This window comes from Euryarchaeota archaeon, from assembly GCA_016207515.1.
Taxonomy (GTDB): Archaea; Thermoplasmatota; SW-10-69-26; order JACQPN01; family JACQPN01; genus JACQPN01.
In genome coordinates, this window is sequence record JACQPN010000012.1 from 115,343 (window position 1) to 169,469 (window position 54,127).

Here is a 54,127-nt window from a genome sequence, read left to right on the forward strand (position 1 = left end):
AACGCGTTCCACCCGATCGACACGTACTGCCCGCTCGACAAGCAGTACAAGCTCATGAAGGCCATAATGAAATACCGCGACCTCGGAAAGACCGCCATGAACCGCGGCGTGCCCATCACGACCATCGGCAGCGTAAAGGCGAAGGCCGAACTATCGCGGGCGAGGTTCGAGGAAGGCTTCGATCAACTCTACGAGAAGATCATGAAACAGATGGAAGACGAGTTCGCGAAGATGGAGGCGGCGTAGGGAGTCGCCCCAGGATGCCGTACCTTGCATCGCTCCAATGGCCCGCCTGGGCCATCCGATTCCCGGTCGTCGGCTTTCACTCTTTCCGTTCGAGATCCGCCATGATCGATCGGATCTCTCGTTCCAGGATGGGGAGATCCTTCTTGACGACCTTCCAGACTCGCCTGTTGTCAACATTGGCGTAGGAGTGGATCACGACGTCCCTCAAGCCGGCTATCGACTTCCAAGGAACGGCCGGGCGCGTTTCACGTAGCTCGACCGGGACATGTTTCACCGCTTCGCCGATGATTTCGAGCCTGCGAAGCACGGCGTCCTGCTTCTCAGGCGCCGCCAGAAACCTTTTCAGGGTCACTCCATCCACATATTCCGATATCCGCTCGATCGACTCCAGTATGTCGTCAAGGTAGATCACGGAATCCTTCATAGAAGCGACACCTGGTCCGCGAGGATTCCTTCGCGTAGGCGGGGCTTGATCGATGCGTATTCCACCACATCTACGCGCCGTCCCGCGGCCTCTTCCAACTCAAGTTTGAGTGTCGCAAGGTCCAGGAGGCTTGCGTCCGACCCAAGTTCCACTAGGACGTCTATGTCGCTCGAAGACGTCGCGTCGCCTCGCGCGACGGAACCGAAAAGCGCGGCCTTCCTCACACCTTGCCGCCGCAGGACGGGGACGAGGACGCCGCGAAGTGCCGCTATATCTGGGACGGTCTTCGCGGTGCCACGGCCCCTCTGGCGACCCGTTGGAGCCGTAAATTCGGCCGCCGGGTGTGGGAGGGCTACTTCCTTCATCACCAGAAGGTCGCCGGCGGTCTCCACCACAAGATGACTTCCCTGCTTGAGCTTGAGCGTCCGCCGGATCTCGACAGGAATGACCACCTGACCCTTGGACGTGACTTTAGTCAAGACCGGCATGATAGGTAAGAATGTAAGACATTCTTACTAATAAACCCTTGCCTTCCGGCGGCAGCAGTGGCCTTTGACCTTTGAGCATGGCCTGTCCACTTGTTCTACGAGCTGCCCTTGTGATAAGTCATGGGCTCCAGCTCCGCACTCGGGTCGAACTTCATCGCGCTCCGCGCCTCGACGTCGACGACCGCGCTCTTCCGACACTCTTTCCCACAGTGACCGGTTGACGCTCGAAGTCGCCCGCATGATACGCGAGATCTTCCTGCAACAGAACGCGTTCCACCCGATCGACACGTATTGTCCTCTCGACAAGCAGTACAAGCTCATGAATGTCATCATGAAGTACAGAGACCTCGGAGAAGTGGCGATGGGACGCGGTGCCCCGATAGCGACGATCGGCAGCGTCAAGGCGAAGGCTGAATTGTCGCGGGCGAGGTTCGAGGAAGGCTTCGATCAACTCTACGAGATGATCCTGAAGCAGATGGATGAGGAGTTTGGGAGGATGGAGGCGGCGTAAGGCCAGGGTCGCGGTCGTTATTTCAACGCGCCGCCGCCGGGTTTCGCCGGGAGCGAAATCCTCTGCCAACCCAAGAATCGAAACCCGTTTGACATGGGGCCCGTCATGAAACCAAAGCGCAAATATGGATGGTGTCCCATGCGATTCCGTCGACCGGACTGCCCTGAGGTGGACCGAAGGGGACTACATGACGGTGATCAAACGAGCATCTGGACGCGGTGGAAGTACTCGGGGAGGGCGTTTCATGGGCGCCGAACAAGCCAATTCGACTCTTGGTAAGATGATCGCCGGTCAAACCTTCGGGAGCGCGGAGGACGCGGATCGGTTCATGAGAAATCTTCTCGAGGCCAATGGCGGAAAGCTTCCGATGTTTTCGCCCGAGACGCCGTTGGAGGCCGCGCAGCAGGTATGTTATGATGCGTGGGAGGAAACGAGCGCATCGAAGGCTGCCTCCTTGGCCAGGAAAGCGCTCAAGATAAGCGGCGATTGCGCGGACGCGTACAACATCCTGGCCGAAAGCGAGTCAATAGCGGGAGCGGCGGCCCTCTTCGAAAAAGGAATGGCGGCGGGGGAGCGTGCCCTCGGGCCGCGCTTTTTCAAGGAGAACAAAGGTATGTTCTGGGGATTGATCGAAACGCGACCCTATATGCGGTCGCGGGAAGGATACGCACGGTGCCTCTGGGCTATGGGGCGGCTTGATGAGGCCATGGCGCACTATGAGGCGATACTTGAGCTGAACCCGAACGACAACCAGGGGAATCGAAGCGCGTTGTTCGAACTATACATGGAGAAGGGTCGGGTGGAGGATGCGGCCAAGCTCCTCGGCCGTTATCCAGACGATGCTCTTGTCGAGTCTTCATGGGGCGCGGTCCTCGTCGCTTTCGTCAGGGGCGAAGTGGCGACCGCGAAGCGGCTTCTGCGGACCGCGCGCAAGTACCATCCTCACGTTCCGGACTACCTGCTCGGCACGAGAAGGGTCCCTTCTGGCCTACCAGACCTTGTCGCGTGGGGGAGTCGCCAAGAAGCTGCCTCGTATGCGCGAAACAGCGGCGCTTTGTGGCAGCGTCATCCGGAAGCGTTGGAGTGGCTGAACGTGGAAGTCGGTGCGAAAGGCCACGCCCGCGTAGGAAAGCGGGACCCGTAGCCGACATTGCCCATTCTGGAGCGGTTTGGGCGCGCGAAATGTATTTAACTTATTAACTACTTAGTTAATTTGTGAAGTACCTCAAGCCCGCCGACTACCGGCTCCTTCATCGCCTAGTCCAGAGCCAATCGGGCGAGAAGGGACTGACGTTGAACGCGCTGGCCCAAGAATTGGGGGTGAGCTCCTCCTTCCTCTCTCAGCAGTTTCGAAGAATGATGCGCGACGACCTCGTCGAACGTAGCCAAGAGAGCTCTCCGGAGGGCCGGACGGTGAAGTACAGCGCCCGCGATTCCCTTGCAGTCCAATGGATCTCGCCCTCGAACGGCGCGTGCCTTCGATGGTTGGCGCACGGTGCCATCGATTGGGACTTCCCCCTCGTGACGCAAGTTCCCGACGTGGAAGCAAGAACGACCGTCCTTTCCTTTCTGCGCCGTCTTCGACGAGAATTCCCGGGAGAACCGGCCGAGCGGCCAACGGTGGTGATATACGGGTCGACTGCCCGCAGCAAGGCAAGGCCCGGGGCCGACGTTGATTGTATCGTCCTCGTCCCGGAGCCCGTCAAAGCCCACACCCGTAGGATCATCGATCTGGCCGCCGAAACAAGCCTGACCGCAAGCCGCCCCATACAGCCACGCGTCATCGGGCCGGGCCGATTCTTCGAATTGCCGAAAGTCATCCAAGAAGCCGTCCAAACGGACGGGCTCATCGTGTTCGCCGGCGTCGAGTCGGAACACGCCGCGACTCCGAAGGGGATTTGGGAACTCGTCTACGGGGGTCGGCCACCGGATGAATGAGGAAGAGTTGATGAAGGGGGCGGAGGAATGGCTCGCCGCAGCCAAAGAGAATCTCGCCGCCGGCCGGTTTCACACCGCGTTCGAATCGGCGAGACAGGCGGCCGAGCTTGCCGCCAAGGCCCTCCTGTCTCGTAAGTCCGGCAAGTACCCCTCCGACCACATGGTCGCAGGCCCACTTTTCCAAGCTGGTCTCCTGCCCGAAGGTGTCGACGGCAAGCGCCTCCACAAACTGCTTTCGCGCTTCACGCTCGGCACCTACGGTTTCGACGAAACGGTGCACAGAAGCGAAGTCCAAGACGCCGTCCGACTGGCAGAACGAATGGTGAAGGCGCTGCGGGCGGCGGGCAAGAAATGAGAGACCGGCGGTCGAGACGAACCGCGCGTCCGGGGCCGATCGACGGCCGCGAGTCGATAACACAATAGTGTCCGTCCAAACGAAGGCCGAATTGTAGCGGGCGAGGTTCGAGGAAGGCTTCGATCAACTCTACGAGCGGATCATGAAGCAGATGGAAGACGAGTTCGCGAAGATGGAGGCGGCGTAGCGGCGCGGCGAACGCCGGTCTCTAGAGCCGACCCGCAAGCTCCTTCGTCGTGTAACATTTGACGCCCGCCTTTCGCGAAAGGCGCCTATCCTGGGTCCACACACTACCGGCGATGGCGATCGCGGTCGCCACGTACGGCGCGTCCAGGCGGTCCTTCTCGCCGAGCTTCTGCAATGCCACCGCGAGATGCGGCGCGATCGTCTCAAGGGGCACCGACGCGATTCGGTCCCGCATGATCTCGAGGAGCCGGTCAAACGCTTCCTCGGTGGCGCCGCTCTTCTTCAGAAGGAAGGCCCTGTTGCGATCTAACTCCTCCCAGAGGGCTTCTGGCGTGTTGAGATCCAAGCCGCCGAACATGATGATGTGCCTCGTGACACCAGTGCGAAGAAGCGCAGAAAACAGGACGTTGGCGTCGACGACCAGAGGCCCGAGCGTCTCATCGCTTGGCAAGTTTCTTCAATAGCCCCAGGTTTGCTTTTCGTGCGAGGCGCTCGACGTCCTCTCTGTCAAGCTCCGAGTTGGCGAACGCCGTGTCCAATGCATGGAGCTCCCGGAGTTTTCTTCGAAACGCCTGCCGCGCGACCTCGCTCCACCTGACCTCGGGGTGGCGCCGGACCTCTTTGGCCGTCTCCTCATCGACGGACAGCGTCATGTTCGGCATCGACTAGAATATGTGAACTCACATAATTTATAGTTTTCGCGTCGGGAAACGCGTCCTGTGCGTCGTTTCGTACAAGTCTCTGGTCCACGCCAAGGCCGGTTTCGTATCGACTAGGTGCCACAGTGCGCCGCCGCGCCAGGTCTTCACGATGGGAGGGTGAAAGGCTGTTTAATAGGTCCTCACGCCCAACCCCTCGACCCTCCCGAAATCGTCCACGTCCCTCGTGACCACCGCTTCGCCCTCTTCGAGCGCTATACCTGCGATGAGGATGTCCACAGGATCGATCCTCCGCCCTCTCCTGATCAGGGCACCAGATATCCTTCCCGCGCGCAGGGCATGGCGCGATTCCAACCCGATCGACGGGAAGCGATCCAAGGTGTCTCTCAGATTCTCCCACTCACGAGGAGGATAACGAGACCGCTCGACGCCCTCGACGAGTTCGAAGTATGCAGGGGTCGGGATCCTCAGGACGTCCGTCCCGCTTTCCAATTCGTCTAGAAGCCCCAAAGCGGCAAAATCGCCGCGCAGGATGTCGATGACGAAGCTCGTGTCGAGGATCACGTGCGACGCCTCTCGCGACGTAGGTCGTCCGGCGCCGTCGTTTCGCCCTCCGGAAGACCCAGCTTTTTGACCCTCGCCTCAGTCCGTTCTTGCTTGTTCATCTGGACGGCCTCGGCGAGCGCTTCGGCCTCCTTTGGAGAGATGAACTTCTGTAGGTCGCGTAGCGAAGGTTTGTGGGCCAGGCGGCGGATGACGTCGCTGAACGACTCGCCGGCCCGCTTCTCTTTGGCAAGCAGTTCGTATGCGTCGTCCGCGACCGACAACGTCTTCGTTCCCATGCATCCGTGTATGTGTGGTCTGTGCATATTATCTCTTCGAGAACCCTGCCAAAAGTCTACATCATCATTATATACTCACAGCCGTTCCCGACGAACCAGCAAGGCGTTTTCATGAAAGAATACAAAACAATCACCGAAATCGCAGGACCCCTGGTGTTCGTCGAGAAGACCGACCCGGTCGGCTACGGCGAACTGGTGACCATCAAGCTCCCGGACGGCGCGATAAAGCGGGGGCAGGTGCTCGACACGTCCGACGACCTCGTCGCCGTGCAGGTGTTCGAGGGGACTTCGGGCATCAACCGCGAGGCGACCGTAAAGTTCCTCGGCGAGACTATCAAGCTCGCGCTCTCGAAGGACATGTTGGGCCGGGTCCTCTCCGGTCGCGGCGCCCCAAAGGACGGGGGCCCGGAGATCATCCCGGAGAAGCGCACCGACATCATCGGGGCGGCCATCAATCCGTACTCTCGCGAATCCCCGTCCGAGTTCATCCAGACGGGAATCTCCACGATAGACGGCATGAACACGCTCGTTCGGGGCCAAAAACTCCCGATTTTCTCCGGTTCCGGATTGCCGCACAATGAGATCGCCCTCCAGATAGCACGCCAAGCGAAGGTGCGGGGCGAGGGCGAGGAGTTCGCCGTCGTGTTCGCGGCGATGGGCATCACCAACGAGGAGTACCAGGCCTTCAAGGCGGACTTCGAACGCACGGGCGCCCTTCAGCGCGCCGTGTTGTTCGTGAACCTCGCCGACGACCCCACGATCGAGCGTTTGATCACGCCGAGGATGGCCTTAACGGCCGCCGAGTACCTCGCGTACGAGCACGATTACCACGTGTTGGTCATCCTCACGGACATGACCAATTACTGCGAGGCGCTAAGGCAGATCGGCGCCGCGCGTGAGGAAGTGCCCGGCCGCCGAGGCTACCCGGGTTACATGTACACCGACCTCGCGCAGATCTACGAACGCGCAGGCAAGATCAAGGGAAGGAAAGGCTCCATCACGCAGTTCCCCATCCTCACGATGCCCGGCGACGACATCACGCACCCGATCCCCGACCTCACCGGTTACATCACGGAGGGGCAGGTCGTCATCTCGCGTGAACTGCACAGGAAGGGCATCTACCCGCCGATCAACGTTCTCCCGAGCCTGTCGCGGCTAATGAACGCTGGCATAGGCGTGAAGAAGGATCACCACGGCAACGTCCGCGTCCTCACGCGTGAAGACCACAAGGCGGTCTCCGACCAGGTCTACGCAGGGTACGCTGAAGGAAAGGATCTCCGTGGCCTCGTCGCCATCGTCGGCAAGGACGCTCTCTCCGACCGGGACAAGAAGTTCCTGGAATTCGCCGACCTCTTCGAGGACAAGGTCGTACGCCAAGGCCGCGACGAGGACCGCGACATCGAAGCGACGCTCACGCACTTCTGGGACCTAGTAGGGACGCTACCGGAGTCGGCGGTCACGAGGATCGACAAGAAGTACATCGACAAGTACCACCCGCAGAACCGGGGCAAGGCCACGGTCTCACCGACGGCACGTTAACCTTGCCTTGGAAGCCGCCGAAAGCGTGACGGAGCCAGCTTAATCAGACGGGACGGCCATCCCGCCGCCGTGGACGAAACGGACTTCCGGATCCTGCAGGCCATGGGGTTCCAACCGTACACGCCAGAGCTCCCGCCCGCGGATGCCGTCCGCCCGTCGCGTCTTGCGCGTCGCGTGGGTCTCGGGGTCAAGGCGACGAAGGATCGCATCGCCCGCATGGAGTCGGCAGGTGTAATCGCCGGCTACTCTGCGTATCCGAACCTGCGACATTTCCCCCTTCAGTGGCGAAGTTTCCATTTTCGCGTTCCTGAGGAGCGCAAGGCTGCGTTCGTGAAGGCGATCGAGCCGCTCGACGGTGTCACGGGCTGTTTCCAGTTCCTGGGACGTGATGTGTGCGTGGACCTTTTCTTCCAGGACGATGCCGAGCGCGATCGCCGCCTGCGAGCCCTTTCGGGTGCGGCGGGTTCTTCGCCTTGGGAATTCTACGACAACTACCGTCCGCCAGCCAAACGCCCTTTGTCGCCCCTCGATTGGCGCATCGTGAAAGCACTGCGCCACGACGCCAAGAAACCGCTATCCGCGGTTGCAAAGGAACTACGTGTCACGCCACGGACCGTCCGGAACCGCTTCGAACGGATGATCGCCGACGGGAGCCTCTGGATCGTGCCGAACGTGGATTTCTCCAAGATTGCCGGGTTCGTGGCTTTTGGCCTGCTAGTGTATTTGCGACCTGATCCTCCGAATGCCGCGAAAGCGGCACGCAGTGCGATCGAGCCCTCGCTCATCCACGCTTGGGTCCCCCCGTCGAAGGAGCTTGGTAGCTTCGTCTACTTCCTTCGAGCGCGAACTACCGGCGACGTCGATTCGATTGCGGCTCGCGTGCGAGCTCTCGCAGGCGTAGAGCGGGTCGAACTTCTCATTCCCGCAGCTCGCACCATGAGTCTCTCGTGGCTCGACGAGGCCATCGACAGGCGCGCCGTAGGCGAGATTTCCGTTTCCGGGGCCTCGACGGACAAAAAGGGAAACTCCGAAGGCGAAGCGACCGTTGGTGCGCCCTCGGGCGCGCGACAGGCCAAAAAGCGTTGAAGTTGTAATGGAGATCTGGTAAAACATGCCAGAACTCAAACAAAGCCACGGATTGCGACAAAGTGCATGCGGACCGGAATGCGGTTTTCTCATCCGGAGCCCGGACGAAACCGAAGTCGTGCGCGTCGTGCGCGCTCACGTCAAGGATGCGCACGCGATGGAACTCACGGAGACCCAAGCGCGCGCCGCCGTCACGGCCGTACGGTAGTGAGAATCGTGGCCGCCCTGTCGAACGTCGCCTCCCACGAATTGGCGCACGGGAAGCCGCGCACGTTTCATGTGAACGGCACTACGTTGTTCGCAGAGGAGTTCGGACCAGCGGGAGGGATCCCCGCGCTTCTTCTTCCTGGCGGGCCCGGTTGCAGTCACGAGTACCTCAACCCGATCGCCACGCGCTTCGCCGACCGTCTGCACTCGTTCGTGCTCGACCCGCGCGGGTGGGGCAAAAGTTCGCGGCCCCCTCTCGCGACCATGACGCATGCCCAAATGGTCGATGATTTCGACGCGGTGCGAAAAGCACTGGGCTTCGACCGCTGGTTGGTGTTGGGGCACTCGTACGGCGGCTTCCTTGCCCTCGAATACGCGATCCGGATCCCGAATGCGGTGAGCGCTCTCACGCTCATCGGTAGCGGGAGTGCCATGGACATGGGCCACTTGGTGGCCAAGAACGTAACACGCCTCGCCCGCAAGTACCCCCAGGCGTACGAGGCCTTCACGCGTGGCGCCTATGAGGGCGAGAACGCGGACGCCGCGTACTTGCATCACATGCAGGCCGTGATCCCCCTGTTCTTCAAGGATTTCGATGAAGACGTCGCGGCACCCCTGTTGGCGTGCACCTTCTCGGCGCACGGCGACGAACGGATGTCCGCGGAACTCCGTGGGTACGATGTGACGGATGCGCTTCCCAAGATCGGCGCCCCCACTCTCGTCATCGACGGTGTCCACGACTTCATCTTGCCTCCCGAGCAGCAGAAGCGTCTTCATTCCGGAATCCCGGGCTCGCGACTGGTTCTCCTGGAATCGAGCGGCCACTTCCCGTTCCTTGAGGACCCTGCCGGCTTCGACAAAGCGCTGGGGCGCTTTCTCGACCAATCAAGCGGAAAGCCTTAGGCGGCGCCGCCCCTCAACCGTCCCGCGAGCCGAAGGGTCTGCTAGCCGGTCGTCGCATGGGGCCGACATCGACCCCTCGACGGCTCTCAGCGCCGCCGCCGTCATGGCGGTCATCCTCGGGGTCCCTTCGGCAGCGTCTAGGTCGTGGAGTTGAAGAACCAGCGGCGCGAAGCCGCGGCCTGAACGCGTTCGTTTTCATCGTTCCTACCCTGTCCTTGGCCAACGCATGTTTGGCGCAAAGCACGACGGTGACCGTACCAATGCCTTGAACTCTCAAAGAAGGATAATTAATGCCACACATCGGTTTCGGTGGCGACACGCTTGCCCGATGACGCCCCGCCTCGTGCCCCGTCGGAGACGCCGCCCCCGGCTCCTGCGCCGCCGCTCGATTGGAATTACCCCCACGCGAAGCCGCCAGAGGCGATCGATAATCAAGTCTTCTTCGGCACCCCACGCCCATCCACCGGAGATTCCCAATCGGACATCTTTGACGTGCCCAAGGATCCCCTGAGATTCGCGACGCTCTCCTTCGGTGTTGGCCTCTTGTCCGTGTTTTTTTCGGGGGCCGACTTCTACCACCAGTTGGTCTTCGTGGCGCCTATTTTCGAGGAGGCGTTGAAGTTCGGGGCGGGGCTCTTCATCGTGACCGCGTTGAGGATCCGGTCACCCCCCTTCAGGGTAGTGCTTGCCCTCTTTCCCGGCGCCGCGTTCGGCATCTTCGAGCATTACCTTACGTATTCGACGGAGGAGCCGCTGATCTATTTTTTCAGGATAGCCTTCCACTCGGGCACAGCCGCGCTCGCGATGGCGATGTGGTGCGCGTTGGAACCGCTACCGACCTGGCGCCACAGGTGGTTGTCGACGCTTCCCGGCACGCTCATCCATGCGCTCAATAATGTCTATGCGCTGCTCGTCGCCATCATCACGGTCATCGATGCGGTGATCACAGGGACCTCGTTCGCCGACGTACGCCCGTCTGGCGAGGCGATCATTGTTCCCCTGTTGCTGGCGGCGATCGCTCACGCCTGCGCTTGGGCCGTGGTCTACAAACAAGGACATTTAAGGGTCGTGGTCGTCTCGACGTTTCGTTGGAAGTTCTTCACATGAGCGGCGCAGGCGCCGCGGGCGTTTGGCCCTGGGTAACGAGTTCGGCCTTCCGTTGGTCGTAGCGGTCCCACACTTCGTTGACGGATTTCTGCAGTTTCGCGTATCCCACAAGCGGTCCGAGCAACAGGAGGAGGATGCCGACGGTGGTCCAAAGAAGGAATTCGACTCCAGTGATCGCCTTCGGCAGGCCAAGCCTCTCTCTCGCGTAGTTAAGGTTCTCGATGGCCTTGAGTTGGTAGAACCAAAGCACGGGGAAGACCACGAGTCCGAAGATCAGAAGGATGATGTTCTCATCGCGTCCCTCCTTCTTCAATTCGAACTGTTCGAAGATCTCGTTGTGGGCCTTGTAGTTCCAGTAGATGCTGTAAAGGCCCAGCGAAAGAATCGTGAACAGTAGCCCGCGCCCGAATCCCCGTTGCTTTCCCACCTTCGTCGGAAGAACCATGGCCAACAGAACACGTTTGAGAGAGATAAGTTCCGCGTACCCGAACCGAAGCGGCGTTTTATCAAGGGACTTGCCGCGTCCACATGGGACCGCAGAAACCCTTAAATCCCTGAGGAGAATCCCCGGCTGTGGCCATACGGGACATCAAACCCACCCGCTCTGAGCTCATCGAACTCAAGAAGCGGATCGCGCTTTCCGTCAAGGGCCACAAGCTGCTCAAGATGAAGCGCGACGGCCTCATCATGGAGTTCTTCAAGCTCTTGGAGGAGGCGAAGACCATCCGGCAGGAGCTCGTGCAGCGTTACGCGGAGGCCGCGGAGAAGATCGCGATCGCCGAGGCGGTCGAGGGGTCTGTCGCGGTGAAAAGCGCCTCATTCGCCCTCCTCAACAACCCGCAGGTCACGGTGAGCCGGAAGAACCTGATGGGTGTGGTCGTGCCCCAGATCCAGGCCACGCAGTTCAAGGCACGCCTGGACCAGCGCGGCTATGGTATCATCGGCACGAGCCCGCGTATCGACGAGGCGGCGAAAGCCTACGAGCGGCTCCTTGAGACGATCGTGCGCGCCGCGGAGGTCGAGACGGGGATCAAGAAACTCCTCGACGAGATCGAGAAGACGAAACGGCGGGTCAACGCCTTGGAGTTCAAGGTCATCCCCGAGTTGAACGAGACAAGGGCGTTCATCGCGTTCCGACTGGAAGAGATGGAACGGGAGAATACGTTCCGCTTGAAAAAGATCAAGGAGAAGGGCGCGGCGGCCGCGGAAGCGGCGGCTTAGGCGAGCCAAGATCGCCGTTCTCAGATCTTTAGAATCGGTTTTTTTGAGCGTGTGGGCCGATTCGAGTCCACCGATTCACTCGGACATCTGCGGATGCCCGCGTGTTTTGAAGGTGCGCTCGCCGTGTTGCAGCGATATACCCATGGTGGGAGATAAAGCGGTGCAGCACCCGTCTGGCCTGTCCGCGGTTGGTCACTTTCGGCGACCCCGCAATGAAAGCCCGCAACAAGGGCTTGCACGTGCTTCCTTTCAGAACGGTGCGGGCGGCAACTAGTTATGGATGAACGACGTAATTACGATGTAAGGCCTCACGCCGTTCTAGAGGCCCGCGGCAAGCCCGTGGTCGTGACCCGCCACGCCCGCGACGGAATGGTCGCCGAACGGCCGCCGCTTGACGGGAACGACGTAGGACTTGCTTTGGAGGAACCTGACCATGATGACGGAAAAACGGCGCAGAAGCGCATCGGGAAGCGGACGGTCATCGTCCGCTATCGGGAATCGGACGCGCAAATCGCAGTCGTCTCGGTCTCGGCGACGCGGCGCCGGCTTCGTGCCTGAATGCCTCAACCATGGAAAAAAGGCACCACGGATGCAGGAAGAGATCCTCTCCGTCCGTTACCCGGCGGGAGAGCTTCCCGCGAGGGGGTTCCGTTGCACGATCTGCGGTGAGGAGGTTTTTCTCCTCGCGGACGTGGGGATGCAAGACGACCTAGCTCACCGCTTGGGCCTTTTCGGCGTCGAGGACCGCCGGCGTCGTAAGCTCCAGCGCACGGGAAACAGCATCACCGTGAGCCTCGACCCTGCGATCTTGCGCGAGGTGATGCCAGGCGCCAAACCGGGTGACATCGTTATTGTCGGCCGACAAGGCGATAAGATTGTGATAACCGCCGAGTGATGGCTGGCCGAAACATTCGGCGTGACCGTGGTCGGCCACTGAACCAATGCCCTTCCCCAGTCCGGCTGGACTCCCAAAGATGCGTATCCGGATCAGTAGTGTGGCGACCGGCACGATTCCAAAAGCCTGAAAACATGGGGCGCTGCTTGGTCTGCACATGGCCGAGCTTGACCCCCCCACGTTGCTAAAAGCGGTCGCGGCCGTCGCCGTGATCTTCGGCGTCGCATTCGCAGTGCTCCAACTCCGGGCTGCCGAGCGTAAACGCCTCGACGCCGGGGCCCTGGCGGCTTTTCAAGCGTGGGACACGGCGAGCATGCAGCAGTTGGACATCGTCTACGCGCTTCCAGACTCGGCCTCTCCCGATCTCATCGAGAAGGCCGACGCCGACGTCCGGCAGGCCGCCAACGGCGTCTACCTTCGCTGCGAACCCATGGGTCTCGTGGTCTACCAGCGACTCGTTCCGTTGCGCTTGGTGAACGAGTGGGCTGGCGGCGCCATCCGTGTGTCGTGGAAGAGACTCCGGCCGTGGATCGAGGCCAAGCGCCGGGCGGCTGGGTCAGAGCGGCCCGGTGAATGGTTCCAATGGCTCGCAGACCTGTTGAGCGAGCTTCCGGCACGCGACGAGAAGGTCGGCGCTCAGGTGATCCACAAGGGTTGGAGGCCTTGAGATGGCCGAACTGGACGTGGCGACGGTCGCGAACGTCGCCACCGCCGGGGCGGTCGCGGTGGCGGTGTTCTTCGGCGCCCTCCAATGGCGCCAGTTCCGTTCTCAACAGCGCGACCGCGCGACCCTCGGGGTGATGGAGTCCTTCCAGCGCCCCGAATTCCTGAAGGCCCACACCGTCGTCTGGTCCATCCCGGACGGCGCGGACGGGCCGGCGATCCGGGCGATGGGGCCAAGCGTCGAAGAGGCCGTGCAGAGCATCAGCCACGTCTACGAGGTCATCGGGGTGATGGTGTATCGGCGGATGGCGTCCCTCGAGATCGTGCAGGACCTCATGGGGGGTGCCATAGTGATGGATTGGCGGCGACTGCGTGCGTATGTCGAGATGCTACGCGTCGAACAGCACCGCCCCAACGCGATGGAATGGTTTCAATGGCTTGCCGAACAATTGGAACGACGGAAACCCGCGTACAAGGAGACCGGCGCCCACACCGCCTTCCGTGACTGGAGGCCTTGAATGGCCGATCTCGATCTTTCGACGATCGCCAACGTCGCCACCGCGGCCGCCGTGATCGTCGCTCTTGCTCTCGGACTCTTGCAATGGTCGGCCGCCGAACGCAAGCGCCGCGATCTTGCGGCGGTCGAACTCGTCCGCTCGTTCCAGAGCGAGGCCTTCACGCGGGCGGCGCGCATCGTCGCGGAGCTATCGGAAGGCCTCACGGACGCCGAACTTTCCGCGCGCGGCCCCGAGACGGAGGACGCGCTGCTCTACGTCCACATGGCCTTCGAGAACCTTGGGCTCCTCGTCTACCGGCGCGTGATACCGCTCGACCTTGCAGCCGAGCTTATGGGCGGGTTCGCCGTCGCGTCGTGGAAGAGGCAACGCTCGCGCATAGAAGGGTTCCGGAGACGGCTGGGGTCGGAGAAGATGGGGGAGTGGTACCAGTGGCTCGTGGAGAGGATCGAGGCGCGCTCGGCGGCGATGCCGCAAGTCGGGGCCCATGTGAAGTACCGTGATTGGAAAGAGTAGCAAGGCTCAAGGCGGCATCTTGCGATGTCCACCCATGCTTGCCGCCCGATTTTTTCTTCTCATTGCGGCCGCACTTCTGTTGACGGGTTGCACGTCGCCCCCGGGGCCGCCGACCGACGACGGAGAGGATGAAGAGGACGCGAAGACGGGCGGTGAAGGGGACGGCGGGATCGTGCATTGGTCGACCCGTGCGGCGCTTCCTACGCCTCGAAGCGAGCTCTCTTGCGCGTCCATAGGCGACAAGGTCTACGCCGTGGCCGGGTCGGGCGAGGCGGGCACTCCTTCGACCGGCAGGAAAGTGGAGGTCTACGATGCGCGCTCCGACACCTGGAGCGCCGGTCCGGATCTTCCGGTGGCCGTCGACCATTCTTCGCTGGTCGCCCACAACGGCACCCTCTACCTGTTCGGAGGCTATGAAGGCGGTTCTCCGTCGACGATAGCCGCTTCATGGAAAGTCGCGACGGAAGCGGCCTGGCGGGTACTTGACGCGCTTCCCCGTGCCCGCGCCGCGCACGCCGCGGCCGTGGTCGAAGACAGGATCTACGTCGTCGGTGGCCTCGGCGCCTCTGGCCTCATCGGGGAGGTGGATGTCTACTCGCCGGACAGTGGACAATGGTCCGTCGCGCCGGCGTTACCAACACCACGCGACCACCTTTCGGCCGGATCCTTCGACGTCCGCCTGTTCGTCGCTGGAGGCAGGAAGGCGACGCTCTCGTCGAACCTCGACACGCTTCAGGTCCTCGACACGAGGTCGCTTGAATGGAAGGAGGCCGCGAGGATGCCGACGGCGCGGGGCGGTCTCGCGGGTGCGATGTTCGGGGGACTGTTCTTCACTCTCGGCGGGGAAAGACCCGATGGCGTCCACGCGGAGGTGGAGGTCTACAATGCGGGCCTCGACACGTGGGCCTCGTACACGAAGATGCCGACGGCCCGGCACGGGCTATGCGCCGCGGGGACATCGGAGGAACTCGTGGTCGTCGGCGGGGGCATTTCGCAAGCGTCGTCGCGGGATGCGTTCCATGTGGAAGCGCTGTCGTTCAGGCCACAATGAGCGGTCTCTACTCTCAACGCGGGGTTACCCCGTCCCGTCACGATTCCTTCGGGAACGTTCGCGTCTCCATCGACCGATGCAGGAACGCGGGGCCGCCAAGCCCTTGACTCAGGCTCCGGGCCTCCAAGTCGACGAACGCGGTCAGTGTCCGGGCCTGCAGAGATCTAAGGAATCGGCCTCACGCGCCGGCTGGGAGCGGTACCGGGTCGCTTGCGGCCACGGGCTCCGGTACCTCGTCGTAGAGCGAGCATAGTTCGTGCCAAAGATGAGACAGGCGGTACCTCTTCGCCCTCCACTCGCGCTCTTCGACGACGAGGCCCGCGCTTTTCAGTTTTGCAACGAGCCAGCTCACGGTGGCCACGGGCATCCGGGCGCTTTGCGCGAGGTCCTTTTGCATCAAGCCGGGGTTCCTCTCGATCGCATCGCAAAGCGATCTGGCGTTGCTCGTCCGCATGAGCGCCACGGCCGCCCGCAAGCGCCGCTGATGGGCGGTACGCTCCTCTGGAGGCGTCGATTCGGCGGCCCCCGCGGCGGCGAGGTCACCGCCGTTCTCGTAGATACGCCGCGACCGGCCGGATCTTTCGGACACGATGAGACCGCCCCGTTCGAGCACCCGCAAGTGGTAGATCGCGGTGGACCATCCCATCCCCTGGCGCCTTGCGAGCTCCTTCACATCGACGCCCGGGTTCCTTCGGATGAACTCGAAGACGGCGCGCCGGGCCTCGCTTGAGAGGACTTGCGAATTCGAGATGCGTGCGTAAAGAGGGATGATGAGGCCGACCTTCACGTGGTTGGAGGAGACTAGTAGCGCCGTCAGGGCGATGAGGCCGAGGCCAGTGGCACTCGTTGCGTCCGTGAGCCGCGCCGCGTCCTCCCCGACGGCCACGTGATCGATCGCACCCGCGGTCGCGATACGCATGGCGCCGTCGTCGTCGCCGGGCTTCGCGTCAAAGCGCATCGTGCCCGTGAGGACAAGGTCGCGGTAAGCCGATTCGGCGCTCTGGTCGCCTGCGGCCAATCGGCCGTAGGCGCGGCCGAGCTTAGCGGTCCCAGTGTGGTCCAACTGCATCGACGCCGCTTCGAGCGATCGAAAACCTTCGTTCCCTATCATATCGAGCCGGGCGCCGGTAAGCTGTAGGCGAAGGAACCCGTCGGGGGCCGAGTCTCCACCTTGAGACGCGCGGACCTGGAGTTGGTCGGTCGCGTTCTGGAGCGTCAGTGAGGTCGCCTTCACGAGCAGGTCGAAGTTCCCGCGAACGACTATGCGAGATGCCGTCCCTGAAAGAAGCAGGGCGCTGTCCCGGGGTTCGACCGTCGCCGTCGGTGAATCGACGATCGCCGAGTAGTCGTGGTACTCGCCGCCTTCGATCCTCATCTCGAAGTCCCAGGCGACCTGGTCGAAAGTGAGGCGCACGGGCCTATCCATCCCGCGTTCGGTCGTTGCGCCGTGCTCTTGAGAAAGAAGACCGTCGAGCACACCTCCGCGCTGGGACGCGGAAGTGTGCGCGGTCACGGATGAAGCGGTGAGGCTCACGAGGGGAGATTCGCCGGAGTACGCGATAGTAGGGTGGGAGGCGACGATGGTGGAGGCGCCATCGAGGTCCAGCGAATCCGCCTGGAACCGTCCGGAGGCGTCGAAGGCCGACGATAGGTTGGCCATCGACAAGACGATCAACAGGGCTGGTACGATTATCCCCTTGAACCTCACATCGGAAAACCCGCGTTGCGACCTATATAACCATATTGGCCGCTAGATTGTGGCGACGAGGCTGGAACGGCCCGTTCCCATGGATCGGAGGCGTCAGGCGGGCTTCTTGGCGTCACTGAAAAGGTGCCTCGAAAACGCCCGCAGTTCATCCAATCCCGTGACGTCCTTCTTTTCGAGCGGGACCTCGACGATGGGCACGTCCTTGATCTCCTCCTTCAACCAGTTGATGTAGTACAGGTTCATCTGCCGTCGCCGGTCCGAGAATTCCACTGTCGAGACGACCCGTTTCATTATCCGCGGATCGTAGCCGGCTTTCTCGACCACGGTCTTCAACTCGTCTTTCGTGTCCTCATCGGCGTTCAGTTCGAGGAATTCGTCCCTGAGGCTCCCGAGTTCGTCCGGCTGCACCTTGTTCACGATGATGTAACCGAGACTGATCCCGAGATCCTGCACCTTCGGTCGGAGTTCCACCGTTTCCTGAGCGGGCAATTGCTCGGGGAGCGTCACGATGTTGAGGACGGTGATCTTCGGATCGGTCAGCACCTTGTTGATCCGGTCGGCCTCCGCGCTGATCTCCTTGAACAGCTTCTCGAAGTCGATGTCGATCTCATGCGACTTCGAGCCCGTGAAGAAGCCGACTAGGCCGGCGCCGGCGTTCTTCAGTTTGGAGTAGAGCTGGTATGACTTCACCGCGATGACTATGAGGCTCGTCTCCTCGAAGAGGTCCTTGATGTTCTGCGGCGCCGCAAGGAAGGTCAACGCATGGCCTGTCGGCGCCGTGTCGATGACTATGCAATCGTATTTTCCCGCATCGCGCATCTCCATGAGCTTGCCGATGGCCAGGAGTTCGTTGAGGCCGGGCATGTTGTTCTCGACGTATTTGAACAACGGATGGCCGACCACGTCCTCCTTGTGCTCGGGAGCGTGCGTCTTCAACCAGTCCTCGATGACCGTGCGGGGATCCATCATCAAGGCGTGGAGGTTCGGGGCGATCTCGGCGTCCGCGAAGCCGACATCGACGCCGAGAGCGTCCTTGAGGCGTTTTGCAGGATCGACCGTGACGACGAGAGTGCGCTTGCCTTGCGACGCAAGCCACAACGCGACGGCCGCCGACGTTGTGGTCTTGCCCACACCGCCCTTGCCGGCGAAAATGATGAGATTCTTCTCGGCCAGGTTCATCATGGCCTTGGCAGCCCCGGGCTGTATTCGGGCGGCGAGACATTAATAGGATTCCATTTGGGTGCGATTGGGCCGGGGCGAATCTATATAAGGAGTCAGGCGGGCGTCGAAGGGCGCACTCATCTTGCTCAGAGGATCTTCTTGCCAAGCGCCGAGGTGATGAGACCCACCGCAAGGTCCCCCGTGCGGTTTTGGACATCCATGAGCGGATTCAACTCCACCAAATCCATCGACGTGACGACTTCCGTGTCCGCGAGTAGTTCCATCGCAAGATGCGCTTCCCTGAAGGTGAGCCCTCCGTGCACGGGCGTTCCCGTACCGGGTGCTTCGCTCGGGTCCACGAGGTCCATGTCGAAGCTCAAGTGGACGTGTTTGACTCCCTTCGACGCGATCTCTGCGGCCTCCTCCATGACCTTCTTGATGCCCATCTCGTCGATGTCTCGCATCGTGAAGACAGTCACCTTGGAGTTCTTCAGCAGCTCACGTTCGCGCTTGTCGAGGGCGCGCGCCCCGATGAGGACGGCGTTCTTCTCGACGGCTTTCGGGCTTATCCCGGCCAGGTTCACGACCTTGTCCGACCCGTAACCGAGGATGGCGGCGAACGGCATCCCATGGATGTTCCCGGTCTCCGTCGTCGCCGGCGTGTTGAAGTCGCCGTGCGCGTCCATCCAGATTATTCCGATCTTTTTCTTGGCGCGCGTTATCCCGGCGGTCGTCCCCATGGCTATCGAGTGGTCGCCGCCGAGGACGAGCGGGAAACGGTCCTTCGCCGCTTCCTTCGCCACCATGTCGGCGAGTTCCTCGCAGATGCGTACGATCTCGTCCATGTAAAGAAGCGACTTGTCGCGAACGCGCATCGCCTCGACGGTCGGCGTGTGGATGTTCCCAAGATCCGTCACCGTGTGGCCGAGGTTCTCTAGCTTCTGCTGGAGTTTCGCGGCCCGTATCGCGGACGGGCCCATGTCGGTGCCGCGGCGAGAAGCGCCGAGATCGACTGGTGCGCCGATGATGCTTACGTGCATGGGATGGAGGCGGTACGCCGGGGGGTGTTAATAATGGCTGTGAAAGGGGCGGGCAAGCAACACGGTCGCGCCCCTTTGTTGATTTGTTCGGTAAAGAAGTCGCGGAGACTCTCAGCTACCGGAGTGCGGACGTCCTTACCGTTGGAACACGGTTACCAGCCCGGCATCCGCGTTGCGACCATCTCGCTCTTCGTTATCTTGACTTCAAGGACGTAGTCCACGTTCGCTCCCAGGAACCCGATGACGCGCGCGGTCCATGCGCCCGGTTTCATGTTGCTGTCGATGTTCTTTTCGAACCTTTCGGGAACCGCTCCCGACGTCGAGGATGCGTCGGACACCATGTTTCCCTCGACGTCGTAGATCTCAAGGTCCAAATCCGGGACTGAAGTGGGCTGTACTGGGTTGTCGACGGTCTGCCCCTGGTAGTTGAGCGTGATGACGACATGGTTTGCGTTCGCTGTCACGTCGAACTTGTCGTTGTTGTACGTGACGCCTTCCGCGCCTTCAACGAGGTGACGTTCGAGGCCGTCCGCCAGGCCGTCGGCAGGATTGAAATAGAGCGGGTTCGAGCCCATGACGGTCCCCCTTATCTCGGAGACGAACGTCACGTTTTGCGTGACCATGGTCGGTCCCAAGGGAAGCGACGTCGGGTTCGTGTCCACGGGGGGCCCGCTGATGCAGCCGGAGGCGAGGACGATGCCGCCTATTGCCAGGGCCGCGAGAAACGTGCTTCGCGCCTTCATGGATAGTCTGGTTCACACCTTGGCTCACGGGTTTAAAGGTATTGTTGAACGAGGCGTGTCCGACTGCTGTCTAGCCGGCTGATTCGGTCCGGCCTTTTGCAAGAAGCTCGAATCAGGGCCTCCCATGTTTCCTCGCCACTCGTCGTAGATTCGTCTGAGCCTCCCCTAGGCGCGGACCACCGCGATACGGGGCGGCTTCGTCGAGAGATCGCTCCACGCCGCCCAGACGTGTCCGTCGGCTGCCACGGATAGTCCAGCGTAATCGTCGCCTACTTTGTACGTGCCATCCACACCGGCATCGGCTAGGAGGACCGTCCGCCATTCTCCGCCCGGCGGTGAGACGTAAAGCATCGCTCCATAGTGGCTATCGTTTCCAAACCGTTGGAGTGCATAGAGAGTGCCGTCCGTTCGCGCGGCGGCAACACCGTAACCGGTTTCCTCGCCTTGGGGCAGGCCATCGAGACGTACGGGTTCGCCCCACGTCTTCCCTTGATCCGCGCTCAAGACGCGGACGATGCCGCGCTCGCCTGAGATCATGAGCGCGACTTGGGCCATTCCGGAAGCGTCAGTCCAGAGCGCCGTGGGGTCGGCCACCATCATGTCCCCCGGGGTCTGCTCGTACGGGTGAAGCGGGCCTTCAAAAGTCTCTCCACCATCGCGACTGATGACGGCGCCAACGCCAAAGGAGCCCGCGGCATTGTCAAAATCGCGGGACGTGACCATGACGAAACCGCCAGGTCCGGCTGCCACTCGGGGCGCATAATGGCCGGCCAAGGGTTGTACCGTTCGCATGACCAACTCCATTTCGCTCCAGGTGGTTCCACCGTCGGAACTCTTGAGGAACCAGATCCCCTGCTGGACGAAGCACGGGGCGACACTACAAACGGGCGCGACGAAAAGTGGCGCGAAAACGTAATTCTGACTCACCACGTAGATCATCCCGGTGTCCGGAGCTATCGCCATGTCCATGAAGTCCGGCGCAGAGACGCCTGCTGGTCCGTCGGCGAAACGCTTGAAGTCCCATTTCACGCCGTCCTTGGTCGAAGCGAGTGTGAGCCCGTCGGAGACGCGCGTCCGCGTCTCAGGTTCCCGCGCCACCTCACCGTACATCACGTACGCGATCCCGTCGGGGCCGAAGCCCGCGATGCTGTCGAAATTGTAGCGGCCCTTTGTCAGGGGATTGGAGTCGAGGGCGGGGTCACGCAGCTCCGAGATCGCCCAATTTGCGCCAGCGTCGCTCGTCAATGCCGCAAAGATACGCGGAACGTCGAATTCGCCCACGCGCCAAGTCACGAGAACGGTGCCAGGGTTCCTGGGGTGCGTCGCGAGGCTCGCCTCACGATCGGCGTGGGAAGCTCCCGTGGGGTCGAGGAAAAGTGCACATACGCCCCCAGCGGTGCTGTTGAATTGCGGATCGCAGGTAGCGCCCGCAGCGGGGGCCGATGACCCGTCGGGTCCAGTCCCGGAACCCACAGCTCCTAGCGGGCCATCATCATCGGGCCCGGTGGGAGGCCCGGACGAAATGCACCCGGACACGCCAAGAAGAAAGGCAAGGCCGAGGACCCGCCACGTAGGACCCCATGGTCTCATCACGACTCGGGAGCCTCCAAGGTTCAAAAGGGTTGTGGACTGCTCCTTGTCTTCTTCGACCTCCCGAACGCCGGGAATCCTGCCTCTTAAGTATTGTTTACTGAGTCTATGGTCGCAATGCAGTTCAAGGATTCAGTCGCCGTCTGGGAGCGCATCGCGCCGTCCTACGCGGCGTCCCGACGCAAGCCGTGGCCGCAGGTGGAGGCGTTCATCGCGAAACTTCCAACGGGCGGCCTTTTCTTGGACCTCGGTTGCGGCGGCGGCCGGCACAGCGCCCCGCTGGCGAGGGCGGGGCGGGCGATCGCAGTGGATTCGGCGCGTGCGATGCTACATGAGGCGAGGACCGCGGCCGGCCGCGGCGGCGTATCCCCTCATTTGGTCCAAGCCTCGGCGACCGCGCTTCCGTTCAAGTTCGATCTCTTCGACGGCGTGATATTCATCGCCGCCCTCCACAACATCCCGGGCCGGTTCGAAAGGCGAAAGGCGCTCGACGAGCTGGCGCTCGTGATGAGGCCGGGATCCGAGGCGCTCGTCACGGTGTGGCTTCGACCCGCCTCCGTCCGAAACGAGGCGACAGAAGACGCAACCGGGCAGTCCCCTCTAGTCGGGGAAGCGGGCGACGCGATGGCGCCGTGGAACCACGATGGGCGGCGGGAGGAGCGGTTCTACCACTTCTATTCCGTGGCCGAACTCGACGAGGACCTGCGATCCGTAGGGCTTCGCGCATTGGAGGTCCGGGAAGAGACCATCGCCTCCGAGGACGCGTCGGACAACCTTTTCGTGCGCGTGGCCAAGGCGGAGGTGTAACGGGTCGTGCATCACGTCCAGGAGGCGAGACGCCTGCATGCGACTCTAGTTTCCTCTCCTGTAACCTTATGTACTCCCCCGTTCTTTTCCGCCCGTCCAAGGATGCGAACCCCAATCTATCCCCTTCATGCGAAGCTCGGCGCGCGCTTCGTGGATTTCGCCGGATACGACATGCCGGTCATGTTCACGAGCATCCTCGAGGAGCATGAGGCGGTGCGGAACGCTGCAGGCGTTTTCGACGTCTCCCACATGAGCAACGTGTGGCTGCGGGGCCCGGACGCGGCCGCGGCCCTTGGCAAGACCATGATGTGCGACGCGACGAAGGTCCCGGTCGGCGGCACGAAATATACCGCAGTCCTTCGAGATGACGGGACGATCATCGACGACCTCTACGTCTTCCGGCCGACCGAGAAGGATTATCACATCGTCCCGAACGCCGGGATGAACAAGGAAGTCTGCGACTGGATCTCCTCGAAGACGGGGACGAGAGTCGAAGACGTGACCACGGAGACCTGCATCATCGCGTTCCAAGGCCCCAAGGCAAAGGACATGATGGGACGAGTCTCCGGGTACGACCCCGCGCTCATCAAGCCGTTCCGTTGCGTCGACGCCCCGCGGCTCGGGAAGGGCGCGTTCATCAGCCGCACGGGTTACACGGGCGAGGACGGGTTCGAACTGTTCGTCCCGGCGGGAAGCGGCATCGGCATCGTGGAACGGATACTCGAAGCGGGAAAGTCACACGGCGTGAGGCCGTGCGGCCTTGGCGCCCGGGACACTTTGCGTCTTGAAAAAGGGTATTGCCTCGCCGGGCACGAGTTCGCCGCAGGTGTCACGCCGCTACAGGCGGGCCTCGACAGGTTCGTGAATTGGGACCACGATTTCATAGGAAGGAAGGCCTTGGAGAGGCAGAAGGCAGCGCTCCCGAACCGGCTTGTCGGTGTGAAAGTTAGCGGCCGCGGGATCCCACGCCAGGGGTGCAAGATCGTGGCCGGCGGGAAAGTCATAGGCACGCTCACAAGCGGCACGATGAGCCCCACTTTGAAAGTCGGCATCGGCCTCGGTTACGTTCCACCACAGCACACGGCACGGGGCACGAAAGTCGACGTGATGATACGCGATTCGGCGGTGCCGGCCGAGATCGCGGAGATCCCATTCCTCTGACCCTCAGGCCGAAGGCCCAAGGGGGAAAAGACACAAGAAGGCGGTTCACAAGAATGAGCGGCGGAAACGAGGTAAGGCCCGGCTTGAAGTACACGAAGGAGCACGAGTGGCTGAAAGTGGAAGGCCACAACGCACGGATCGGCATCACCGATCATGCGCAGCACGCGTTGACGGACGTGGTCTTCGTGGAGCTTCCGAAGAAGGGGAAGAAGGTCAAGACGGGAGAGACGCTGGGTGTGGTCGAGTCGGTGAAATCCGTGTCCGACATCTTCTCGCCGGTCGCCGGGGAAGTCGTCGAGACGAACGGTCCCCTCGAAGACGATCCGGGCCTCATCAACCAGAAGCCCTACGACGACGGATGGTACGTCGTCATCAAGATGAACGACCCGAAGGAAGCGGACAAGTTGATGACGGGCGACCAGTACAAGGCGTCGCTCCAATCGCATTGAGGCAGAAGGATGCGATCCATGCGGAACAAAAGAGTCGTGTCCTTCGGGTCAGGTTAAGACATGCACTACATGCCAAGCGCCAAGGTCGAGGAACAGCTCCTGAAGGAGATTGGCCTAAAGGACGTCGAAGAGCTCTTCACGGACGTTCCGCGCTCCGTGCGCGCCGACCTGGACCTCGCGCCGTCGATGAGCGAGATGGAGGTGAAGGCGACGGTCGAGGGCATCCTCGGGAAGAACCGCCACTTCGGCTCCTGCCCGTCGTTCCTTGGCGCCGGCATCTACCCCCATTACGTGCCGTCTGAAGTGAAGTTCGTCCTTTGGAGGAACGAGTTCCTCACCAGCTACACGCCTTACCAGCCCGAGGTGTCGCAGGGGTTCCTCCAGGCGATGTTCGAGTACCAATCGATGATATGCGAACTCTACTCGATGGATGTGGCGAACATCTCGATGTACGACGGTGTATCCGCGTGCGGCGAGGCGGCGCTCATGGCCGCAAGGTCAAGCGACGGCGACACTTACCTCGTGCCGAAGAACCTCAGTTGGGAAAAGAAGTCCACGATCGAGAACTACCTCAAGGGGACCGGCATCCGCGTCGAGGAGTACGCCTACGACGGCAAGACCGGTCAGGCGGATCTCGCCGATCTCGAACGCAAGATGACCTCCAAGGTCACGGGTGTCTTCATGGAGAACCCGAACTTCTTCGGGTGCTTCGAATCGAAGGCAGACACCGTGAAGCCGATCGTCTCCGCGAAGAACCCGGACGCGCTTTTCGTCGTCGGAGCGAATCCGATGTCCCTAGGCATTGCGAAAGGCCCCGGGGCATACGGCGCGGACGTCGTCGTCGGCGAAGGCCAGGTCTTCGGCCAGGGGATGAACTTCGGCGGACCAGTGCTTGGGATACTCGCGGCGACGGGTGAACTCGCGCGGCGCATGCCTGGCCGGATCGTGGGAGAGACCAAGGACGCAACTGGTCAGCGCGCCTTCTGCCTCACGCTCCAGACGCGGGAACAGCACATCAGACGTGAGAAGGCGACATCCAACATCTGCACTAACGAAGGCATGAACGCGCTCGCGGCCGCCTCGTATCTAGCGGTCGTAGGAGGTAACGGCCTTCGGAAGGTATCGGAGATCAACGCGAGCCGCGCGAAGCGGCTCTCGAAGGCGATAGGCGCCATCCCCGGTTTCAAAGCGCCCCTCTTCAAAGGACACCATTTCAACGAGTTCGTGGTCCAATCGAAGGCATCGGTCGCAAAGGTGCAAAGACTCCTTCTCGAGCGGGGACTCCATGGAGGCCTCGACCTCTCGAAGCGCTTCCCCGAACTTGGTAACGCCAGTCTCTGGGCCGTCACCGAGATGCACGCCGAGGCGACGCTCGAGACCCTCGTTTCCACGTTGAAGGAGGTGCGAGCGTGAGTCCCGGCGAAGTACGGGAGGCGCCCCGGGGCCACCGTCAGGCGCTCTGGGACGAGCCGCTCCTTTTCGAGTACAAGGATGAAGGGGAAGGCTTCAGGTTCCCGGACGAGAGGATAGAACCGGACCTCGTCCCTGCGAACCTCCGCCGTGACGCCGTGGCCATCCCGAACCTCACGAAACTCCAGATGATGCGCCATTACGTGCGCCTCTCGCAGAAGAACTTCGGCGTCGATTCGGGCGTTTACCTCCTCGGATCTTGCACGATGAAGTACAACCCGAAGTTGAACGAGGAGCTCGCCGTCCACCCCGCGGCGTCCGACATGCATCCGTACCTCTCCGAGGACGCGTGCCAGGGCTCTCTCGAGGTCCTCTACCGCTTGCAGGAGGCTTTGAAGAAGGTCTCCGGGATGGACGCGGTCTCGCTCCAACCGGCGGCCGGGGCGCAGGGCGAGTACACTGGTGTTCTCATCGCGCGCAAGTACCATGAGACGCGCGGCGACGAGCGTGACGAGATAATACTCCCCGACTCGGCGCACGGGACGAACTTCTCGTCCGCCGCGATGGCCGGGTTCAAGGTCATCGAGATCCCCTCCACCAAGGAGGGGACGGTGGATGTCGATGCATTGAAGCAAGCACTCGGGCCCCGTACGGCGGCCTTCATGATCACGAACCCCTCGACGCTCGGCATATTCGAGGACAAGATCCTTGAGGTCGCCAAGGCCGTCCACGCGGCCGGCGCGCTTCTCTACTATGACGGAGCGAACCTGAACGCGATCATGGGGATAACAAGCCCGGGCGCCATGGGTTTCGACATCGTCCACATCAACACCCACAAGACGCTCTCGACGCCCCACGGCGGCGGTGGACCCGGGGCAGGGCCCGTTGGCGTGAAGGCACACCTCAAGGATTTCCTTCCGGTCCCGATGATCGTGAAGCGCGGCGAGACCTACCACCTTGACTACGACCTCGCGCACACGATAGGGAAAGTGCGCGGCTTCTACGGGAACTTCGGGATATTGCTACGAGCCTATGCGTACATCCTAGCGAACGGCGGCGACGGTCTCACGCGCATAAGCAAGATGGCGGTGCTCAATTCAAACTACATGAAGGAGAAGTTGAAGGGCACGTTCGAGCTTCCCGGGAAACCCTTGCGCAAGCACGAGTTCGTCCTTTCCGCACGTAAGCTTCGGGACGAGAAGGGGATCCGCGCTTTGGACATCGCGAAGCGCCTCCTCGATTATGGTTACCACGCGCCCACCATCTACTTCCCGCACATCGTCGAGGAGGCCATCATGATCGAGCCCACGGAGGCGGAGACAAAGGACGACCTCGACCGCGTCATCGAGACGTTGAAGACGATCGCCGCCGAGGATCCGGAGCTCGTGCGCACCGCGCCCCACAATACGGCGGTCGCGAGGGTGGACGAGGTGGGGGCCGCAAGGACGCCCATCCTCAGATGGTCCCCCGCTGCGCAAGTGGAAACGGTGTTTCCACGGCGCGGCGGACCGAAGGACGGTCCGCCTGCGCCTCGCTGACCTGGTCAGCTTCGATCGCTCGGAACCCCATCTTGAGATGGCGGTCAGCCTAGCCTCGGTCCCTTCGGTGGCCTTCGGTCGCCAAACAGGGCTCACTGCGCCGCGCCGTGAAGCGGATTTCCCATGGGCGCGAGAACTTCTTTACCCGTCAAGCGCTTCTTGCGCCCGTGCCCCGCCGAATCGGCCTCATCGTGAACCCAATCGCCGGCATGGGAGGAGCCGTGGCGCTAAGGGGGACGGACGGGCAGGCGGACGAGGCCCGTAAGCGCGGCGCGGCGGCGCTATCTCCCCGACGAGCCGAGGAGTTCGTCCTGGCGCTTCGTTATGACGTGGAGATCGTGACTTGCGCCGGTGACATGGGCGAGCGCGTCTGCGACGACGCTGGCCTTTCCTGCATGATCGCATACACGCCCCGAGATCCCTCTACGGCGCAGGACACCACCGACGCGGCGATCGCATTGAAGGAGTTCGGCGTCGACCTCATCGCGTTCGTCGGCGGCGACGGGACGGCGCGCGACGTCTTTCGAGGCGTTGGCGCGTCGATCCCTATCCTTGGCGTCCCTTCGGGTGTCAAGATGTTCAGCGCCGTCTTTGCCGAAAACCCGCGCATCGCGGCCGACATCGTCACGGCGGGCTCATTGCCGGTCGAGCGGGAGATCGAGGACATCGACGAGGACGCTTACCGGCGTGACGAATATCGGGTCCTGCATTTCGGTTTCGCGCTTGTGCCGGCACATCCCGGGGTGCAGGCGGGGAAATCCGGATTCGACGCGGGCGGAGACGTGGATTCGGTGGCGAGAGCGGTCGTTGCCGAACGGGAAACGGGTGTCACGTACGTGCTTGGGCCTGGGACGACCCTTGCCGCGGTGAAGCGTGCCCTGGGAGTCGAGGCGACCGTGCTAGGCGTCGACGTCGTCCGCGATGGGAAGGTGTTGGCAAAGGACGCTGGTGAGCAGGGTATCCTCGCCGTCACGCGCGAGCCGGCGCGGATAATAGTCAGCCCCATCGGGCGGCAGGGATTCATCCTGGGCCGCGGAAACCTTCAACTCAGCCCCCAAGTGCTACGCCGTGTCGGGACCGGAAACGTCCACGTGGTGTCGACGTGGGAAAAGCTACACGCCCTCGACGCGCTGCGGATAGACACGGGCGATGCCGCGCTCGACGCGGCTTTCCCGGATTACATTAAAGTGCTCGTGGGCCCTGGCCAGACAAAAATGATGAGGGTCCATCGATGAGCGACGTGGAGACGGTCGAGGCTATCTGGCATGGGCCGAAGAAGGTGGCGCTTTCGGCCCGCGAGCACGAGATGATAGCGGATAAGCCCGTGGCGAAGGGCGGGACGGAGAAGGGCCCGATGCCGAGCGAGATCTTCCTTGCAAGCCTCGCCGCCTGCGAATCGATGTCGTTCATGCGCGTGGCAGAAGCGCGGAGGGTCCCCATCTCGGGCCTCAAAGTCACCGCTTCGGCGCATTTCGATGAAAAGGGCTTCATCGATTCCATCGAGTTGGTCTACGCCACCAAGACGACGGCGCAAGAAAGGGACGTCGCGAAGGTCCTGGAACTGGCCGAGAGATTCTGCACGGTGAAGGCGCTCGTCAAGCACTTGCCCGTGAAGTCCACCATCGCGATCGTACCGTAGCGGGACTCACCCATCGGCGCGACGGCGAAAACCGCGGCCGCGTGCCGGAATCCGAGTTTGCGAATACACTCTCGCCAAACATGGACTTGTTGCAGATTTCAACTTTGGGTAAACATATAAACGGGGTCGGTATTGAGGAACGGGAGGCTGCTACCCCTGACGCTCACGGAGGTCGTCTACAAGATCAAGAGCAACGATAATCTTCTCTGCCAGGCGACGGAGAAGAGCGACGACCTCAAGATCGTCACGAACCAGATCTCGTACGAGCGCGAGGCGCGTAACGCGAGGTTCCTCGTCACGGTGGTCGGTGACGACGCCCACACGAGCGAGGTGCTACAGGTCCTTCCGAAGCTTTTCGACAGCGCCGACGTGGTCGCCCGCACGAAGAACTCTGTGGCCGTGCGCGCTAGCGCATCCCTGCAGAAACTCATCGACACGAAGAACCCGAGTGCCTTCTCGCTCCAATACTTCAACGACCTCGCAATAGTGCACCCTTCGGTCGTCAAGGGCGGGTATTACAACACGCGCGTCATCGTCGTCGGGAAGGTGGACCTTGCGGAGCTACTCGCCGACTACGAGAAAGGGGCGGCGAGCGGCCTCTGGGACGACTTCAAGCTCATCCGCATCGACGATTTCGACCCCGAGCAGCAGGTGACGGGCGCTTTCATCGAGAACCTCACGGCAAAACAGCTCGAGGTCATCAAGACGGCGCTCGCACTTGGCTACTATAACACGCCGCGAAACATCACCCTGGACAACCTCTCGGCGATCTTCGGCATCTCGAAGGCGGCCGTCCATAACAGGTTGCAAGCGGCCGAAAGGAAAGTCATCAGCAAGTTCTTTTCCTGAGGCCGAGTGGGACGCCAAGCGTTCCACTGCGGCGGAGCGCAAAGTCATCTCGAAGTTTTTCTCGTAAGCTCCGACCCGTGGAAGGCGTAGCCTTCCACCAGGGCCGAAAGGAAAGTCATCAGCAAGTTCTTTTCCTGAGGCCGAGGGGAGGCGAAGCCTCCGCCACCGCGGAGCGAAAGGTCGTTTCCAGGTTCTTTTGGTCGAGCGCCGCCGGGTCGACGCGGAGCGTCCACCACGGTCGAACGAAAAGTGATCTCGAGATCTTCTTCTTGAGCCCGCGGGGTCCTCCACATTGGTCGCGACCGTCCGGCACGTCCGGGGTCGCAATCAAGGCAGGGACGGCCGGGCGGCGCCCGGGAACTCTAGAAGACGTGATCGACCCTTTCGCTTTCTTGCGTTTCAACCCAAGCGACGCCGCTTGCGTCCACGGGAGCGTTGCCGGAGCGCGTGCGGTGTCCAACAAGCGAGGATGTTGAAGTTCGCGCGCACGTACGGGTATCGGAGCCTCCGGATGGAGTCGGAGGGCGGGTCCATCCCGCTCTGTCAAGAAGGGCCAGGAACGGGATTTGAACCCGTGTCGAGGGATCCACAGTCCCTTAGGATAACCAGCTACCCCATCCCGGCCGTCGGGACACCCCTTCACGAGGTGTGGTGGGTGACCGCACTAAAGTGGAACCCTTATAAAAATCATCTGGGCCGGCGAGGGTGCTAGCGGCCCCAGCCTCTTCCCTTCGGTGCCACCTTAAGCCCGACCGTCGTGCCCATGACGAACACGATCGTCGCAAGAAGTGCTGAAAGCGTCACGGAGAGGAAAAGCTCCACGAGGCGGGACATGATGAGGCCCATTTCGACGCGTTTCAACGCCTCCTGGATGTTTTCGTAGGATTGGGCGGCAAGCAGCATGCTCACTAGGATGAAGACGAGTATGAACGCGGTCTCGGTCTTGAGGCCCTTTTTGAGGGCGTATCCGGCGATGACGCCTGCGAAGAGGAAGGGGACTCCGAAGTACATCATCAATTCGACGTTTATTCCGTCGACTGGCAGTGCCATGTGTGCATCCCATGGGTTCTATTTTTTACTTTATATGTAAACCCGTCGATTTCGGTTTCAGGCCTCCCGATGGCCATTTGTACGTATAAGTACGTACTCGGACGGGCATCGGTCAAGAGGTCGGAGGCCGTTCTCCTCCCGATGCCACCGAAGAGCGCCCCGTACTACATGGACGCAAACCTTCACGCGTACATCGAGGAACACGCTGGTGAGGACGACGTGCTGCGCTCCGTGCGCCGATATGCCCGCCAGAACCGGCTCCCATCGATCACGCCCGCGGCCGGCCGGATGCTCCAGATACTCGCGCGCGCCGTCCAGGCGAGGCGCATCTTGGAGGTAGGGACGTGCACAGGCTACTCGACCATCTGGCTCGCCCGGGGCCTCGCCCGCGCTGGCAAGGTCTACGCGTTGGAGATCGACCCGAAGTTCATCGCGCTTGCAGCCGAGCATGCCGAGAGGGCGGGTGCGCGAAAACGGATCGAGTTCAAGGAGGGTTTGGCCGCCGAGACGCTCAAGACACTCGACGCCGGCTCGTACGACCTCGTTTTCATCGACGCAGACAAGGAGAACTATCCGACGTATTTCCGGGAAGGTCTGCGGCTCCTACGAAAAGGCGGCATCCTCGCCGCCGACAACATGTTCTGGGGCGGCGACGTGCTCGACGCAGCCGTCAAAGACGAGGGCACACGGGCTCTTCGCGAATACACCCGCCTCGCGACGCAAGACGACCGCCTCCTGACGATTCTCTCGCCGCTCGGCGACGGACTTGCGGTCTCCGTGAAAGTCGCATGACGGTCGATCGCCGAACATGTGACGTGCCTCGCGCGCAGTATTTGACGCACGTCCCGAACCTATTTGTAAACGCAACGCCTATGACATGAAACCCAGCGGGGCCCGTAAAGCGGGGGCAATGGTGGTTCGTATGGTGAGGATCGAGAACAGGGTGATGATAGAGGCTCCGGTGGAGCGTGTCTGGAACGCAGTGTCGCCCCCGGGGAACCTGAAATTCCTCATGCCGGGGATCGTCGACTCGCAAGCTGCGAGTAAGCCTAGAGCCGGTCTCATGAAGCTCGCGTTGACGACGGACGACAACCGGCACTACGAGGCGAAGCTCGTCGAATTGAACCCAAGGCGCGACATCACGATCAAGGATTCCGACGGCAAGCAGACGAAGTGGCATTTCGAGGAGACGCCGCGGGGCGTCCTCGCGATAAACATCATCATGGGCGACATCCCGCAAGCAAGCATCGCCGGCTTGAAGAGGGCGTCGCTTGAGAAGATGATCAGCCTGAAAGAGCGCGTCGAGTAGGGACGCGTCTTTACGAAGCCGTTGGCAGGCCGCGCTTCAACCGTCGCCCGGGTGGTTCCATTCCGACATGAACTCCCGGTAGAAACCGCGCAACCGCTCCTGACGCACCTTCGCCTCTTGTTTCGCTGCGGCGGTATTGAATTCGTCCGGGGTCAACCGCATCAGTTTGTCGGCGAAATGTTGGAGCGTAGAATCGTCGCTTCCTTTGCCCTTCGTGTAGATGCGGTTCTCGATGAGATCCTCGCCGTCCCACATGGCGCGCCTGTTCATGCCGCCGAATGAGAAGGCGCGGGCGACACCGATGGCGCCGATGGCGTCGAGTTTGTCCGCGTCCTGGAGCACTTGCGCCTCAAGCGAGCAGTCGCGCTTTCCCGGTGGCCGAAAGGAGTAATCCGCGACCCGGTCCACGCATTCAAGTACCCGGGGATGCCAACGGACGGGCACGCCCGTTTCACGAAGGACGCGGGACGTGAGGTCCTGGACGCTTTCGTTTCGTAGGCGCGGCGGGATGCGGTCGAGGTCATGCGCGTAGGCCGCCACTGTGACGATCCGCGGATCCGCCTTCGCTTCCATCGCAAGCCATTCGGCATTCGCGGCGACGCGGTCCAAATGGTGGATGTCGTGCGCGGGGTCGAGAGCGCCCTCCATCATCGGCGCGACCAGTTTCCGGACAAGGAGGGGCAGTTCGTCCATCAACGGGCGCCGCCGTCTTCGGCCGCCGCTCCCGCCTTGTCCTTTCCGTTCCCGCCAAGCGCGTGGGCGATTATCCCGATGGGGTCGTAATACCGGTCCGCGACGCGCTCCTTCATCGGGATGATGCCGTTGTCCGTGATCTTGATGTGTTCCGGGCAGACGTCGGTACAGCACTTCGTGATGTTGCAAAACCCGATCCCCGCTTCCTTCTTCGTGAGGGGCACGCGGTCGACGCCGTCCTTAGGATGCATCTCGAGTCCGGCGATGCGGATCATGAACCGCGGACCGTAGAAGCCGCCTTCAAGGGACGGGTCCGTCGCCTTTTCGGCGTCGCGAAGCACATGGCAGACGTCCTGGCAGAGGAAGCATTCGATGCATTTTCGGAACTCCTGCACGCGGTCGATGTCGCGTTGCTGCATGTTGAACTCGCCCTTGAGGCGTTCGGCAGGCGTCAGGGCCTTCGGCGTGAGAGGCGGGATCCGCTTGTTCACCCGGTAATTCCAGGAGACGTCGGTGACGAGGTCCTTGATCCCCGGAAAGGACTTGATGGGGGCGACCGTGATGGGCGCGTCAGTGGGGAGCGAATCGAGCCGCGTCATGCACATGAGGCGAGGCACACCGTTAACCTCGGCGCTACAGGAGCCGCATTTGCCGGCTTTGCAGTTCCACCTGACGGCGAGGTCGTTGGCCTGGCTTGCCTGGACGCGGTGGACGGCGTCGAGGACGACCATGCCGACCTCGCGCTTTATCTCGTAGTCGACGTAGAATCCTTTTCCGCCTTGCCCACGCCAGATCTGGAGCCGGACGGTCGGTGGCCCGGCGCTCGAATCACCCACTTTCGCAGTGCTCACGGGGCGCCACCCGCCTGCGTGGATACGTCTTCAAGCTTCGAAGTGATTATCCGCTTGGCCTCCTCGCTCCAACGGGGAAGCGGTTCGAGGACCGTGGTCATTCTATCCCCGGTCTTCCTCGAGACGACGTTCACCGTTGCCCATTTGGATTCGTCCGTCTTCGGGAAGTCGTCTCGCGTGTGGGCGCCGCGGCTCTCCTCTCGTGCCAAGGCGCTGCGCGTTATCGCCTCCGCCATGACCAGCATGTGACCGATGTCGAGGCTTGCATGCCAGCCCGTGTTGTATTGACGGTTCCCGAAGGCGCCGGCGTTGCGGGCCCGGGATTTCAGCTCCTCGATCTTCTCAAGGGCCGTCTTGAGCTCGTCGGCCGTCCGGATCATGCCCACGTACTCGTGCATGGTCTCGCGCAGGCTCTCCTGGATCGTGAACGGGTTCTCGCCCTTCGGCCGCTCGAACGGGTCGAGCGCCTCGGCGACGGCCGCCTCCGCGAGCGGAGCCGGGGGCTTCGTCGCCGGATGCTCCTTGGCCCACCGGGCGGCGTACTCGCCGGCACGTTTTCCGAAGACGAGGAGGTCGGAGAGGCTGTTTCCCCCCAGGCGGTTCGCGCCGTGAAGGCCAGCCGCGCATTCGCCCGCCGCAAAGAGCCCGGGCACCGTAGTCATCGCGCTCTCGGCGTCCACACGGATGCCGCCCATGTGGTAGTGCATCGTGGGCCCCACCTCCATCGGTTCTTTCGTGATGTCGACGCCTGCGAGCTCCATGAACTGATGGTACATCGAGGGGAGTTTCCGCTTCACGTATTCGGGGTCCCGCCAACTGATGTCCAGAAAGGCGCCGCCGCGTGGCGAGCCACGACCGGCCTTGACCTCCGCGCGGATGGCCCTTGCCACCTCGTCGCGTGTCAGGAGTTCCGGAGGACGCCGGGCGGTCTTGTCGCCTTCAAGCCACCGTTTCGCCTCCTCTTCCGTGTCGGCGGTCTCTTTGGCGAATAGCGGTGAGATGTACTTGAACATGAAACGTTCGCCCTTGTTGTTTCGAAGCACCCCGCCTTCGCCCCGCACCCCTTCCGTCACGAGAATCCCGGCAACACTCGGGGGCCAGATCATCCCCGTGGGGTGGAACTGGATGAACTCCATGTCCATGAGGTCGGCTCCGGCCTCGTAGGCGAGGGCCTGGCCGTCGCCCGTGTATTCCCACGAGTTGGAGTTGATCTTGTAGGTCCTGCCGACACCGCCCGTCGCAAGCACGATCGCCTTCGTGTTGAAAAGGTGGAACCGGCCGGTCTCGCGCTCGTAGGCGAGACAAGCCGAGATCCGGTCGTCGCCCTTGAACAGCTTGACGACCGTGTATTCCATGAATACGTCTATCCCGCTGTGGACCCCCTTGTCCTGGAGCGTCCGGATGATCTCCAATCCCGTGCGATCGCCCACGTGGGCAAGCCGCGGGTAGGCGTGGCCGCCGAAGTTGCGCTGGTTTATCCAACCGTCCTTCGAGCGGTCGAACACCGCGCCCCATCGTTCGAGTTCGCGGATCCGCTCCGGCGCTTCCTTCGCGTGGAGTTCCGCCATCTTCCAATTGTTGAGGAACTTCCCGCCACGGCACGTGTCCCTGAAGTGCACCATCCAATTGTCACGCGAATCGACGTTGGCAAGGGCCGCCGCGGCACCACCCTCGGCCATCACGGTATGCGCTTTCCCAAGGAGCGACTTGCAGATGATTGCCGTCTTCGCGCCCCGCGCCGACGCCTCGATCGCGGTGCGTAACCCAGCGCCTCCCGCTCCGACGACCACGACGTCGTAATCGTGAGGATTGAAGGAGCTCAAAGGCGGCACCTCGATTCGTCAAACGCGCCCGCATGGTCCATGGGTGTGGGGCCCGCCCGTGTTTCGCCGATGCGCATCATGCCGGCACCCCGAAGACGGTGGTGACGCCGCTCGAGGCGACGTAGCGGATGTAGAGGTCGGTGAAGGCGACCCACAGGAGTGAAACCCACGCCCATGCCATGTGCCGGCCGTTGAGGACCGTCACTTTCGACCAGAGACCGTAACGTATCGAGGACGCGGCGTCGCACGAATAGCAATCCAGTCTTCCCCCGACGAGGTGCCTGAAAGAGTGGCAACCCAGGGTGTAGCCGGAGAGGAGGACGGCGTTTCCTAGCATTATCGCGGAGCCGAGTCCGAAGTACATGCCATTTGGCGTGAAGATGGATTTGATCGCGTCCTCCCAGTTGAAGACGAGGACGATGAGCGCCAAGTAGAGGAAATAACGGTGGAGGTTCTGGAAACTGAGGAGCCGGCGCTCGCCACGGTAGCCTTTTCCGGTCGTCCCCTCGACGGCACAACCTGGAGGTTGTCCGGCGAAGCCGCGGTAGTACGAGCGCCTATAATAGTAGCATGTGAAACGGAATCCCGCGGGGATGGGAAGAAGCACCGCAGCTGGGTACGTGAGGAATTGACCGAAGATGGGGATCGCGACGAGGATCCCGGGCACTAGGAACGTGAGGTCGGGGTTCCCGAACGGGGTCGCGTAGTGGTAGAAGCCGTTGTCGGCCACGTAGAAGGCGTTTTCGAGTACCCGCAAAGTCGCGTAGACGACGAACCCGCCGAGGACCGTCACGATGAGCGCTGGTTCGAGCCACCAGGCGTCTCGCCGCATCGTCCGGTTTCCCCAAGCGCGCGTGCGTACCGCTTCGGCTGCCATGGCGTCCAGCGTCGCGAAGCGAAGCGTGGGTCTTAAGGGTTATGTGGTGACCGTAAGGAGGCGAGGCGGCGTTGAAGAAGAACGGGCGCGCCTTGTCACCGGGAATCGGGCGACCGGTCCAAGGCGATCAGGCCATTCATTTGAGAACGCGCGGCGACCAAACCGATTTAAGGAACAGGCGCAATCGCTTCATCCAAGAGGAACCCGGCCTGCAGATGTCCACCAACGTGAACTTCCTTACCGACTCGCCTCCTCCAGCGCCAAGGCGCAAGCCCGACTGGTTGAAGATCCGGCCCCCCGCCGGCGAAAGCTACTCAAGGCTCAAGGAGTCGCTACGCGCGTTGGACCTGCACACGGTCTGCGAGGAGGCCCACTGCCCCAATGTGTCGGAGTGCTGGGGCGGCGGCACCGCGACCATAATGATCATGGGCGACGAGTGCACGCGTGGGTGCCGTTTCTGCGCCGTGAAGACCGCAGCCAACCCGCGACCGCTCGACGTCGACGAGCCCGAAAAAGTCGCCCACGCGATCGGACGAAGCAGGATGCTCGACTACGTGGTGCTCACGAGCGTCGACCGGGACGATCTCGCGGATCAAGGAGCGCCACATTTCGCCAAGACCATCGCGACCTTGAAGGCCAACTATCCGCACATCCTCGTCGAAGTGCTCATCCCGGACTTCCGCGGCGACGCCGCGTGCGTGCGTACCGTCGTCGACTCCCGACCTGACGTCGTGGCCCACAACGTCGAGACGGTGCGCCGGCTCACACCGAAAGTGCGCGATAGGCGGGCGACATACGACCAGTCACTCCAAGTGCTTCGGGCGATCAAGGCAATCGATCCGACGCGGTTCACCAAGACGTCGATCATGCTAGGCCTTGGCGAACAGGACGACGAGATCCGTGAGACGCTTCGCGACCTGCGGGCCCACGGCGTCGACATCGTGACCTTCGGCCAATACCTGCAGCCGTCCTCGTGGCACCTTCCGGTCGCAGAATACGTGTCGCCCGCGAAGTTCGACCAGTGGGCGAAGGAGGCCAAGGAACTTGGTTTCCTCTACATCGCTAGCGGTCCCCTCGTGAGGTCCTCTTACCGCGCCGGCGAGCTTTTCATGAAAGGGCTTATAGAGTCTCGAAGGATTCCGGAAAGCTCCATGGAGGAAACCGCATGACCCCGCAGATGGTCCGACTCATGGAAAGCGGACGGAAGGCGACCAATGAACTCGATCTCTCCGATTCCGACCTCAAAGCGCTCTTCGAGTACATGCTGCTCACGCGCGCCATCGATTCGCGTCTCATCAACCTCCAACGCCAGGGCCGCATCGGCTTCTACCTCGCCTCCACGGGACAGGAGGCTACGTCGGTGGGCGCCGGCTACGCACTCGAGTCGCCGGATTGGATCTTCCCCCACTACCGCGACCCCGGGACGGCCTTGGTCCGCGGCGTCACGGTGCGCGAGATGGTGAACCAATGTTACGGCAACAGCCTCGACAACGTGAAAGGCCGCCAGATGCCCGTCCACTACTCGTGGAAGGACAAGAACATGGTCTCCATCTCGTCGCCGCTTGCCACCCAGATAATCCAAGCGCAGGGCGCCGCCCACGCGGTGAAGATCAAGGGCGACAAGGTGGTCGTCCTCACGACGTTCGGCGACGGGTCCACTTCTGAAGGCGACTTCCACATCGCCGCCAACATGGCGGGCGTGTACAGGACGCCGCTCGTCATGTTGTGCGAGAACAACCAATGGGCGATCTCGGTGCCGCTCAAGTACCAGACCGCGTCCGAATCCTTTGCGATAAAAGCGGTCGCCTACGGCATACCCGGCGTGAAAGTCGACGGGAACGACGTGCTCGCCGTCTACAAGGTCGTGAAGGAGGCCGTCGACCGCGCCCGCCGCGGCGAGGGGCCGACCCTCATCGAGGCCTATACTTTCAGGATGAGTTCACACTCCACAAGCGACGACAACACGCGTTACACGCCGCCAGCGCTCTTCGAGGAGTGGAAGAAGAAGGATCCGATCGACCGTTACAGGAAGTTCCTCCAAGACGTCGGCCTTTGGAACGAGGCGTGGGAGAAGGAGCACGTCGATGAGGCGCAACGGCTCGTGGACGAGGCGATAAAAGAGGCCGAGGCGGCCGGACCGCCGCCCACGGAATCCATCTTCGACGACGTCTACGAGACGAGACCCCCGAACCTCCAAGAACAGTGTCGAGAGTACATGGGTTTCCTCAACGAACGAGGTCAATGACATGCCAGAAATGACGCTCATCCAGGCAGTGACGCACACGCTCGACCACGCCCTCGGCACGGACGAAAGCGTCGTGGTCTTCGGCGAGGACGTCGGAAAAAACGGCGGCGTCTTCCGGGCGACTGACGGGTTGCAGGCGAAGTACGGCGAGAAGCGCGTGTTCGACACGCCGTTGAACGAGAGCGGTATCATCGGGACCGCGGTCGGGATGGCGCTTTACGGGCTTCGGCCGATCCCCGAGATCCAGTTCGCGGACTTCATCTACCCGGCCTTCGACCAGATTGTGAACGAGGCCGCGAAATTGCGCTACAGGAGCGGTGGCCAGTACACGGTCCCGATGGTGATCCGCACGCCCTACGGCGGTGGGATCAAGGGCGGCCATTACCACTCCCAGTCCAACGAAGCCTACTTCACGCACACGCCGGGATTGAAGGTCGTCATCCCATCGAACCCTGCCGACACGAAGGGGCTTCTCCTTTCAAGTATCCGCGACCCCGACCCGGTCCTCTTCATGGAGCCGAAGAAGATCTACAGGGCGATCAAGGGCGACGTCCCCGCAGGCGATCACACGGTGCCGCTTGGCGAGGCGAAGGTCGTCCGTCCCGGAAACGACGTGACGCTCATCGGTTGGGGCGCGATGCTGCACACCTGCCTGGCCGCCGCGGAGACCGCGGCGAAGGACAACGTCTCATGCGAGGTGATCGACGTGCGCACGCTCGTCCCGCTCGATGAGGAGACGATACTCAAGTCCGTGAAAAAGACGGGGCGCGTCGTCATCGTCTACGAAGCGCCCCGCACCGGCGGATTCGGCGGGGAGCTAAGCGCGATAATCGCGGAGAAAGCGCTCGAATACCTCGAAGCGCCCGTCTATCGCGTCACCGGCTTTGACACGCCGTTCCCGTATTCGCTTGAGAACCTCTACATGCCGGACGCGAACAGGATATTGGCCGCAATCGAGAAATCGGTGAACTTCTAAGGAGAAAAAAGCGTGGTCTTCGAGTTCAAGCTTCCTGACGTCGGCGAAGGCATCCACGAAGGCGAGATAGTCAACTGGCTCGTCAAGGAAGGCGACGCCGTGAAGGAGAACCAGCCGATCCTCAACGTCATGACGGACAAGGCTACCGTCGAGATCACGTCGCCTAGGACTGGGCGCATCGCGAAGATACTCGCGGCCGAAGGAAAGGTCGTGAAAGTGGGCGACGTGATGGTGACGATAGAGGAAGGAGCAGGACCGGCATCGACCAGCCAAAGCCCTTCGGGGACCCCCGCCCCCGCAGGCGGGGCAGCAGCCCCGCCGAGGCCCGGCGGAACCGCAGGTTCCGCGAGAGACCTAGCCCCCCCCGCCGCCCGACAAGCCCCGACCGGGACCCGCCCGGAAACACCCGCGAGCGCAGCTCACGCCTCAGCTGGTGTCGCCAAGGAAGAGAAGACCCTCTTCGAACTCCCTAAGGACATCCCGCTCGGCACCCGAAGGATCCAGCGTGGAAGCGCAACTAGCGCAACCGCCGCCATGGAGACGCCCGCGCGGGCCAAGACCCTTGCAACCCCCTCAACGCGCAGGATGGCACGCGAGATGGGCATCGACATCAACAAAGTCCCCGCGAGCGGGCCGGCGGGGCGCGTCACGAAAGACGACCTCAAGGGCCTTGGCTCTGGCACCACTGCGACGCGGGAGACCCTCCCGGCGGCGAGCACCATCGCCTCGCGGCAAACGGCGGTCGCCCTGCCAAGGCGCGAGATGGAAGAGCGCGTCCCGCTACGAGGCCTCAGGAAGAAGATCGCCGAGCAGATGGTGCGCTCCAAGCACACTGCGACCCACTTCACGTACGTGGAGGAGGTCGACGTGACGCAACTCATGCACCTTCGAGACGCCGCCAAACACTCGGCGGAGAAGGCCGGGATAAAGATCACGTACCTTCCTTTCATCATCAAGGCCACGGTTTCCGCGTTGAAGCAGTTCCCGATCGTGAATTCAAGCCTCGACGACTCGACGGGTGAAGTCGTTTACAAGAAGTACTACAACGTCGGTGTGGCACTTGACACCCCGGACGGCCTCATGGTGCCCGTGGTCAAGGATGCGGGGTCGAAGACGATCTTCCAGATCGCCGCCGACATCGAACGCCTCGCGGAGGCCGGAAGGAACAGGAAGATCGCCCTCGAGGACCTGAAGGACGGCACGTTCACGATAACGAGCCTGGGAAAAAGCGGCGGAATACTCGCCACCCCGATAATCAACTGGCCGGAGGTCGCCATCATGGGTGTCCACAAGATCAAAGAGACACCGGTCGTCAACAACGGCAAGATCGAGATCGGCCACTTGATGAACCTGAGTTTCTCGTTCGACCACAGGGTCGTGGATGGGGCAGTTGGGGCGCAGTTTGCGCAGGCACTCATCAGGTACCTTGAGGATCCGAAGTTGCTGTTGCTGGACATGATGTAGTGGGCCTGGAATCGCTGGTGTTTTGTGGGCATTGCATGCGGCGAAGGCACCATCGACGAAGTTTATATATATTACTTAAGTATGATAAGTAAACGTGCCTACAAGCAAGAATTCGGACTTGGTCTGCGTCCCCGTGAAGATCAAGGCTCTCATGAAAACCATCAAAGGTCCCCTCACGTACGGCGAGTTGATCTCAGCACTTCTTCGTGAAACCGACGTTGCCGCCTTTCAATCCCGGTTGAAAGAGGAGCTCGCGATGACCGCCGATCGCGCAACGATGCTACAGACTTCTCCTTCCGCCGAAGGCTCGGGCCCAAGACGAACGGCCTCGAAGCAACTGCTCATCGCCGAACTCGCCGGACGGGCTTGGACGACTTGGGTCGACGCGGGCCGCGTCACCAGATTAGGGCCTCGTCGCTACCGTTGGAACCTTCGGCCTTCAGTGATGAAAAGCGGGGTGACGATTGTCCGCCGACCCGGTCGCGGTCTCCCTTCTAGATAAGGCCCGTCGATCGACAGACGATCTTGAGGCCAGACTCCTTCTAACGGCGGCCCTTCAACGCATCGCCGATTCGCTGGGACTTCAACTCGTCGTCGTCGGCGGAACGGCGGTCGATTTCTACGCGGCAGGCGCGGCCGGCACAAGCGCAGGCTACCCGAAGAAGTGGCAGGCGAGCCGCGACGTCGACCTCGTGGCCCTCTCGCTACGTGCGAGTTCCGCATCCGAAAACCAGTTGCGGCGACGCTTGGAGGCCGAACTCGGAATCGACCCCGAACCCTTCGCTCCAGATGACGACGGCCGCGTTTCCTATCGGCGAGGCCTTACCGTCCCAGACTTCCAGCACGGCGTCGAAATCGTTGCCAACGAGCTTCGCGGTGACCCGAAGGCGGAACGCGTGTTCACGGTCGAGATCGAATCCCAACCCGTGGTCCTTCGCGGCCCGGAGGACGTACTGGTCGCCTATGCCGAAAGCGGGTGGGACCTCTATGATGGACGCGATTGGGAGCGAGCGCTTGCCGTCTGGCGGACCATGGAGCAAGAAATGGACGTGGACTACCTCCGTCGTCGCGCCATCGACAGGAGGATGCCAGGTGTGCTCGAAGAGGTCATTGCCCAAAGGCCGCTTCCGGATAGACGAGAGCGACTCCGATAGCTTCGGCAAGCCCTGTCCCAGGCACCTTCTTGGGACTAACGCCGCTCTGCCAGTCGTTCCGTCCGCGGAACTGGTGGCGGGATCGGTCCCGCGGCGGCTAATGCCGTCGTGGGACTAGGCGTGGAATCCGGGCTTCCGTGAGGCGGCCCGGGTTCTACTCGCCCACGGATGGACTTTCGGCGCTCGCCGCCACCCTCATACCAGGATTATCGGCCTCTTGGTCGCCCGCACTCGTTTTGCCTTGCCCTTGCGCTCAAGGATCACGAGTCCTAGCTCTTCAAGAAGCGTCATGTCGCGGCTCACGCGTCCCGTGTCGCGCCCCAGGCTCTTGGCGAGTGCCTTGACGCTGTCGAATCCATCGCGTTCGCGAAGCCGATTGAGCAGTCTCACGCGCTCCTTCGAGAAGGTCCGCGCCAGGAGGTCCGGGTCGAGGGGTATTGCGAGGAAGTCGTCGGGGTACTTGTCGGGATTCTTGATTACGTCACCTGTAAGGGCGAAGGCTCGTCGAAGGTTTCGATCAACTTGGCGACGCCGCGCTGCGGAAATCATCGAAGCGCAGCCTCCACGCGTTCCCGGAAGATCGTCCAGTTCTCGAGAATGTCGCTTCGCGCTTCTTGCAGGGCGACTTTCAACCTGGTCGAACGCTTTTCGCGGGCCATGGTAGTGACGCGATCCTGTTCAGGGAGCCAAGCGCGGTGGAGGTGAACATAACCGTGACACGTGTCGTACCGCGCGACCTCATGCCACGCGCCACCGATTCTGGCGCGGTAGTTCAACGCGAAGGACAATACGCGCCCCCTTTGTGTCCGAATCGCGACATCGATGACGTCATCGAGTGATAGATCGACCTCGTACCTCTTATATATTGTCCTCATGGGTCAATTGACCTCAAAAGCAACTTTAGTGATGAAACGCCGTCGGAAGCGCACACGGGCCGCAAGGTCATCAGAGTACTGTCGGGGGACATCGCCGAAAACGGCGGCAGGCGGCGAAACTACTCCCGGGCACGGGTCCGGCCAGACATTTGTTCCCAGAGCGAAAGCGGCCATGACGAGATGCAGGCCGACGTCGATTGGCATCGGTCAGATCGACGCGAAGAATTCGGAGCGAAGCCGAACAGTTTCCTGGGACGATACGTCCACGTCTAGGCCCAGTTCTTTGCGTTTCTCTGCGAGCAGGCAGCCATCGACGAAATCCACGAGACGCGCACCGGGACGGCTGGCCTCGGAGCGGGCGTCGGTCGTGCAGTGGCCGGTGGTGATGAGGATGCCGTGCTGGGAGCGGGCGTCGAGCGGGGCGCGAGCGGCCAGGACGAAGGTTATATGCGGCGGGGGCGTGATTTGAACACGCGAACGCTCGTCCAAGCGTCGCCCGATCTAGAGTCGGGCGCCATCCCGCGCTAGGCGCTGGATGACTCGCTACGCTCGTCATCTGCGTAATCGCCCGCTCACGCGGTCGCTTACGACCCGCCTAGTCCCTTTTTGTTTTCTCGTGACTTGAACTTGCACAGGGGACCCGTCGCCGAATTCGGTGGCAGGCGGCGAAACTACCCCCTTGAGCCGACGTCAGGGCCAGCGCGTTTGCACCTTCGACGAACTCTCGCGGAAAGAATCACGACAGCGGAGCAACTTGCCTCGATTGACGCTTATGCCATCAAAAACCCGGACGCGCCGCGAATCCAGAATCGTCGACGTCTGCCTTCGATGCGGTTCAGACGTAGAGCGGTGCCATTTCTGCCCTGACGCGGCACGCCACTTCGTTTCCCCACCGATCGATCACGTTGGCGACCGCGACCTCTACGTCTGCGACAGGCACTTGGTCTTACTCAACGTGGAGGACGGCGGTTTTGCAAATCCCTCCATTCATTTCCACCCGCGGTGCTTCGCAAGCTTCCGCAGCTCGTCCATAAGTTTGGGCACGTGGATTTCCACCGTGCTCCACACCTCTGATAGTTCAATCCGGTCGTATCCGTGTATCAAGAGGTCCCTGAACCTCGCCATCTCGGTCCAGGCGATCTGCGGCGTCTCCTTCTTGAGGGCATCCGAAACGCGTTTGGAGATCTCACCGATGACCTCGAAATTGCGAAGCACTGCATCTTGCGCCATTTCAGACTGATGGAACGCGCCCTTGCCGCCACTCGTGTGTCGGGAAATGCGCTCGGCGAGTTCCAGCATCTGGAGGACGTAGAGCCGGTCCCGGTCGACTTTCAAGGTCAAACCGCGACGGCCTCCGCGAGGACCGTCTGGCGCATGAGCGGGTGGAGTGCTCCTTGGGAAACGACATCAACGCGCGCTCCGAGCAGTCGCTCCAGATCATCGACGAGTCCCGCGTGGTCGACGAGGGTTCGTCCGGGCTCGAACTCGACTAGGAAATCAATGTCGCTTCTCTCGTTCGCATCGCCGCGGGCCACCGAACCGAAAACGCGGATGTTTTTGGCCCCCCGCTTGGCGGCGAGGGCCAGGATCTCCGCTCGACGCTTTCGGATCATGCGCAGCGTATCCGTCGGGATCACGTCCGTGATTCCACCTCCGGAGGCTTCAAACCTTCCCTCCGGGCAAACCAAGCATCGGAGGGAAAACGCGGCCTTGTGGCCGAAAACGGCGGCAGGAGGCGAAACTACTCGCATGAATCGCTCAACGGCACGCGCGTTTTCACCTTCGACGAACTCCTGCTGGAAGAACCACGGTGGAAGGCTGACTTTCCTCCAGTGACGCTTATGTCATCCAAAACCCGTACCCGCCGCGAATCAAGGGTCGTCGACATCTGCCAAGCGTGCGGTTCAGACGTCGAGCGGTGCCACTTCTGCCCGGATCCAGCAAGACACTTCGTATCGCCCCCGATCGATCACGTCGGCGACCGCGACCTCTACGCATGCGACAGGCACCTGGTCATACTCAACTTGGAGGACGCCAGCTTTCGAAAAGAAGTGACCGAACGGCTGGGCAACGCGCAGTGGGAGATCGGGATGTATTCGCCGGCGGATGGGTGCGAGTGCGATACGTGGGGATGAATGACGGCGCGGCCTAGAGGCGGCCAGTGGGCACCGAGGCCGGTTCGCGAGCGTTGCGCGGGGGGGAGTGGCCCCCAGGTAGCGGCGGACGGCCCCGGGGCCCCGCACACGCCGTAGGCAGACCGCCTGGCTGAACCTTGTCGGTCACATCTCTTCGTGTCGACAGTCGCGGGTCCGTCACGAGGTCGAATAGCCGAACAGTCGGTCATACTTCTTGTGATCGATGATGAAGAGGATGGTGACCACGTTCTGGCGTCCCGCTTCGGTCGGAATCGTGTAAAGTAAGCGCCAGCCTCCGGGGATTTCGCCCCGCCAGAGGTTGGAGATTCCGTATCGCTTCCGCAGGGCAGGGGGGATGAGCACCCGCCGAACGTGGTCTCCTGCCTGGCTGTCGCCGGCCAGGCGGTTTATCCACCACCGCACTTTGCGGCGTTGACGCGGCGATAGGTCTGGTAGCGCGCCCTCTGCTTCGGCCGTCAGGTAGACCGAGTTGATCATGCGATCCGCTTGTAGGTGAGCCGGCGCCACGCCTTGTCGTCCGTCACGAGTGACCAGACGACGCCCTTTGACCCTTCGGTGACAAAACCGAGGCGCTTCAGCTCATCCACGGCGAGCCTTACCATCGAGTGCCGCACGGCCCGCGCCTCCATGCGACGCTTTACCTCATTAAGAGTCAATGGGGCGTCGGCGTCGCGCAAGATAGTCTCGACTTCGTGCAGGGTCGACAGGGTGGGGCCTCGTCCCTTCAACTTCGGGGGCCGTGGAAGTGACATTCTCGTTACTTGCATTTGTCGTTACCTATCATTAAGATTCCGGTGGGTGTCGTTATTACGGCCTCCGGTATACGCGCTCTCCTTAGATGGTCGCCGAAAGTGATGGCTCGGAAGATGGGAGAAGCGTTCGGCGATGGTGACGACGCCATACCCTTCGTGCCGTCGCCGATGGCCCAAGAAGTCACCGGCGACCTCCAAGAGTGCGGCAAGGACCGGGTGTTACTCAACGCGGAGCATGGGAGCTTTCGAGGCGAGGTGCTCCGACAGCTCGGAAGCGTGCCGTGGGCGATCAGGATGTACGCGGCGACGGACGGGTGTGGGTGCGATACGTGGGCGTGAGGACGGCGTGCGATGGGATTGGCGCGCCTGGCGCAAGCATTTGCGGTCATCGCAAGGACGCGGGGCGAAGATTATATGCGGCGGGGGCGTGATTTGATTCCGTGGAACTGCGATTCCACGTCACCGGCGACCCTTGGCCGCCGGCCTCGCGAACGCTCCGTCAAGCGTGCCAAGTCTTCAGCCGGGCGCCATACCTGACTAGGCGACCCCGCCTAGTCCCTCTTTCTTTTTCAAGCTCTTGAAGTTGAATCTAACCCCCGTCGCCGCAAACGGCGCTAGGAGGCGAAACTACTCGCTTGCGCCGGCTAAGCCGCAGCGTGGGGGCACCTTCGACGAACCGCTGCAGGAAGAACCACGCTGGTGGCGCAACTTGCCTCGATTGACGCGTATGTAACCCAAGACCCGAACGCGCCGCGCACACCGTGGCGTCAGACCCTTTCGTGGTCACTCGTCCAGGACAGCAAGTCCTTCGTGGTCCAGATCCTCGCGCCGGTGTTTTCGAAATGTCGCACGTTCTGCGTCCAGATCCCGTCACAATCCAGAGCCAACGCCAGAGCGAGGAATGGCGCGTCGCCTGGATCCCGGCCGCGCATCCGATTGGTCGCCTCACCGATGAAAGCATCATAATCCACGCGGGCGACGATCTCGATCCCGTCGGTCACGAGCAAGAAGAGCAGGTTGAATTCGGGTCCCGATAGATTGGCGCGTTCGATTATCGCTCTTCGATGGCGTCGCATTTCCGCAAGCATCCATTCGGGTGCCACCAGGCCGAGCGGCGGGTCCACGAGGATCGCGCGCGTCGCCCCATCGCGAAGAAGTGCGGCGAAAACGACGTTCGAGTCGACGACGAGTCTCACGAAAGGCCGTGTCTTTTGGAGATGCCCTTCTTGACGAGCCGGTCCAACTCTTCCACGTCGTCGCGGGTGAGCCTGCTCTTTTGGGCGATGGCGTCAGCGATCTCGAGCTTTCGAAGGTGATCCTCGATGGCGCGCCGGACGACCGCGCTCCAATTGACCTCATCGTGGCGGGACATCTGGTCCTTGAGGTCGTCGGGCACGGAGACCGTCAGGTTCGGCATTGTGGATTCACGTGATATCACACTATTACACATCCTCATAGATATTGGTTGCGGTGGGCGGCTCCTGGTTGGCCACGACGGCCCATCGCCCTTCAACCTTCCATCGAAATCAAGGTTCACCCGGGACCCGTCGCCGAAAACGGCGGCAGGAGGCGAAACTAATCCGAACGACGGCCACGTTGACACGCACCTAAGTGGTCGCACCTAATGCCGCGCCAATGGAAGCCATTCCAGCGCTCGCTAGATTGACCGAAAACACGCTGGCCGGAGCCGGGCGGATTCGTGTGAAGGGACATCCACGCCAAGCCCGAGATCCTTCAGTTTCTCGGCGAGAAGGTAGCTGTCGACGAGATCGACGAGACGGGCGCCTAGGCGGCCGAAGAATTTAAGCGGGGCGGGGGAGATTCGAACTCCCGAGGGTGTGAGCCACCTACCGGGTCTTCAGCCCGGCACCTTGACCGCTCGGTCACCGCCACGCGGGCTTCGCCCGCTTCGCCTCGGACACTTTCGTGTCCTTCGGCCCCGCGGACGCCGGCACGCGTCGGCACGTCGTCCGCGCCTTGGGCGCGGGCGACACCGTGGTGGCTCGGTTCTCCATAGCTTTTAGGGGTCTTGACTTCGAAGGGGACCCCCGTCGCCGAAAACGGCGCTAGGCGGCGAAACTACTCGCTTGGGCCGGCTGAGCCGCAGCGTGGGGGTACCTTCGACGAACTCCCGCTGGAAGAACCACGGTGGAAAGCTGACTTTCCTCCAGTGACGCTCATGCCATCGAAGACCCGGACCCGCTGCGAATCAAGGGTCGTCGACATCTGCCCGCGATGCGGTTCAGACGTCGAGCGGTGCCACTTCTGCCCCCAAGCGGCAAGACACTTCGTATCGCCCCCGATCGATCACGTCGGCGACCGCGACCTCTACGTGTGCGACAGGCACCTCATCCTACTCAACGTGGAGGACGCCAGTTTCCGAAGGGAAGTGATAGAAGAGCTCGGCAGCCCGCAGTGGGAGATCGGGATGTACGCGGCGAGGGACGGGTGCGGGCACGATAGGTGGGAATACGGCGCCAAAAACGGTTGGCGTGCCTACGACGTCAGCAAGAGTAGCCACACAGGAATGCTCCAGACGTCTGCTCCGACGTCGAACGCATCCCTGGTCGCAAGCAAAGGGATGACGTCGTTGGTTTCTCGGAAAGCGTCGCCGAGACGTTTGCGGCCTGTGCTGCCTGCGGCGCGGTACTTGCATTCGACGGCGAGCCACGTGCCAGGAAGCTCCACCAGGAAGTCGACCTCAGGTCGCTCCCAGTAGCCGATGCGTCCGGCGCGATGGCCTATGGTGTTGAACTGTAATCGGCGCAAGTGGTCAAAGAGGACGCCTTCCACGATCCGTCCGATTTCGCCCGACCGTTCGAGATCCTCAAGCCGCGGGGAGGCCGACAGGTATGTGCGCAATCCCGCGTCTTGGATGTAGGCCTTGTCGGCTTTCGCGGGAACGATCTTGAGGGACCCGTTGAGTTGGGGAAGCTGGTGGACGATGAACAGCTCCTCGGCTATGCTTTTCCAGGTGGCGGGTGTCTCCTTGTCCACTCCAAGGTCTTTCGCGTACGAGGCCGCGACGAATTTCCCGCCCTGCTCTTTTGCAAGCTTTGATAGGAAGGCGCGAAATGCCCCGGGTTTGCGCACCTTCTCGTAAAGCTTGAGGTCCTTGCTCAAGACCGTGTCCGTCGTGTTCTCGAAAAAGCGCATCGCGTCTTCCTCGGTGGAGGGCGGCTGCGCAGCGGGATACCCGCCGCGTAGGACGTAGATGTCGAAAAGCGCCTTGATCTCGCCTTCATGCTCGCTGGCGGCTCTGTAGAGCGCCTCCAAACTGGAGGCGAGCGCGTGTCTCGAAGCGCGCGTTGACGTCGCGAATAGGCGCCTGGTCGCTCTCGCCTGCGCGTGAAGGGGTCCTGTCGTTGGCAGGGCGTTTTGGACCACTTCACCGAATTTCAGCGGGTGGATATGGCTTCGCTCGACGCGCCCAGGAAGGTCCGCCGTGGGCGGATTGATGAGGGCCGCGCTGCTGCTGCCAGTGGCGAGCACCCTCAACGCCGGGTGGTACAGGTCGTAGAGACCCTTGAGTTCGCTTCCCCAATCCGGAAGAGTGTGGACTTCGTCGATGAAGAGGAAGACCGCATCTTTCGTGCGGGACACTTGTTCTTGGAGGATGAATCGTTCGTATGCTTCGATGACGGGTGCCAAGTGGCCGCCCATCGCGAGCGACAGGGCAGGGTTGTCGGCGGGAACGTACAAGACGCGTTCGCGCGGGACGTTCTCCTCAATCAGCGCGGCCATGAGATGGCCCAAGAGCGTTGTCTTTCCGACCTGGCGCGGGCCTGCGACGACCTCGAACGGCAGTTCCCGGATCCGGTTGTGAAGATGTTCGAATGAGCGTCGTTTGTGTGGGCTACGGCGGATCAGGTCCGAGACCTGCCCCGTCTCCCAGTGACGATTGAACTGCCGGAGGACGCGGATGATGTCGGCGTCGGGCATGCTCTTAGATAGCCACCGAAGTTTATAAGGATTCGGATGTAACCGATAATTCTCATAGTATTTTCTCGGTTATGACCGAAAACCGCCCACAACGGATGAAAACGGCGACCGCCAGCGAAACCATTCACCCGGAACGGCCAAACCGGGGCGTGCAGGCACTTCGACGAACTCCGCGGGAAGAACCACGGTGGCAGGGCAACTTGCCTCGATTGACGCCCGCGCCCTCCAAGATCCGAACGCGCCGCGAATCAACGGTGGTCGACATCTGCCCTCGATGCGGCTCGGACATCGAGAGGTGCCATATCTGTGATTTGACGGCGAGGCACTTCGTATCGCCCCCGATCGATCACGTCGGCTACCGCGACCTCTACGTCTCGCGGCATGCACCTCGTCCTACTCCACGTGGAGGACGCCAGTTTTCGAACGGAGGTGGTAGAAGAGCTCGGCAGCGCGCAGTGGGAGATCGGGATGTACGCGGCGAGGGATCAGGAGGCCGGCGCCATCCCAGGCTGAGCGCTTGATGACTCGCGACCCGCGTCATCGGCGTTTCAAACCTTCTCTGCGGGCTCGTGCGTTAGGCTGGCCACGCGCGGATGCCACCGAAGACCGGCGGCCGCGCCGCGCACCGCCATCACCGACGCCGTCTCGTTATCATCCGCGTCGCACAAACCGCGCCTTTGCAGCCCGGATCATTCGCGGGTATCCCGTTCCGCGGTCGTCAAAGAGGAGGATCCAGACCTTCCGATCGCCCCGTATGACGGCATAACACGAACGGTGCTTACCGACCCGGAGGCGATGGAGCGAAGATCCTTGGCCCAAGTCGGTGAGTTTGACGACGTCTACGCCGGCTCTCGGGCGAAACGGGTCCTCGGCGAGCGCATCGATTCCCTTCTCAAAGCGTCTTCTCGAGTTTTCGGGAAGCGCCAAGTACTCGCGTTCGGCGGCCGGGTGGAAGGAGACCGAGTAGCGTGGAGCGGGCGCCCCCACTGATTTGGGGCTTGCCACGATTCACTTCCGCGAACGCTTCCCCTTGGCCTTTACTTTTGACCAAGGAACGGTCGCGACACGTCTTTCCCGAAGGTCGGAAAGGCGTCGCTCCATCTCGGCGATGGCCGCATCCGACGGATAGCGTTCGGCCACATCGGCAAGAAACTCGTCCCATGACATGTCGCCCTTAAGGAGAGCCAATCTGTCCCGTAGGCTGGATGCGAGCGTGATAGTCGTGTGGGACGACGCCATCGCATCACAATTGGGCAATTGAGCAATTAAATGTTGTGGTTGGGCGGGGTTATGGAGCACGATCTGAGGGCCAAGCATCGGGTTCGGCTGAGGAGTTGCGCTATTGGCAATAAGAGGGATCGTCGCGGGGCCGGCGAAAGTAAAGCGGCACGCGCGGCTTGCGCGGCCCCTGGGCGGCGAAACCACTCGCACGGAGGGCCTCAACGGCAAGCGCGTTTGCACCTTCGACGGACTCCGGCTGGAAGAACCACGTTGGAAGGCCAACTTCCCTCCATTGTCGCTTATGCCATCCAAGACCCGGACCCGCCGCGAATCAAGGGTTGTCGACGTCTGCCCTCGATGCGCTTCGGACGTCGAGAAGTGCCAATTCTGCCCGAGCCAAGCGAGACACTTCGTCTCGCCGCCGATGGATCACGCGGGCGACCGCGACCTCTACGTCTCGCGACAGGCACCTCGTCCTACTCAACGTGGAGGACGCCAGTTTTAGACGAGAGGTGGTAGAAGAGCTCGGCAGCGCGCAGTGGGAGATCGGGATGGACGCGCCGAGGGACGGGTGCGAGTGCGATACGTGGGCATGAAGACGGAATTCGCGATGAGTTTAAGTGGCGGGGGCGTGATTTGAACACGCGAACGCTCTCCCAAGCGTCGTCGGATTAGGAGTCCGGCGCCATCCCGGGCTAGGCGACCCCGCCTAGTCCTTTTTTGTTTTCTTACCAGATGAAGTTGTACCGGGGACCCGTCGCCGAAAATGGCGAGAGGTGGCGAAACTACCCCTTGGCCGCGATGCTGCGCACCCTGGCCAAAATGTCGCGCCGGTTTCCCGGCCGCGCCCCTATCATGGTCAGATGGACGCGAAGAACTCCGGACGAAGACGGACGGTCTCCTGGGAGGCGACGTCAACGCCAAGGCCAAGCTCCTTCAGTTTCTCGGCAAGAAGGTAGCCGTCAACGAGATCCACAAGACGCGCACCGGGGCGGCTTGCCTCGGCGCGGGCGTCGGCGGTGAAGTGGCCGATGGTGATGAGGATGCCGTGCTGGGAGCGGCCTTCCGTTGCGCCGCGGAAGTGGCGGGCCACGGTCGATAGGGTCAGCCCCCCTTCCGCAGTCCATGGAATCGGGAAAAAGCTTATTATCACGGCGCAGCCATAGACGCATGTTATCCACACTGCAGATCCCTTCGGGGAACTGCAGGTGCTTATTCACTTTGATCAGGGTGACCTCTATTGGCGAAGGCAGCGGTACTCATCGACGGCGGCTACTACGAGAAGGTGCGATTGGAATTCGGCCGTCCCCAGCTCGACCTCGTAGCCATGAGTGAAGAGTTTGCGGCTCCGGCGGAACGCTTGAGAACCTACTACTACGACGCTCTTCCGTGGGTCGGCGACCCGCCCGATCCGCGGGACCTAAAGCGCCGAAGGGACAAACAGCACTATTTCGAGAGCCTGAAACTACTGGACCGTCTTGAGATCCGCCAAGGCCGGGTACAGCGGCGTGAGACCAAGTGCACGCATGGGACATCGGACGTTTCGTTTGGTCAAAAACTTGTGGACGTGAAGTTGTCGGTGGAATTGGCGCGCTTGGCGTGGAGCGGGTGTCCCTGACCCCCGTTAGGGCACGGGCCGAAGATTATATGCGGCGGGGGCGAGATTTGAACTCGCGAACGCTGTGTCAAGCGTGCCCGGTCTTCAGCCGGGCGCCTTACCTGACTAGGCGCTCGATGACTCGCCACGCTCGTCATCGGCGTAATCGTCCGCTCACGCGGCCGCTTACGACCCGCCTAGTCCTTTTTTTGTTTTCCTACCAAATGAAGTTGAACCGGAGACCCGTCGCCGAAAACGGCGACAGGCGGCGAAACTATTCCGCGGGCGCCGTCCACCTCAGCTTCGGCATCCCTGGCGAGAGAGTCATGAACCGGTCGGCGCCCCATGGTGACGATTTCCATGAGCGCCGAAACAAGAACCCGCCGCGAGTCCCGCATAGTGGACGTCTGCCGGCGATGCGGCTCGGATGTCGAGAGGTGCCACTTCTGCCCTGATGAAGCGAGACACTTCGTTTCTCCGCCGACGGATCACGTCGGCGACCGCGACCTCTACGTCTGCGATAGGCACATTATCCTACTCAACGTCGAGGACGCCAGTTTTCGAAAGGAAGTGACCGAACGGCTGGGCAGCGCGCAGTGGGAGATCGGGATGTACGCGCCGACGGATGGGTGCGAGTGCGATAGGTGGGCATGAGGACGGCGTGCGATGCCATTGGCGCGCCTGGGGCGAGCATTTGCGGCCATCGCAAGGACACGGGGCGAAGATTATATGCGGCGGGGGCGTGATTTGAACACGCGAACGCCCTCCCAGGCGTGCCCGATCATGAGTCGGGCGCCATCCCAAGCTAGGCGACCCCGCCTAGCCCCTTTTTGTTTTCATACCAAATGAAGTTGAACGGGGGACCCGTCGCCGAAAACGGCGGCAGGCGGCGAATCTACTCGGGGATTTGCCCATAGATGTGCGCGTAGCGGCGGCCGAAATGAATGGAGTACGCCCTGGACTTGAGTGTCTCCCAGTCGAAGGCCGCCGCGAGGCGCAAGGCGTCGGGGCGGGCGTTCCGAAGGACGTCCACGTCGCCACACGGCTCGCAACGGACGGGTTAGGGGCGGGGGTTGGAGTTGGGGCGCGCAGATGGTGTATGTTTAGGCGGCGGATTAGTCTTGGGCGCTTCAAACTAGAAAAAGAAAACGAAAGCGGATGTGGATCCGGATGTGCAAGTCACGTCGTCCGCGAAACCCCGGGCCCTGACGCCATGTTCACGCGTTCCGTCCTGTTTGTGTCGCGGAGGGGTCAGCTTGAGGTCAAAATTTCTTCGAGAAGGCCGGATGATGCCATTCTAATATTCAGGATGAAATCGATCTTGTGGAACGCTTCTTCCAGGGGCGCCCTCGTCTCGTCCCATCCTTTGCCGTCGGTGATCCAGACGAAGGTGTGTCCGTCCTGAGAAACATGGCGCTGAAGCGTTTGGTACTCGCCCGCGGTTGCTTTTAGCTTCGAACCGCCACCGCCGTAATGGTTCACTTCAAACAGGAAAAGCCTCGACCCCGAGCGCACGGCGAAATCAAATTCCCGTGACGTTTTGTCCACCGAGACCTTCAACCCCCACGAGTCTCCAATCATTTTGGATGTAGCTTGCTCCAAGAAATCCAGCCGGTGCCGTGCACAAATCGGCTTCAGGATCCCCCCCACAAGCATCTCCATTGCGTCGCCGCTTCGATTCTTTCTTGCGTTAGA

Annotated in this window: 68 protein-coding genes and 4 tRNA genes (2 of these 72 cut by a window edge); 37 read left to right on the plus strand and 35 right to left on the minus strand. The window is 61.9% G+C overall.

What is annotated here, in order from left to right:
• On the plus strand, positions 1–246 hold the 3' portion of the coding sequence (locus tag HY556_05630) for an ATP synthase subunit A (protein ID MBI4393263.1). 1,518 nt of this gene lie to the left of the window's left edge; only the last 246 of its 1,764 coding nucleotides appear in the window; the start codon falls outside the window, past its left edge; the stop codon is at positions 244–246.
• A 76-nt stretch (positions 247–322) separates the two neighbouring features.
• Here HY556_05630 and HY556_05635 read toward each other — a convergent pair whose 3' ends face one another.
• Both HY556_05635 and HY556_05640 read right to left on the minus strand, forming a co-directional pair.
• The gene (locus HY556_05635) at positions 323–670 is read right to left on the minus strand and encodes a DUF86 domain-containing protein (protein ID MBI4393264.1); all 348 of its coding nucleotides are present in this window, start codon (positions 668–670) and stop codon (positions 323–325) included.
• Positions 667–1,158 (minus strand): nucleotidyltransferase domain-containing protein, encoded by a 492-nt coding sequence (locus HY556_05640; GenBank protein MBI4393265.1) that lies wholly within the window; start codon positions 1,156–1,158, stop codon positions 667–669. Before HY556_05640 ends, HY556_05635 begins: the two co-directional genes overlap by 4 nt.
• A gap of 238 nt (positions 1,159–1,396) precedes the next feature.
• On the opposite strand from HY556_05640, the gene HY556_05645 reads away from it, so the two are divergent.
• The 4 genes from HY556_05645 (at position 1,397) to HY556_05660 (ending at position 3,962) form a co-directional block, all read left to right on the plus strand.
• Complete coding sequence (locus tag HY556_05645) at positions 1,397–1,669, plus strand: hypothetical protein (GenBank protein MBI4393266.1); 273 nt, start codon at positions 1,397–1,399, stop codon at positions 1,667–1,669.
• Between the two features lie 244 nt (positions 1,670–1,913).
• On the plus strand, positions 1,914–2,813 hold the full coding sequence (locus HY556_05650) for a tetratricopeptide repeat protein (protein ID MBI4393267.1): 900 nt from the start codon (positions 1,914–1,916) through the stop codon (positions 2,811–2,813).
• Positions 2,814–2,884: 71 nt separating this feature from the next.
• Entirely contained in the window at positions 2,885–3,607 is a 723-nt protein-coding gene (locus HY556_05655; protein MBI4393268.1) for a nucleotidyltransferase domain-containing protein, read from the plus strand.
• Positions 3,600–3,962: a HEPN domain-containing protein gene (locus HY556_05660; GenBank protein ID MBI4393269.1), complete on the plus strand. Its 363-nt coding sequence runs from the start codon at positions 3,600–3,602 to the stop codon at positions 3,960–3,962. Before HY556_05655 ends, HY556_05660 begins: the two co-directional genes overlap by 8 nt.
• A 208-nt stretch (positions 3,963–4,170) precedes the next feature.
• On the opposite strand, the gene HY556_05665 is transcribed toward HY556_05660, so the two are convergent.
• From HY556_05665 to HY556_05680, 4 genes are all read right to left on the minus strand, one after another.
• Positions 4,171–4,599, minus strand: a complete 429-nt coding sequence (locus tag HY556_05665) for a hypothetical protein (GenBank protein MBI4393270.1) — start codon at positions 4,597–4,599, stop codon at positions 4,171–4,173.
• Positions 4,586–4,810, minus strand: coding sequence for a hypothetical protein (locus HY556_05670; GenBank protein ID MBI4393271.1), 225 nt, complete (start codon positions 4,808–4,810; stop codon positions 4,586–4,588). The genes HY556_05665 and HY556_05670 overlap by 14 nt, the downstream gene beginning before the upstream one ends.
• 168 nt (positions 4,811–4,978) lie before the next feature.
• On the minus strand, positions 4,979–5,371 hold the full coding sequence (locus HY556_05675) for a PIN domain-containing protein (protein ID MBI4393272.1): 393 nt from the start codon (positions 5,369–5,371) through the stop codon (positions 4,979–4,981).
• Positions 5,368–5,649, minus strand: a complete 282-nt coding sequence (locus tag HY556_05680) for an antitoxin VapB family protein (protein ID MBI4393273.1) — start codon at positions 5,647–5,649, stop codon at positions 5,368–5,370. The genes HY556_05675 and HY556_05680 overlap by 4 nt, the downstream gene beginning before the upstream one ends.
• 111 nt (positions 5,650–5,760) lie before the next feature.
• Between HY556_05680 and HY556_05685 the strand changes: the two genes are divergently transcribed.
• From HY556_05685 to HY556_05705, 5 genes are all read left to right on the plus strand, one after another.
• Positions 5,761–7,188, plus strand: a complete 1,428-nt coding sequence (locus HY556_05685) for a V-type ATP synthase subunit B (protein MBI4393274.1) — start codon at positions 5,761–5,763, stop codon at positions 7,186–7,188.
• Between the two features lie 69 nt (positions 7,189–7,257).
• Positions 7,258–8,274 (plus strand): Lrp/AsnC family transcriptional regulator, encoded by a 1,017-nt coding sequence (locus HY556_05690; protein ID MBI4393275.1) that lies wholly within the window; start codon positions 7,258–7,260, stop codon positions 8,272–8,274.
• Positions 8,275–8,299: 25 nt separating this feature from the next.
• On the plus strand, positions 8,300–8,482 hold the full coding sequence (locus tag HY556_05695) for a DUF1059 domain-containing protein (GenBank protein ID MBI4393276.1): 183 nt from the start codon (positions 8,300–8,302) through the stop codon (positions 8,480–8,482).
• The gene (locus HY556_05700) at positions 8,482–9,384 is read left to right on the plus strand and encodes an alpha/beta fold hydrolase (protein MBI4393277.1); all 903 of its coding nucleotides are present in this window, start codon (positions 8,482–8,484) and stop codon (positions 9,382–9,384) included. Before HY556_05695 ends, HY556_05700 begins: the two co-directional genes overlap by 1 nt.
• Before the next feature lie 321 nt (positions 9,385–9,705).
• The gene (locus HY556_05705) at positions 9,706–10,491 is read left to right on the plus strand and encodes a hypothetical protein (GenBank protein ID MBI4393278.1); all 786 of its coding nucleotides are present in this window, start codon (positions 9,706–9,708) and stop codon (positions 10,489–10,491) included.
• On the opposite strand, the gene HY556_05710 is transcribed toward HY556_05705, so the two are convergent.
• Positions 10,484–10,936, minus strand: coding sequence for a DUF4234 domain-containing protein (locus tag HY556_05710; protein ID MBI4393279.1), 453 nt, complete (start codon positions 10,934–10,936; stop codon positions 10,484–10,486). The two genes, HY556_05705 and HY556_05710, sit on opposite strands and share 8 nt — an antisense overlap.
• Positions 10,937–11,064: 128 nt before the next feature.
• Here HY556_05710 and HY556_05715 point away from each other — a divergent pair, with 128 nt between their 5' ends.
• From HY556_05715 to HY556_05745, 7 genes are all read left to right on the plus strand, one after another.
• Positions 11,065–11,712, plus strand: a complete 648-nt coding sequence (locus HY556_05715; GenBank protein ID MBI4393280.1) for a V-type ATP synthase subunit D — start codon at positions 11,065–11,067, stop codon at positions 11,710–11,712.
• A gap of 276 nt (positions 11,713–11,988) precedes the next feature.
• Entirely contained in the window at positions 11,989–12,270 is a 282-nt protein-coding gene (locus HY556_05720) for a hypothetical protein (GenBank protein ID MBI4393281.1), read from the plus strand.
• 31 nt (positions 12,271–12,301) lie between these two features.
• On the plus strand, positions 12,302–12,607 hold the full coding sequence (locus tag HY556_05725) for a hypothetical protein (protein MBI4393282.1): 306 nt from the start codon (positions 12,302–12,304) through the stop codon (positions 12,605–12,607).
• Between the two features lie 157 nt (positions 12,608–12,764).
• Positions 12,765–13,274 carry a hypothetical protein gene (locus tag HY556_05730; protein MBI4393283.1) on the plus strand — a complete coding sequence of 170 codons (510 nt, stop codon included), beginning with the start codon at positions 12,765–12,767 and terminating at the stop codon, positions 13,272–13,274.
• A 1-nt stretch (position 13,275) separates the two neighbouring features.
• Complete coding sequence (locus HY556_05735; GenBank protein MBI4393284.1) at positions 13,276–13,788, plus strand: hypothetical protein; 513 nt, start codon at positions 13,276–13,278, stop codon at positions 13,786–13,788.
• On the plus strand, positions 13,789–14,301 hold the full coding sequence (locus tag HY556_05740) for a hypothetical protein (GenBank protein ID MBI4393285.1): 513 nt from the start codon (positions 13,789–13,791) through the stop codon (positions 14,299–14,301).
• A 34-nt stretch (positions 14,302–14,335) separates the two neighbouring features.
• On the plus strand, positions 14,336–15,352 hold the full coding sequence (locus HY556_05745) for a hypothetical protein (GenBank protein ID MBI4393286.1): 1,017 nt from the start codon (positions 14,336–14,338) through the stop codon (positions 15,350–15,352).
• 178 nt (positions 15,353–15,530) lie between these two features.
• Here HY556_05745 and HY556_05750 read toward each other — a convergent pair whose 3' ends face one another.
• From HY556_05750 to HY556_05770, 5 genes are all read right to left on the minus strand, one after another.
• Positions 15,531–17,060, minus strand: a complete 1,530-nt coding sequence (locus tag HY556_05750) for a helix-turn-helix domain-containing protein (protein ID MBI4393287.1) — start codon at positions 17,058–17,060, stop codon at positions 15,531–15,533.
• A 93-nt stretch (positions 17,061–17,153) separates the two neighbouring features.
• Entirely contained in the window at positions 17,154–18,242 is a 1,089-nt protein-coding gene (locus tag HY556_05755; protein ID MBI4393288.1) for an ArsA family ATPase, read from the minus strand.
• 125 nt (positions 18,243–18,367) lie between these two features.
• Positions 18,368–19,261 carry an arginase gene (rocF, locus tag HY556_05760; GenBank protein ID MBI4393289.1) on the minus strand — a complete coding sequence of 298 codons (894 nt, stop codon included), beginning with the start codon at positions 19,259–19,261 and terminating at the stop codon, positions 18,368–18,370.
• Positions 19,262–19,413: 152 nt separating this feature from the next.
• Positions 19,414–20,004: a hypothetical protein gene (locus tag HY556_05765; protein MBI4393290.1), complete on the minus strand. Its 591-nt coding sequence runs from the start codon at positions 20,002–20,004 to the stop codon at positions 19,414–19,416.
• 165 nt (positions 20,005–20,169) lie between these two features.
• Positions 20,170–21,594 carry an exo-alpha-sialidase gene (locus HY556_05770; GenBank protein ID MBI4393291.1) on the minus strand — a complete coding sequence of 475 codons (1,425 nt, stop codon included), beginning with the start codon at positions 21,592–21,594 and terminating at the stop codon, positions 20,170–20,172.
• A gap of 117 nt (positions 21,595–21,711) precedes the next feature.
• Here HY556_05770 and HY556_05775 point away from each other — a divergent pair, with 117 nt between their 5' ends.
• The 8 genes from HY556_05775 (at position 21,712) to HY556_05810 (ending at position 29,447) form a co-directional block, all read left to right on the plus strand.
• Positions 21,712–22,401, plus strand: a complete 690-nt coding sequence (locus tag HY556_05775) for a class I SAM-dependent methyltransferase (GenBank protein ID MBI4393292.1) — start codon at positions 21,712–21,714, stop codon at positions 22,399–22,401.
• A 102-nt stretch (positions 22,402–22,503) separates the two neighbouring features.
• A complete protein-coding gene (gene gcvT / locus HY556_05780) occupies positions 22,504–23,562 on the plus strand; it encodes a glycine cleavage system aminomethyltransferase GcvT (GenBank protein MBI4393293.1) in 1,059 nt (352 codons plus the stop codon).
• Positions 23,563–23,615: 53 nt separating this feature from the next.
• Entirely contained in the window at positions 23,616–24,011 is a 396-nt protein-coding gene (gcvH, locus tag HY556_05785) for a glycine cleavage system protein GcvH (protein MBI4393294.1), read from the plus strand.
• A 69-nt stretch (positions 24,012–24,080) separates the two neighbouring features.
• Positions 24,081–25,424, plus strand: a complete 1,344-nt coding sequence (gcvPA, locus tag HY556_05790; GenBank protein ID MBI4393295.1) for an aminomethyl-transferring glycine dehydrogenase subunit GcvPA — start codon at positions 24,081–24,083, stop codon at positions 25,422–25,424.
• On the plus strand, positions 25,421–26,959 hold the full coding sequence (gene gcvPB, locus HY556_05795) for an aminomethyl-transferring glycine dehydrogenase subunit GcvPB (protein ID MBI4393296.1): 1,539 nt from the start codon (positions 25,421–25,423) through the stop codon (positions 26,957–26,959). The genes gcvPA and gcvPB overlap by 4 nt, the downstream gene beginning before the upstream one ends.
• Before the next feature lie 209 nt (positions 26,960–27,168).
• Positions 27,169–28,194: an ATP-NAD kinase family protein gene (locus HY556_05800; protein MBI4393297.1), complete on the plus strand. Its 1,026-nt coding sequence runs from the start codon at positions 27,169–27,171 to the stop codon at positions 28,192–28,194.
• Entirely contained in the window at positions 28,191–28,598 is a 408-nt protein-coding gene (locus tag HY556_05805) for an OsmC family protein (protein MBI4393298.1), read from the plus strand. The genes HY556_05800 and HY556_05805 overlap by 4 nt, the downstream gene beginning before the upstream one ends.
• Positions 28,599–28,730: 132 nt before the next feature.
• Positions 28,731–29,447 (plus strand): helix-turn-helix domain-containing protein, encoded by a 717-nt coding sequence (locus HY556_05810; GenBank protein ID MBI4393299.1) that lies wholly within the window; start codon positions 28,731–28,733, stop codon positions 29,445–29,447.
• A gap of 551 nt (positions 29,448–29,998) precedes the next feature.
• On the opposite strand, the gene HY556_05815 is transcribed toward HY556_05810, so the two are convergent.
• Positions 29,999–30,071 (minus strand) — tRNA-His (locus tag HY556_05815).
• 84 nt (positions 30,072–30,155) lie between these two features.
• The gene (locus tag HY556_05820; GenBank protein MBI4393300.1) at positions 30,156–30,497 is read right to left on the minus strand and encodes a hypothetical protein; all 342 of its coding nucleotides are present in this window, start codon (positions 30,495–30,497) and stop codon (positions 30,156–30,158) included.
• A 141-nt stretch (positions 30,498–30,638) separates the two neighbouring features.
• Here HY556_05820 and HY556_05825 point away from each other — a divergent pair, with 141 nt between their 5' ends.
• Together HY556_05825 and HY556_05830 are read left to right on the plus strand one after the other, a co-directional pair.
• A complete protein-coding gene (locus HY556_05825) occupies positions 30,639–31,289 on the plus strand; it encodes an O-methyltransferase (protein ID MBI4393301.1) in 651 nt (216 codons plus the stop codon).
• A 130-nt stretch (positions 31,290–31,419) separates the two neighbouring features.
• Positions 31,420–31,806: a hypothetical protein gene (locus HY556_05830; GenBank protein MBI4393302.1), complete on the plus strand. Its 387-nt coding sequence runs from the start codon at positions 31,420–31,422 to the stop codon at positions 31,804–31,806.
• Positions 31,807–31,842: 36 nt separating this feature from the next.
• On the opposite strand, the gene HY556_05835 is transcribed toward HY556_05830, so the two are convergent.
• From HY556_05835 to HY556_05850, 4 genes are all read right to left on the minus strand, one after another.
• Complete coding sequence (locus tag HY556_05835) at positions 31,843–32,499, minus strand: HD domain-containing protein (GenBank protein MBI4393303.1); 657 nt, start codon at positions 32,497–32,499, stop codon at positions 31,843–31,845.
• Positions 32,499–33,293 (minus strand): succinate dehydrogenase/fumarate reductase iron-sulfur subunit, encoded by a 795-nt coding sequence (locus tag HY556_05840; GenBank protein ID MBI4393304.1) that lies wholly within the window; start codon positions 33,291–33,293, stop codon positions 32,499–32,501. The genes HY556_05835 and HY556_05840 overlap by 1 nt, the downstream gene beginning before the upstream one ends.
• A 53-nt stretch (positions 33,294–33,346) precedes the next feature.
• Positions 33,347–35,173, minus strand: a complete 1,827-nt coding sequence (locus HY556_05845; protein ID MBI4393305.1) for a fumarate reductase/succinate dehydrogenase flavoprotein subunit — start codon at positions 35,171–35,173, stop codon at positions 33,347–33,349.
• A gap of 76 nt (positions 35,174–35,249) precedes the next feature.
• Positions 35,250–36,050, minus strand: coding sequence for a succinate dehydrogenase (locus tag HY556_05850; protein ID MBI4393306.1), 801 nt, complete (start codon positions 36,048–36,050; stop codon positions 35,250–35,252).
• Between the two features lie 215 nt (positions 36,051–36,265).
• Between HY556_05850 and lipA the strand changes: the two genes are divergently transcribed.
• The 6 genes from lipA (at position 36,266) to HY556_05880 (ending at position 41,889) form a co-directional block, all read left to right on the plus strand.
• On the plus strand, positions 36,266–37,219 hold the full coding sequence (lipA, locus tag HY556_05855; protein ID MBI4393307.1) for a lipoyl synthase: 954 nt from the start codon (positions 36,266–36,268) through the stop codon (positions 37,217–37,219).
• Complete coding sequence (locus HY556_05860; GenBank protein ID MBI4393308.1) at positions 37,216–38,295, plus strand: thiamine pyrophosphate-dependent dehydrogenase E1 component subunit alpha; 1,080 nt, start codon at positions 37,216–37,218, stop codon at positions 38,293–38,295. Before lipA ends, HY556_05860 begins: the two co-directional genes overlap by 4 nt.
• A 1-nt stretch (position 38,296) precedes the next feature.
• The gene (locus HY556_05865; protein MBI4393309.1) at positions 38,297–39,271 is read left to right on the plus strand and encodes an alpha-ketoacid dehydrogenase subunit beta; all 975 of its coding nucleotides are present in this window, start codon (positions 38,297–38,299) and stop codon (positions 39,269–39,271) included.
• A 12-nt stretch (positions 39,272–39,283) separates the two neighbouring features.
• On the plus strand, positions 39,284–40,735 hold the full coding sequence (locus HY556_05870) for a 2-oxo acid dehydrogenase subunit E2 (GenBank protein ID MBI4393310.1): 1,452 nt from the start codon (positions 39,284–39,286) through the stop codon (positions 40,733–40,735).
• A 94-nt stretch (positions 40,736–40,829) separates the two neighbouring features.
• The gene (locus tag HY556_05875; GenBank protein ID MBI4393311.1) at positions 40,830–41,237 is read left to right on the plus strand and encodes a hypothetical protein; all 408 of its coding nucleotides are present in this window, start codon (positions 40,830–40,832) and stop codon (positions 41,235–41,237) included.
• Positions 41,200–41,889, plus strand: a complete 690-nt coding sequence (locus HY556_05880; protein ID MBI4393312.1) for a hypothetical protein — start codon at positions 41,200–41,202, stop codon at positions 41,887–41,889. Before HY556_05875 ends, HY556_05880 begins: the two co-directional genes overlap by 38 nt.
• A gap of 195 nt (positions 41,890–42,084) precedes the next feature.
• Here the strand turns inward: HY556_05880 and HY556_05885 are convergent, their stop codons facing one another.
• The 5 genes from HY556_05885 to HY556_05905 all read right to left on the minus strand — a co-directional run bounded on the left by HY556_05885 (position 42,085) and on the right by HY556_05905 (position 44,377).
• On the minus strand, positions 42,085–42,438 hold the full coding sequence (locus HY556_05885; protein ID MBI4393313.1) for a hypothetical protein: 354 nt from the start codon (positions 42,436–42,438) through the stop codon (positions 42,085–42,087).
• Positions 42,435–42,764 (minus strand): hypothetical protein, encoded by a 330-nt coding sequence (locus HY556_05890; protein MBI4393314.1) that lies wholly within the window; start codon positions 42,762–42,764, stop codon positions 42,435–42,437. Before HY556_05890 ends, HY556_05885 begins: the two co-directional genes overlap by 4 nt.
• A gap of 207 nt (positions 42,765–42,971) precedes the next feature.
• A complete protein-coding gene (locus HY556_05895) occupies positions 42,972–43,253 on the minus strand; it encodes a hypothetical protein (protein MBI4393315.1) in 282 nt (93 codons plus the stop codon).
• A gap of 498 nt (positions 43,254–43,751) precedes the next feature.
• Positions 43,752–44,063, minus strand: coding sequence for a DUF86 domain-containing protein (locus HY556_05900; protein ID MBI4393316.1), 312 nt, complete (start codon positions 44,061–44,063; stop codon positions 43,752–43,754).
• A gap of 38 nt (positions 44,064–44,101) precedes the next feature.
• Complete coding sequence (locus tag HY556_05905) at positions 44,102–44,377, minus strand: nucleotidyltransferase family protein (GenBank protein ID MBI4393317.1); 276 nt, start codon at positions 44,375–44,377, stop codon at positions 44,102–44,104.
• A 99-nt stretch (positions 44,378–44,476) separates the two neighbouring features.
• Between HY556_05905 and HY556_05910 the strand changes: the two genes are divergently transcribed.
• Positions 44,477–44,899 (plus strand): hypothetical protein, encoded by a 423-nt coding sequence (locus HY556_05910; protein MBI4393318.1) that lies wholly within the window; start codon positions 44,477–44,479, stop codon positions 44,897–44,899.
• Positions 44,900–45,076: 177 nt separating this feature from the next.
• Here the strand turns inward: HY556_05910 and HY556_05915 are convergent, their stop codons facing one another.
• Positions 45,077–45,397, minus strand: a complete 321-nt coding sequence (locus HY556_05915) for a hypothetical protein (protein MBI4393319.1) — start codon at positions 45,395–45,397, stop codon at positions 45,077–45,079.
• Complete coding sequence (locus HY556_05920; protein MBI4393320.1) at positions 45,394–45,534, minus strand: hypothetical protein; 141 nt, start codon at positions 45,532–45,534, stop codon at positions 45,394–45,396. The genes HY556_05915 and HY556_05920 overlap by 4 nt, the downstream gene beginning before the upstream one ends.
• 252 nt (positions 45,535–45,786) lie before the next feature.
• Between HY556_05920 and HY556_05925 the strand changes: the two genes are divergently transcribed.
• Entirely contained in the window at positions 45,787–46,011 is a 225-nt protein-coding gene (locus tag HY556_05925) for a hypothetical protein (protein ID MBI4393321.1), read from the plus strand.
• Between the two features lie 428 nt (positions 46,012–46,439).
• Here HY556_05925 and HY556_05930 read toward each other — a convergent pair whose 3' ends face one another.
• The 8 genes from HY556_05930 to HY556_05965 all read right to left on the minus strand — a co-directional run bounded on the left by HY556_05930 (position 46,440) and on the right by HY556_05965 (position 52,051).
• The gene (locus tag HY556_05930; protein ID MBI4393322.1) at positions 46,440–46,868 is read right to left on the minus strand and encodes a PIN domain-containing protein; all 429 of its coding nucleotides are present in this window, start codon (positions 46,866–46,868) and stop codon (positions 46,440–46,442) included.
• On the minus strand, positions 46,865–47,089 hold the full coding sequence (locus tag HY556_05935) for a hypothetical protein (protein MBI4393323.1): 225 nt from the start codon (positions 47,087–47,089) through the stop codon (positions 46,865–46,867). The genes HY556_05930 and HY556_05935 overlap by 4 nt, the downstream gene beginning before the upstream one ends.
• 390 nt (positions 47,090–47,479) lie before the next feature.
• Positions 47,480–47,563: transfer RNA gene (locus tag HY556_05940), tRNA-Phe, on the minus strand.
• A 605-nt stretch (positions 47,564–48,168) separates the two neighbouring features.
• Positions 48,169–49,614 (minus strand): ATP-binding protein, encoded by a 1,446-nt coding sequence (locus HY556_05945; GenBank protein MBI4393324.1) that lies wholly within the window; start codon positions 49,612–49,614, stop codon positions 48,169–48,171.
• Positions 49,615–50,265: 651 nt separating this feature from the next.
• A complete protein-coding gene (locus HY556_05950) occupies positions 50,266–50,619 on the minus strand; it encodes a hypothetical protein (protein ID MBI4393325.1) in 354 nt (117 codons plus the stop codon).
• 3 nt (positions 50,620–50,622) lie between these two features.
• A complete protein-coding gene (locus HY556_05955; GenBank protein MBI4393326.1) occupies positions 50,623–50,853 on the minus strand; it encodes a hypothetical protein in 231 nt (76 codons plus the stop codon).
• 603 nt (positions 50,854–51,456) lie between these two features.
• Positions 51,457–51,545, minus strand: a tRNA-Arg gene (locus HY556_05960).
• Positions 51,546–51,694: 149 nt separating this feature from the next.
• Entirely contained in the window at positions 51,695–52,051 is a 357-nt protein-coding gene (locus HY556_05965) for a restriction endonuclease (GenBank protein MBI4393327.1), read from the minus strand.
• A gap of 24 nt (positions 52,052–52,075) precedes the next feature.
• Between HY556_05965 and HY556_05970 the strand changes: the two genes are divergently transcribed.
• Positions 52,076–52,453 (plus strand): hypothetical protein, encoded by a 378-nt coding sequence (locus HY556_05970; protein MBI4393328.1) that lies wholly within the window; start codon positions 52,076–52,078, stop codon positions 52,451–52,453.
• Positions 52,454–52,777: 324 nt separating this feature from the next.
• Positions 52,778–53,086 carry a hypothetical protein gene (locus HY556_05975; protein ID MBI4393329.1) on the plus strand — a complete coding sequence of 103 codons (309 nt, stop codon included), beginning with the start codon at positions 52,778–52,780 and terminating at the stop codon, positions 53,084–53,086.
• Between the two features lie 78 nt (positions 53,087–53,164).
• Here HY556_05975 and HY556_05980 read toward each other — a convergent pair.
• Both HY556_05980 and HY556_05985 read right to left on the minus strand, forming a co-directional pair.
• Positions 53,165–53,252: transfer RNA gene (locus tag HY556_05980), tRNA-Met, on the minus strand.
• A gap of 431 nt (positions 53,253–53,683) precedes the next feature.
• A protein-coding gene (locus HY556_05985) for a type II restriction endonuclease (protein MBI4393330.1) crosses the window boundary here: on the minus strand, positions 53,684–54,127 show its 3' portion. 480 nt of this gene lie beyond the right edge of the window; 444 of the gene's 924 nt are visible here — the last part of the coding sequence; its start codon lies beyond the right edge, outside the window; its stop codon occupies positions 53,684–53,686.

Coding starts and splice junctions, on each gene's coding strand:
- HY556_05635 (MBI4393264.1), bottom strand. CDS start 670: ATGAAGGATTCCGTGATCTACCTTGACGACATACTGGAGTCGATCGAG.
- HY556_05640 (MBI4393265.1), bottom strand. CDS start 1,158: ATGCCGGTCTTGACTAAAGTCACGTCCAAGGGTCAGGTGGTCATTCCT.
- HY556_05645 (MBI4393266.1), top strand. CDS start 1,397: ATGATACGCGAGATCTTCCTGCAACAGAACGCGTTCCACCCGATCGAC.
- HY556_05650 (MBI4393267.1), top strand. CDS start 1,914: ATGGGCGCCGAACAAGCCAATTCGACTCTTGGTAAGATGATCGCCGGT.
- HY556_05660 (MBI4393269.1), top strand. CDS start 3,600: ATGAATGAGGAAGAGTTGATGAAGGGGGCGGAGGAATGGCTCGCCGCA.
- HY556_05670 (MBI4393271.1), bottom strand. CDS start 4,810: ATGCCGAACATGACGCTGTCCGTCGATGAGGAGACGGCCAAAGAGGTC.
- HY556_05680 (MBI4393273.1), bottom strand. CDS start 5,649: ATGGGAACGAAGACGTTGTCGGTCGCGGACGACGCATACGAACTGCTT.
- HY556_05685 (MBI4393274.1), top strand. CDS start 5,761: ATGAAAGAATACAAAACAATCACCGAAATCGCAGGACCCCTGGTGTTC.
- HY556_05695 (MBI4393276.1), top strand. CDS start 8,300: ATGCCAGAACTCAAACAAAGCCACGGATTGCGACAAAGTGCATGCGGA.
- HY556_05710 (MBI4393279.1), bottom strand. CDS start 10,936: ATGGTTCTTCCGACGAAGGTGGGAAAGCAACGGGGATTCGGGCGCGGG.
- HY556_05720 (MBI4393281.1), top strand. CDS start 11,989: ATGGATGAACGACGTAATTACGATGTAAGGCCTCACGCCGTTCTAGAG.
- HY556_05725 (MBI4393282.1), top strand. CDS start 12,302: ATGCAGGAAGAGATCCTCTCCGTCCGTTACCCGGCGGGAGAGCTTCCC.
- HY556_05730 (MBI4393283.1), top strand. CDS start 12,765: ATGGCCGAGCTTGACCCCCCCACGTTGCTAAAAGCGGTCGCGGCCGTC.
- HY556_05735 (MBI4393284.1), top strand. CDS start 13,276: ATGGCCGAACTGGACGTGGCGACGGTCGCGAACGTCGCCACCGCCGGG.
- HY556_05740 (MBI4393285.1), top strand. CDS start 13,789: ATGGCCGATCTCGATCTTTCGACGATCGCCAACGTCGCCACCGCGGCC.
- HY556_05745 (MBI4393286.1), top strand. CDS start 14,336: ATGCTTGCCGCCCGATTTTTTCTTCTCATTGCGGCCGCACTTCTGTTG.
- HY556_05755 (MBI4393288.1), bottom strand. CDS start 18,242: ATGATGAACCTGGCCGAGAAGAATCTCATCATTTTCGCCGGCAAGGGC.
- rocF (MBI4393289.1), bottom strand. CDS start 19,261: ATGCACGTAAGCATCATCGGCGCACCAGTCGATCTCGGCGCTTCTCGC.
- HY556_05765 (MBI4393290.1), bottom strand. CDS start 20,004: ATGAAGGCGCGAAGCACGTTTCTCGCGGCCCTGGCAATAGGCGGCATC.
- HY556_05770 (MBI4393291.1), bottom strand. CDS start 21,594: ATGAGACCATGGGGTCCTACGTGGCGGGTCCTCGGCCTTGCCTTTCTT.
- HY556_05775 (MBI4393292.1), top strand. CDS start 21,712: ATGCAGTTCAAGGATTCAGTCGCCGTCTGGGAGCGCATCGCGCCGTCC.
- gcvT (MBI4393293.1), top strand. CDS start 22,504: ATGCGAACCCCAATCTATCCCCTTCATGCGAAGCTCGGCGCGCGCTTC.
- gcvH (MBI4393294.1), top strand. CDS start 23,616: ATGAGCGGCGGAAACGAGGTAAGGCCCGGCTTGAAGTACACGAAGGAG.
- gcvPA (MBI4393295.1), top strand. CDS start 24,081: ATGCCAAGCGCCAAGGTCGAGGAACAGCTCCTGAAGGAGATTGGCCTA.
- HY556_05800 (MBI4393297.1), top strand. CDS start 27,169: ATGGGAGGAGCCGTGGCGCTAAGGGGGACGGACGGGCAGGCGGACGAG.
- HY556_05805 (MBI4393298.1), top strand. CDS start 28,191: ATGAGCGACGTGGAGACGGTCGAGGCTATCTGGCATGGGCCGAAGAAG.
- HY556_05820 (MBI4393300.1), bottom strand. CDS start 30,497: ATGGCACTGCCAGTCGACGGAATAAACGTCGAATTGATGATGTACTTC.
- HY556_05825 (MBI4393301.1), top strand. CDS start 30,639: ATGCCACCGAAGAGCGCCCCGTACTACATGGACGCAAACCTTCACGCG.
- HY556_05830 (MBI4393302.1), top strand. CDS start 31,420: ATGGTGAGGATCGAGAACAGGGTGATGATAGAGGCTCCGGTGGAGCGT.
- HY556_05835 (MBI4393303.1), bottom strand. CDS start 32,499: ATGGACGAACTGCCCCTCCTTGTCCGGAAACTGGTCGCGCCGATGATG.
- HY556_05850 (MBI4393306.1), bottom strand. CDS start 36,050: ATGGCAGCCGAAGCGGTACGCACGCGCGCTTGGGGAAACCGGACGATG.
- lipA (MBI4393307.1), top strand. CDS start 36,266: ATGTCCACCAACGTGAACTTCCTTACCGACTCGCCTCCTCCAGCGCCA.
- HY556_05860 (MBI4393308.1), top strand. CDS start 37,216: ATGACCCCGCAGATGGTCCGACTCATGGAAAGCGGACGGAAGGCGACC.
- HY556_05865 (MBI4393309.1), top strand. CDS start 38,297: ATGCCAGAAATGACGCTCATCCAGGCAGTGACGCACACGCTCGACCAC.
- HY556_05885 (MBI4393313.1), bottom strand. CDS start 42,438: ATGATTTCCGCAGCGCGGCGTCGCCAAGTTGATCGAAACCTTCGACGA.
- HY556_05890 (MBI4393314.1), bottom strand. CDS start 42,764: ATGAGGACAATATATAAGAGGTACGAGGTCGATCTATCACTCGATGAC.
- HY556_05900 (MBI4393316.1), bottom strand. CDS start 44,063: ATGCTGGAACTCGCCGAGCGCATTTCCCGACACACGAGTGGCGGCAAG.
- HY556_05905 (MBI4393317.1), bottom strand. CDS start 44,377: ATGATCCGAAAGCGTCGAGCGGAGATCCTGGCCCTCGCCGCCAAGCGG.
- HY556_05915 (MBI4393319.1), bottom strand. CDS start 45,397: ATGATCAACTCGGTCTACCTGACGGCCGAAGCAGAGGGCGCGCTACCA.
- HY556_05925 (MBI4393321.1), top strand. CDS start 45,787: ATGGGAGAAGCGTTCGGCGATGGTGACGACGCCATACCCTTCGTGCCG.
- HY556_05935 (MBI4393323.1), bottom strand. CDS start 47,089: ATGCCGAACCTGACGGTCTCCGTGCCCGACGACCTCAAGGACCAGATG.
- HY556_05945 (MBI4393324.1), bottom strand. CDS start 49,614: ATGCCCGACGCCGACATCATCCGCGTCCTCCGGCAGTTCAATCGTCAC.
- HY556_05955 (MBI4393326.1), bottom strand. CDS start 50,853: ATGGCGTCGTCCCACACGACTATCACGCTCGCATCCAGCCTACGGGAC.
- HY556_05975 (MBI4393329.1), top strand. CDS start 52,778: ATGGTGACGATTTCCATGAGCGCCGAAACAAGAACCCGCCGCGAGTCC.